The sequence below is a fragment of the Candidatus Jidaibacter acanthamoeba genome (assembly GCF_000815465.1).
GTDB lineage: Bacteria > Pseudomonadota > Alphaproteobacteria > Rickettsiales > Midichloriaceae > Jidaibacter > Jidaibacter acanthamoebae.
On sequence record NZ_JSWE01000146.1, the window covers coordinates 1 to 46,003 of the forward strand.

The window sequence follows — 46,003 nt, forward strand, 5'->3', positions numbered from 1 at the left end:
TAAAATGGAAAACCAAAGATGCTATGGGTTATCATAGTTATAAAACAGCTTATAATACCATTCGAGGGATTGAGACAATCAATATGTTATTCAAGGGGCAGCTTTATCACTTACTTAAGAGCTCTGCTATAAATATTAAATACTTTGTTGAAAGGCAATTTAACTTACCTACCCCTGCTTATATTTTCTAAAAAACCTCATAAAATTTTATAACTTCTTCCTTCAATTTTATTCTTTGCAACACAACCAAAAAAATATTGTTTATAGCTAATGACCTTGTTAGTATCTAAAGAGTATGTAATGGTTGAATAATAAAATTTAGGGTTTAAATTCAACATAAGCACAAAATATTTAAAATATAAGGGAGAGAATAATGCAAGCCTCAGGGTTGAATTATATTAACAAAAACTTTTTAGTTAAGATTATTATGGTAATAATGCTGAGTATTTCTGCATTAATGCCTACTAATTCTTATGCACAAGGCGCAGATGATACAAAAATCACCGAAACATTGTGTAATGCCGTTAACCAACTTACAGGTAACATTGGTAGATCGATTGCTATTTTGATAGTTATATCTTTAGCTATCATGCTTTTCTTAGGTAAAGTTACCTGGGGTGTGGCAATTGCAGTTGGAGTCGGTATGGGTATTTTATTCGGAGCACCGGATGTTGTACAGCTTCTCTCCGGGGGCACGGCTTGTAAAGGCTAATTAGTTTTACACAACTCTTAAGAGGCCTTTAGTAAATCTAAAGGCTTTTTTTATTGACTAAACACACAAAGTAACTAATATTGTTTCACAAATTTCAATTGGTTTAAAAAAACAATGGCAAAGAAAAATATAGTACTGATCAAACTTGCGAGCAGTGAAGGTACAGGTTCTTTTTTTGTAAAAAAGAAAAACCCGAAAAAATTGACTAAAAAACTTAATTTTAAAAAATACGATCCTAAATTAAGAAAGCACGTACTCTTTGAAGAGAAAAAACTAAGTAGCTAAGTGAGTGACTCTTCTTCGCTTAGAAAATATCAGTAAAACTTTTAAGCAAGGTGAATCAAGCTTAGGAGTATTAGATGATATTACATTCACTCTTGAAGAAGGTGAGATTATAGCTTTAGTCGGCCCGTCAGGTTCCGGCAAAAGTACTTTTTTATCTATTGCAGGCCTGCTTGAAAACCCGTCTTCGGGCAAGATATATTTTAATGACCAGGATTGCTCTAAAAGCTCTGATAGATTAAGAACTAAAATTCGTCGGGAAAGCCTCGGATTTATTTACCAATTCCATCATTTACTTCCTGAATTTACCGCATTAGAAAATGTGATGATACCCGGAATGCTATTAGACAAAAGCGAGAATGAAGTAAAGGAAGAAGCAATTATACTCTTAGAATCTTTAGGGCTTAAGGAGCGGTTAAGCAGTATGCCTTCCGAGCTTTCAGGCGGAGAACAGCAGAGAGTCGCCATTGCGAGAAGCTTAATTAATAAGCCGCAATTAATACTGGCTGACGAACCTACCGGAAATCTGGATAATGCGAACGCTGAAAAAGTAATTAATATAATTATAAAACAAGCTAGAGAAAGGAAATTATCTGCAATTATCGTTACACATAATGTTGAACTTGCAGGAAAAACTGATAAAGTCATGACTATAAGAGACGGTAAAATTTTTTAATTAAGAGTTAATAGTGACTCAATCAAACAGATTCTATAACCCGCAAAGTGAAGAAAATGAATTAACTTTAAGGCCTAAAAAGCTTAATGAGTTCATTGGCCAGCATGATTTAAAGAAAAATTTATCGATTTTCATAAATGCGACTAAAGCTAGAGGTGAGGCTTTGGATCATGTGCTTTTTTATGGCCCTCCCGGGCTTGGAAAGACCACATTATCGCAAATAATTGCCAATGAGCTGGAAGTGGGCGTGAAGATGTCATCGGGCCCTGTTCTTACTAAATCCGGGGATCTTGCGGCAATCCTTACCAATCTACAAGAAAATGATGTTTTGTTTATTGATGAAATTCACAGGCTTCCCAGCGCAGTTGAAGAAGTTTTATATTCAGCAATGGAAGACTTCTATATTGATATAATTATCGGTGAAGGGCCGGCGGCAAGAGCAGTTAAAATATCTTTGCCGAAATTTACTTTAGTTGGAGCAACGACGAGATTAGGACTACTTACCAATCCTTTAAAAGATAGATTCGGAATACCGCTTAAGTTAGATTTTTATAACCTAGAAGAGTTGGTAAAAGTGGTGGAAAGAGGAGCAGTTTTATATAACATCAATATTGACGTGCAAGCTGCATTTGAACTTGCTAAGCGCTCAAGAGGCACTCCCAGAATTGCTATGAGATTACTGAAAAGAGTTCGGGATTTTGCCGAGCATTTAAAGAGTGCTAAAGTCGGACTTGAAGAAATTAAAGAAACTTTAAACAGCTTAGATATCGATGAATTCGGTTTAGATAAATTAGATAGAAAGTATATAAATTATATTGCTGAAAATTATAAAGGCGGGCCGGTCGGAATTGAAACTATAGCTGCCGGTTTATCGGAAGATAAGGATACATTAGAAGATACCATAGAGCCTTATCTGCTACAGATCGGTTTTTTAGCAAGAACACCTAGAGGAAGAATGTTAACCGAAGCTTGCTTAAAGCATTTAGGTGCTCCCTATCAATCACTTATTCAAAAACAATTAGAGATTTAAAAAATCAAACCAAATAAAAAAGGGATACTTAATATCCCTCTTTTTTAAAAGCCTGTTTATATATTAATTAGTTGCTTTCAACAGATGTATTGGTATCTCCGTGACCGCTTTGTTGGCCTTCCTCGGCAGCAGATTGTGCGGAAGCATGAGATTCGCAGGCAACTGCTTTAGATGCTATGCCTAAAACTAAAGATAAGGTAGCAACTTGTAAAAATGTCATATGATTCTCCGTTTATTAATAACGTTTATATTTATTAACTCCCTCAAGAGTTAAATTAAAATTATATGTAACCGGAACATTAATGGTTTCAGTGTATGCGGAAATTAAAAGGTTTTTTTCCTTTTTGTCCAGAATATTTCTTAAAGAAGAATCAAATTCATTCAAATTGTTGTTAGGAAAATACATATAACTTTCAAACGGTAAAAAGTCAGGGTGCTTAACTTTAAAATGTATACGTGGAGCTTGCTTATCAACAACACCGGGGAATATGGTAAAAAAATTATATTGCCCTAGGTTGTTAGTGATTGCAGTTCCGGTATAGGCAAAGTTTTTATCGATCTTGTTACTTGCCAGAACTATATTGCCTGATGCATCCGCCTGCCAAATTTCAACTACCGCTTCAGCTACCGGTACGCAATTACTATCTAAAATTTTTCCGGTAATATTAATAAATTCACCTTCTGCAAAATCAGGTGAACCTACCTTTTTTCTTAAATTATTATTTTTAATAATTTTCCCTTCAAACGGAGTATCATCCCAAATTGACGGAGTTAACGGGCACTGAGTATTAAACTGTGCATCAAAATTACTATAGGCTTCCTTAGCTATATTTAGCTGTATTAAAAATGCTGCTGCAAATATACAGTAATTAACCTTTAGCATATTTCCACCACCTTTTTTACTAATTGTTCAATTCCCCTAGCTACCCTTGATATTCTTTCATTTCTCATATATGCCGGAGTAGATACTATCTTGTTTTTCTCATCATATACACATGATTCAGTCGGGCAAACTTCTTGCTCGGCTGAAAAGGCAGTAAGCAGATTATTTTCTTCGCCCAAGGTAAGTTTTACTTTATAAGAATCTTTTACTGCTTGAGCTACTACTGCGGGAGCAATGCATATTGCCCCTATCGGTTTTTTATCTCTTATGAAATCATTAATTATATTCTTCACTTCAGGTATGGCTTCCCCCTTCTCGCCTTTTTGTGCAATATCCGCTAAATTTTTAGCCACTCCGTACCCGCCCGGAATAATGAGTGCATTAAAATCTTTACTTTTTAATTTATCCAGAGCGCTAATTTCTCCCCTCGCTATTCTTGCAGCTTCAACTAATAAATTTCTACTTTCATTCATCACGCTCCCATCAAGATGATTAATAACATCATACTGTTTAACATTCGGAGCAAATATCGTTACCTTTACATTATGCTTATCAAGCTCAAGCAGGGTTAGAACGGATTCCCTGATTTCAGAACCATCCTGATGGCCGCATCCGGCTAAAATCATGGCAATTTTTTTCATACATTACCTTTATTAATATTTAAGGAGATTTTGACAATCATTCTTATACTATATAATTTATGTTTAAAAATGAAAATACCGATTATATAATAAAATGATATAGCAAAATGTTTTTTACACTAATTGCATGAGTCAAAAACCTGATAACCCCTCGGATGATAAAAAAACTATCAACAATATGGATTTAGAATCCCTTATTAAATTAATTAATATTGCTTATGACCTTAAAAAGGCTTTCTCAAAAGGAACTGAGGTAGGCTCTCAAGAGATTGTGGTGGATATCAGCTTAATGGCTATGCTATTTGAATATATGGTTCTTAACTTAGACGAAAAGAATATAGATCCTGAACTAATAGAGTTTTTAGAAAAGATTCTAGGAATTAAGAAGAAAAGAAAAAGAAAAAAAGAGCTTGTTAAGGGTGAAGAACAGCAGGAAGAAGATTTAGACTTAGAGCCTGAAGAGACGCAAGAAGTAGAGCTATCCAAGGAAGAAAAAGAAAGACGCTACAGACTTGCAATGTATGAGATATACAAAATATTAAATCCGCGTCAGCTAGCCGGGGAAACTTCATTAGAAAACTTTGTAAATAACGTTAAAACCAGAGGAGTGGAAGAAGCTATGAAATATGAGGGGGCGGAACATGCAAAAAACTTTAATAGTAATGAATTAGAAAACCTGGAATCACATAAATTCGGATTCGTGCAAGCATTAGAAGCTCACGGAGCTAAAGGCGGAGGGAGAGGTTTGTAATTTCTTTATTATTAACTATATCACTTACTTTATTTTCCGGGATTATAACTTTTATTTCGCCTTCTACTATTAAAGGGGTTTTCTTTTCCGTATGCTCCGAGGTTCCATATTGCCCGATGTTTTTTTGTTTACCGTTAACAATTGCATAATTAACCCAATCTAACCCATGCTGTATAGTATTTAAATTAATACTTGCATACCCTAAGGTTACTATAGCAGTTAAAGTTTCTAATATATCATTCAGTATTTTTTGTACTCTTGTTTCAATAAATTTCTCCCTGGTTAAAGGGGCTGCTTCAAGTTGAAACCAAGTAGCTGAAGGGTTATTAGCAAACCCGAATAAGAATTCACTAAACATTTTACCTGCCGTTAATGAACGATCACTTTTACCATCTACTGTTCCGTTTTCTTTACACGACCCGTAGTGGGAAGAAATTCTTTCTTTAGTCAAACCGCTCTTTTCAAGATTTGCATAAAGCTCACCATTATCATTTATTTTAAAGTGCCCTCCCTTGAACCCTTCTTCCAACCCTGCTGAATTATGCTTCGTGCATGCAATCAGAATATCTAAAATAATATTAGCTTTTTTTAATGCTGCTGTATTTTCATGTTCAATTTCTTTTAATTCATTTATGCTTTTATTTAAGCGTCCGGATTCAATTTTTAATCTGTGATTATTATTTTTTATTGGACTCTCATCTGAAATCTTTGTGAATGGAGCCACAAAATGAATGCATTTATATAAATGCTCGGAAAGCTCTTCATGAAATTTTAAATTTTCTAAGAATTGGGTTTTTATTTTCTCATCGATCAGTTTATCAGCTTTAACTTTTAGTTGGTTAACTAAATTCTTTATAATGCCTTGCTTTTCTAAACCATTCATAGTGCAACCAAAAAATACATATTGGCACTACTATAAATATAACAAGTTAACAAACAGTTAACTTGTTTGGTTGATTCGATGCTACATATAAAAAAGTTAACCGAAGAGTTTACTAAAGCCGGATTTTTGCTTTAAATTTTTAACTTCACCTTCGTTAACGGGCTTGCCTTCTTTAAGGTTTTTAGAGATTCTTTCCTTCTCTAATTCAGCATCTACCACCGGTTCTTTGCCGCTTTCATCATTTAATGATCCTATAGTTTTTCTGATAAACCCACGATTTTCCGTAGTATCTTGTTTGCCTAAAGCTTCATTATCTATTGATTCTTTAACCGCACTTTTTGTTGCCGAGGTAGAAACCGCATTAAGCAATCGGCTTTCCTCTACTGTGTATTTAGCAGCATTTTCGGAATTCCTTCTGGGTAATGCTCTTTTATCCACGCCCGGTTCATTTAAATTAAATTCGGGAGGTATGCTTAAGGGAGGATAAGAGACTACGGTAAACTCATCCGGGCCTTCTTTTCTAAGCCCTAAGCTGGATTTAACATCATTACTACAGCTAGTTAGAAGAATTAAAAACGGTATAGATAAAATTATTTTTTTCATATATATAAAATCTTAGCAAACTTTGCCTTATTTTCTACAGCGGTTTTTCGCTTTTTACAAGCATTTTTAAGGATATAAACTATATATGAATAAATTAAAGAAAGCAGTAGTATTATTTAACTTAGGGGGGCCTGATAGTTTAGATGCAGTGAAACCTTTTTTATTTAATTTGTTTTATGATAAAGCCATTTTAAATATCCCAAATCCTTTCAGATTTCTACTTGCCATATTTATTTCCTCACGGCGGGCGGAATACGCAAAGAAAATATATGAAAAAATAGGCGGCAAATCTCCTATCTTAGAACTGACAAAGCTACAGGCAGGCGCATTAGAATCAAGCTTGAATAAGGAGAGCAGCGATGAATTCAAAGTTTTTATTGCGATGAGATGCTGGCATCCTTTAACTGAAGATGTAGTAGAGAGAGTAAAAGAATTTAATCCTGATGAAGTTATTTTACTTCCCCTTTATCCTCAATTTTCCACTACTACTACCGCCTCCTCAATTGCACTTTGGCATAAAACCGCAAAAAAACTTAACTTGCATGCGCTCTCTAAAACAGTTTGCTGCTATCCTCAAAATCAGGGGTTTATCGATGCATACGTTGATTTGACTCGAAAAACATATGAAGAAGCAGTTAATATTGCACGTCCTATAATCCTATTTTCAGCACACGGCATCCCTCTTAATCGAGTTAAAACGGGGGATCCTTATGAATGGCAGGTAAACCAAACAGTAAAAGCAATTGTAGAAGGTTTGAATATAGAAAATTTAGACTATAAAATTTGCTATCAAAGTAAAGTGGGACCTCTGGAATGGCTTAAACCTGCCACCGAAGACGAGATAATAAAAGCAAGTAATGATAAGAAACCGATTGTTGTGGTGCCTATAGCGTTTGTTTCAGAACATTCGGAAACTATAGTTGAGTTGGATATGATGTATAAGGAGTTGGCTGAACAAAACAACTGCCCCGGATATTTCAGAGTTGAAGCGGTTGGTACTCACCCTAAATTCATTATAGGCCTTACAGAACTCTGTCTAAATCAGGATAATAATTCATATATTAATAATATTATAAAAACATGCTCACAAAAATTTAGCAAATGTCCATGTTCTAATTAATAATAATTAGTTTATTATATAAAAAATTAATTATAATTATTACATACATCATAAAAATGGAAAATTATTTAGATAGCAACATTGCCACCGGACAATCGCACCCTTTAATTACCGGCAGCGAGTTCTTCTATGATTTAATTCAATGGAGTATTATTGCTAGACTTACTTATAATAATAAACAAAGCTTAACTTATTCTTTTGTATTAACTAGCCTTAAATGTGCAGTTAATTCTTTTGTACAGCCGCTTTGCAGTGAAGATAATAAATTCTCGACCGCTTATTTAGAAAATTTTTCAACAGAAATTTTTAATTTTTCAAAAGTATTTATAATTTATTCTGCAGGTGCTTCAATATCGCATTCACTAAATGATAATGGTTATATATCCAAAACCACTGTAGAAATTTCTAAAGCAGCTTCGGCATTTTTACTAAATACAATTATACACCATTATCCCTACTATCAAGATTCTTTTTTTGAAAATTTTATTATCGGAACATTAAATAAAAGCATAGCGGAACTTAGCGAACCGGAAAGCATACAAATTCACTACCCCTCTTTCTATAATGAATTTAATGCTTGATACCCTGCTTTTAAACTAATTTTAAAAACTTTAAAAAGTTATTTACCAAATTTTTAATCTATCTATATTAAAATCTTATAAGATTAATACAATGCGATAGAGGGCTCATGGCAAATTATCTGATAATTGCGGGAACTAGTAGGATTGGTCAATCAGTAGCACAAGATTTGCTTAAATCTGGAAACACCGTTTTCATTACCGGCAGAAATAAGGAAAAAACCGAAAAAATTGCAGATGAACTCGGTAACATTCAATATGAAATCTTGGATGCAACAGATTTTGATGCAGTAAATTTATGTTTTGCAAAAGTTAAATCATTATGCGGTGAACTTCATGGAGTGGTAAATTGTGCCGGCTCATTCTTACTTAAGCCCGCACACTTAACAACACGGGAAGAATTTGATTTAAACATAAATGCTAACTTAACTTCAGCTTTCGCAGTCGTAAGGGCAGCCGGAGAACATATGTTAAACGGCGGGTCGGTTGTTCTAATCTCTTCGGCGGTGGCTAAAATCGGGCTTGCGAGTCATGAGGCAATGGCTGCGGCTAAAGCCGGGGTCATCGGCCTTATGATGTCAGCCGCTGCAAGTTATGCACATCAAAACTTAAGGTTTAATGCTGTAGCCCCGGGACTTGTGGAAACTGATATGTCTAAAAAAATTACTTCTAACCCGCTTACCTTTGAAGCATCAAAGAAAATGCACCCTTTAGGAAGAATCGGAACTCCCGAAGAAGCGGCAAGATTAATCACCTTCCTACTTGCTGAAGAAAACAGCTGGATTACCGGGCAAGCAATTAGCATTGACGGCGGCATAAGCACTATCCAGCCGAAAGTTAAAATTTAGTTTTATAAAATATGAGAGGAAATATGAACAATAATGAGATTACCGCAGAAGGTTTAAATCACCTTTCTACTATGATTAGCGTTAAAGATGCTAATGAAGCAGTAAAATTCTATGTTGAGATATTCGGATTTAAAGCACATGAGGTTACCAATGACCGAGAGGGAAATGTTGTATTTGCAAGGCTGATTTATAAAGGTATTAACCTAATGATCGCCCCTCCAAATCCTATTGAAGAGGAAGATTTTATGTCACCTCCCGTTTCAAGTAACTGTCCTCCGCAAGTTAGCTTTTATGTTTATTGTGATAATCTTGAAGAGAGCTACAGCAAAGCAAAAAATTACGGGCTAAAATTTCTTCATGATAAAGAAATTAAATTTTGGGGCGATAAAGCTTTTAGAGTATTAGATCCAAACGGGTATATCTGGAATTTTGCTACCAAGTTCACTGAGCATGATGCAACTAAAGTGCCTCGCGAAGTTTTTTAATAAAAACCAAAAAGCTCATTTGCACTAAATATTTTTACATTTATTTTTATGTTGTTTTTTAAATAGTTATATTTCTAATTCCTTCCAAAGTTAGAATAGAGTGCTTTAGCTCTATTCCACCGGCGTATCCGGTAAGAGAATTATTACTACCTATAACACGATGGCAAGGCACAACTAACGAAATCGGGTTTCTTCCGACTGCCGCCGCCACGGCTCGAACGCTGTTCGGAGCACCGATATTATTTGCCAGTTCCTTATAGGTTATAGTTTTTCCGTAAGGTATTTTACTGACCTCTTCCCATACTCTTTTTTGAAATTCGGTGAACTTTATGAAACTATAAGGTATTTCAAATTCTCTTCTATTCCCGTATGAATATTCTTTAAGCTGCTTTTCAGCTAATTTTAATATCTCCGGTTCCGAGTTATTTTGCCGCTCCGGTTCAAGTTGGGGAATATATTTTTCTTTAACAAAATATATTCCGGTTATATTTTCCGAATCCGATAATAAAAGTATATCTCCAAGCTTTGTAGTAATATTGGAATAATATTTTGTCATGTAAAAAACCATATTATATAATTGTCAGAAACTTATGCTACTCTTTAATAATATTGAAAATATAAAAAAATCTGCTCATACTTAATTAATAAGCAAAAATATTAAAGACGAATAAAATGCAAAAATCAAATATAATATTTTTAAAAAATACACAAAACCCGGTAAAAATATTATTTTTAAATTTAACTGCATTAATCATTGTACTTAGTATGTTTTTCTGCCTCAGTCTTGCAGCGAAAGGGACTACTATTGATATTAACAACTATGAAACTGCCCATGTCTCTTTAGCAAGCTCTAATTTACCATATTATGCTTTAATGACATCCGTAAGGATATTTATTGCAATCATTTTTTCCCTCATATTTGCACTCTTTATAGCCACCCTTGCGGCAAAAAGTAAGAAAGCCGAAGAAATTATTCTTCCGCTTTTAGATATTTTGCAATCCATACCAATTTTAGGCTACGCCTCTTTTGCAGTTACTTTCTTCGTTGCGCTCTCCCCTCATAAAGTGCTGGGAGTAGAAATGGCAGTAATATTTGTTATTTTTACTTCACAGGTGTGGAATATAACTTTCAGTATGCATCAATCGCTTAAAACCGTACCTCAAGATATAATAGATGCTTCAATTGTTTTCGGGTTATCTTCATGGCAAAGGTTTTGGCTTGTAGAACTCCCCTTTGCAGTTCCGGGCTTAATTTGGAATATTATGGTATCGGTATCGGGGAGTTGGTTTTTTATAGTTGCTTCCGAGGCAATATCCGTAGGCAATATTAACTATACTTTACCGGGTATAGGCTCTTACCTCGGTACGGCAATAACTCAAAAAGATTGGCATGCCATCATCTACTCAATTCTTACCACCTTAATTTTGATTATTTTATATGATAAGCTAATTTTCCAACCGCTGGTAATTTGGTCAAAAAAGTTTAAGTATGAAATGGTAAATACTCAAGATATAAGCGAATCCTGGGTTTATAATATATTAAGTAAGTCTGTACTACTAAAAATTCTTTTTAAACCATGCGTTTGGTTTATAAAAAATATTTTTAAGTTTAATTTTGGAAGACCAATCGCATTATCGACTTCTACAAAGATAATCTTTATCAGTGAGAAAAAATTAAATAATATATGGTATGGTGCAATCACGCTTCTAATAGCAACTCTTGCTTGTTATATTGCTGCCTTTTTATATAATTTTAGTAGCTTTAATGAAATTACTTATGTGCTTTTTTTAGGAGCAGTAACATCTTTCAGAATTTTTATATTGATATTTTTAGCTTTAATTATATTAATTCCTATCGGAGTTTATATTGGTTTAAATGCAAAATTAGCAGCGAAAGCTCAGCCGATAATGTTATTTCTTGCAGCCTTTCCAGCAAATCTATTATTTCCGTTTTTTGTTATAATAATTATAAATAATAATTTAAATCCGAACATATGGCTTAGCCCTTTGATTATACTTGGCGCACAATGGTATATTTTGTTAAATATCATTGCGGGAGTTTCAGCACTGCCGAGAGAACTGCTTGAAGCTGCTTCTTTATTTAATATCAAAGGCTTAATTTTTTTAAGAAAAGTTATTCTGCCAAGTATTCTTCCTTATATAATTACCGGCTCTCTTTGTGCTTCAGGAGGAGCTTGGAATGCAAGCATTGTTGCAGAAGCGGTTAACTGGGGGGGAACCACTCTTTATGCTACCGGTTTAGGCGCTTATATAGCTCAAAATACTGTTGCAGGGGAATACCATAACATAAGTTTAGGAGTATGTATTATGTGCTTTTACGTTATGCTTTTAAACAAATTGGTATGGCGCCCTTTATATAAATTAACTGAAAAAACTTTGCATTTGGGATAGGAGAAATTTATGGCCATAAAAACTGATTTACCGATTTTAGAGCTTAAAAATCTTAATAAATATTATGATCAACCGGATGGTGGAAAAAAAGTTATTTTAGATGATATCAATTTATCTCTCAATGAACGGGAAATAGTAGGTATACTCGGACGTTCGGGTAGCGGTAAGTCTACTTTACTTAGAATTATTTCGGGATTATTATCTATGAGTAGCGGAGAAATTATATATAACGGTGCTCCTGCTCCTCTGCCGCCTAGCACTCTTGCTATGGTTTTTCAAACATTTGCACTCTTCCCTTGGCTAAATGTTATTGAGAATGTATCAATAGGATTAGAGTCGAAAAATTTATCGAAAAATGAGATTACCAGAAAAGCTTTAGATGCAATATCTTTAATCGGCCTGGACGGTTATGAAAATGCCTACCCCAAAGAGTTATCGGGCGGCATGAAACAAAGAATAGGTTTCGCACGAGCATTAGTGACTAACCCTAAAATTTTGCTTTTAGATGAGGCGTTTTCTGCCCTTGATATCTTAACCGCGACTGAACTTAAAGCTGAATTTATTGATTTATGGTCGGTTAAAAAGACCGGTTTAAAGTCAATTCTTATTGTAACCCATAACATTGAGGAAGCAGTATTACTTTGTGATAGAGTTTTAATTTTTTCCTCAAATCCGGGTAAGGTAGTTTCAGAAATAAAAATTAATATACCTCATCCTCGCAATAGGCATGACCCTGAGGTGAGAAATTTAGTGGATAACATTTATACCATTATGACTAATGCACTTAGTAAAAATAGCTCGACTGATACACTTACTAAGACTGTAGAGAATGAAAGTTTACTGGCCCAAATTTCAACCAATAAACTAAATGGGGTAATTGAAATCTTGTTTGCTGAACCTTATAACGGTACTGCTGATATTTACCGACTCTCTGAACAACTAAGTCTTTCTATTGATTATTTATTTCCTATTCTAGAGCTATTAAAAACATTAAAATTTGCATTAGTTAAGAAAGGAGATGTTCTTCTGACTTCTACGGGAAAAATGTATGCTGAAGCGGATACCGATGAACGTAAGCAAATATTTGCACGGCATTTGGTTGAGAATATAGAACTTATCGGTAATATCAGAACAACATTAAAATTAGCTAAAAGAAAGAGAGTGAGCCGTAACCATTTTGTTAAAGAATTAACCAAAACTTTATCACCTGACCAGGCAAACAAATTACTGAATATAGTAATCAGCTATGCAAGGTATGCGGAAATTTTCTCGTATAACTATGCTACTAAAACATTCTGTTTGAAATAAATAAATTATTGGTACCTGCATTCTAAGATACCTAGATTTCATTATAACAAGTGGTTAGCCGGATTCTACTTAAGTTATTTAAAAGAATCCCATATATAATCAAAGTTTTTAACGCTTATATCAAATAATGCCTGGTCCTGAATCACAATAACCCTCATTTTTTCCATAAAGAATATTGCCACATTCCCTGAAAAATATGAATGTGCAGCTAAAGAAGCTTGATATAAAGGGATTTGTTTAATTTTAAAATTATTATATTTCTCAAAATTTAAAAAATTCCCGCTTGGAGTAAACATTCTTACTTTTACATTTTCTAATCTTGACAATCTTTCATAGTGCGCTTGTGCCATAGGGCCAAGTTTTTGCTTAAGTACTAAGCCATCAATAGTAAAAATTCTATGTTCACCGGAAGTAGCTTTTAAAACCTCATAGTTGTAATCAAAATATTTTTGAATACCGCTTAATCCTTCATATATTTTCATCGAAGAATTAACTAATACTCCACTGCTTTCAACAAAACATACGCCGAATTTTTCAAAAGTCAGCATTACCTTTTCCATAGTTTTTTTATGAGTTGAATGACGGTCATTTTCAAGATTATTAATCGTGCTTACTGACAAATCGGAGAAATCGGCAAGATCTTGCGTAGTCCAGCCTAATAATGTTCTTGCAGCTTTTATTTGGGCGGTAGTAACTGGCATTGCTCAATATTGTAAAAAATTATACATTATAGATATGTTATAAAATAATTATTATAATTTTAACAATTAAAAAATATTTTTTAATTAGGTGTTAAAAGAAGGCTCTTGTCTAGCTAAGCTGACAAAATGATCACAGATTAGTGAAATAAGCTTTATAAAATAGCAACTAATCTATCTACAAATACTATTGACTTAAATAAATTTAGTAAGTATTTAAGCCAAAGCTATTAATATTAGTATATGAGATTAATAATTTGAATGATATATTTTATGCTATAAAGTCTTACTTTTAGGCTTGGCAACAACCTACTCTCCCGTGCCTTAAGACAAAGTACCATCGGCGATGAAGGGTTTCACTTCTGAGTTCGAAATGGGATCAGGTGTTTCACCAACTCTATAATCACCAAGCCAAAAAGTAAGACCTCTATTTTATAAGAGGTATTGTGAGAAATTTTCAAATTCACTGGGAAAATAATTTATAAGCTTAACACTGTAAGCGATATTAGTTTCCAGCTTAAAGTCAATCGTGCTATTAGTATCGGTTAGCTCAATGGATTGCTCCACTTACACACCCGACCTATCAACGTCATGGTCTTTGACGGCACTAGTTGGGAAAATTAGTTTTGAGATGGGTTTCCCACTTAGATGCTTTCAGCGGTTATCCCTTCCGTACATAGCTACCCAGCGTTGCTCTTGGCAGAACAACTGGTACACCAGTGGTACGTCCAACTCGGTCCTCTCGTACTAAAGTCAGATTCTCTCAATTTTCCTTACACCCACGGCAGATAGGGACCAAACTGTCTCACGACGTTCTGAACCCAACTCACGTACCACTTTAATCGGCGAACAGCCGAACCCTTGGGACCTTCTCCAGCCCCAGGATGTGATGAGTCGACATCGAGGTGCCAAACGAGCTCGTCGCTATGGACGCTTGGAGCTCATCAGCCTGTTATCCCCGGAGTACCTTTTATCCGTTGAGTGATGGCCCTTCCACACAGAACCACCAGATCACTATGACCGACTTTCGTCTCTGCTCGACTTGTCAGTCTCGCAGTCAGGCAAGCTTATGCCATTGCACTCTAACAGTTGATTTCCGACCAACCTGAGCTTACCTTCGCACGCCTCCGTTACGCTTTGGGAGGCGACCGCCCCAGTCAAACTACCCACCATGCAGGGTCCCAACCCCTGATTCAAGAGGTTTGGTTAGATGTCAAAAGTTTGAAGGGTGGTATTTCAAGGGCGACTCCACGACAGCTAGCGCCATCGCTTCATAGTCTCCCACCTATCCTACACATCAAACCCCTAACACCACTGCAAAGTTATAGTAAAGGTTCACGGGGTCTTTCCGTCTAACCGCGGGCACTCCGCATCTTCACGGAGATTTCAATTTCGCTGAGTTAATGTTGGAGACAATGGGGAAGTCGTTACGCCATTCATGCAGGTCGGAACTTACCCGACAAGGAATTTCGCTACCTTAGGACCGTCATAGTTACGGCCGCCGTTTACTGGGGCTTCAGCTCAGTGCTTGCACACCTCACCTTAACCTTCCAGCACCGGGCAGGCGTCAGACCATATACTTCCTCTTACGAGTTTGCATAGTCTTGTGTTTTTGATAAACAGTCGCTACCCCCTGCTATGTGCCACCTTATCTTAGTTGCCTAAGTAAGGCCATCCTTATCCCGAAGTTACGGATGCAATTTGTCTAGTTCCTTCAACATCATTCTCTCTACGCCTTGGTATACTCTACCAGTCCACCAGTGTCGGTTTGGGGTACGGTCTATACGCTGGAGTTATTTCCTGGAAGTCTTAGGTTGCACCATGGAATCCAATCACCCAGTACAACTTTCAGCCTTCGTCACTTCCAGCAGGCCCACGAATATTAACGTGGTTCCCATCGACTACGCCTTTCGGCCTCGCCTTAGGGGCCGGCTAACCCTACGCAGATTAACTTTACGTAGGAACCCTTGGACTTTCGGCGAAAATGTTTCTTACATTTTTTTACGCTACTCATGTCAGCATTCTCACTTGTGATACCTCCAGCATGCCTTACGACACACCTTCACAGGCTTACACAACGCTCCGCTACCGCTTATATTCTAAAGAATATAAACCCGCGTCTTCGGTATATGGTTTTAGCCCCGTTACATTTTCGGCGCAGGATCGCTATTAGACTAGTGAGCTGTTACGCTTTCTTTAAAGGATAGCTGCTTCTAAGCTAACCTCCTAGTTGTTTTGGCATTCCCACATCCTTTAACACTTAACCATAATTTGGGGACCTTAGACGGCGGTCTGGGCTGTTTCCCTCTCGGCCATGGATCTTATCACCCACAGCCTGCCTGCTGTCCTCTACTCATCGGTATTCGGAGTTTGGTTAGGTTTGGTAGGGCTTTGGGCCCCCCTAGCCGATCCAGTGCTCTACCCCCGATGGTAATAGACAACGCTCTACCTAAATAGATTTCGCGGAGAACCAGCTATTTCCGAGTTTGATTGGCCTTTCACCCCTAGTCACAAGTCATCCCTCACTTTTGCAACAGTGATGGGTTCGGCCCTCCGTTAGGTTTCACCCTAACTTCAGCCTGCTCATAACTAGATCACCCGGTTTCGGGTCTAATGCACCTAACTTAACGCCCTATTAAGGCTCGCTTTCACTACGGCTACACCTATCGGCTTAACCTTGCTAGATACACTAAGTCGCTGACCCATTATACAAGAGGTACGCCGTCACAACACATTCTCTTGCGAGAGCGGCTGCTCCGACTGCTTGTAAGCATTTGGTTTCAGGTTCTATTTCACTCCCCTTATCGGGCTTCTTTTTACCTTTCCTTCACAGTACTTGTTCACTATCGGTCGTCAGGTAGTACTTAGGCTTGGAGAGTGGTCTCCCCATATTCAGACAAGGTTTCACGTGCCCCGCCCTACTCGAGATCTTCATCACTTTTTACCTATACGGGGCTATCACCCTTTATAGCTATCCTTTCCAGAATATTCTAGTTTTTATGATAAAGATACTGGCCTAGTCCGCGTTCGCTCGTCACTACTAGCGGAGTCTCGGTTGATTTCCTTTCCTCTAGGTACTTAGATATTTCAGTTCCCTAGGTTCGCTTCTTTAAGCTATTTATTCACTTAAAGATACTGAATAAATTCAGTGGGTTTCCCCATTCAGACATCTACGGATCAAAAGTTATTGGCACTTCCCCGTAGCTTATCGCAGCCTATCACGTCTTTCATCGCCTCCTGTCGCCAAGGCATTCACCAAATGCTCTTTTTATACTTTAGCTGATTCTTAAAAAATACTAACATCGCATACAGAATTAAACTTACAACAAAATTAAATTTTATTTTCGCGGTGTATTATTTGGAAAATTTCTCACAATTTCAAAAGAACAATGCAGACTAAATCTACATTTTCACTAACAACGTTTGTTTTTTCATGTCGCTTCGTGAGTTGAATTTATATGCGAATTCATTTGCCTAGTCAACATCTATTTTTAATTTTTTTTGATTTTTTATATTTCAAGGTTTAAATCTATTATGAATGAATAACTTAAACTTAGTTCAATTTAATATGACAAATAATATAGTTGCGATCCAAATGGATCCCTTAAATAAAATCTCTTTTGCCACTGATAGCTCCTGGCTTATCGCCTATGAGCTTTTTAAAAGAGGATTCGCGTTATTTATATATACACCTAGAAATCTTTTTTACCGAGATGACGAGGTGTGCGCACGCGGAAACTTTATTGAAATTGATGTGTATTTCCCTGCTAAATATAATATAAGTAAAACTACAGTAATAAACCTTGCAAAAACTAAAGCCGTTATTATCAGGCAAAACCCTCCCTTTAATATGGAGTATATCACTACTACTTACCTGCTTGAGTTAATAAAAGACAAAACCTTTATTATTAACAACCCTACGGAAATCAGAAATTATGCTGAAAAACTTTGTGTTTTAAATTTTCCTAGCCTTACGCCTGCAACACTTATAGCCTCAAGCAATGCACCCGAAGTAATGCATTTTATTGAAACACATAAACAGGTTGTTATAAAACCTATATATGCATTCGGCGGGCTTGATATAGAAAAAATCAAAAGCACCACGTATAATATAAAAGGTATATTGAATAAATATGTCAGAAAATACGGCAATTTTATATTGCAGCAATATTTACCCTCAATAAGAGAGGGCGATAAGCGCATAATATTATTAGACGGAGAGATTCTGGGAGCAATAAAACGAGTTCCGGAGGAGCAGGATTTTAGAGCTAATCTTGTAGTAGGGGGGAGCGCACAAACCACCGAACTTTCAGAAAGAGATCATGAAATTTGTTTAGCGCTTAAACCGGAATTAAAGAAAAGAGGATTATTTTTTGTCGGTATAGATATAATTGATAAGTATTTGATTGAAATAAATGTGACATCACCGACAGGGCTTGTTGCAATAAATAGACTCTATAACAAAAATGTGGAAGTCGAAATCGCAAATCAGATTGAAAGCAAGTTAAATTGCATGTTATAAGGGTGCGATTAATATTAATCGATTGCTGTACAATATATGTTACAAATTAAACGCCGCGGGCTTATGTTAATTCTTTCTTCTCCGTCGGGAGCAGGCAAAACTACACTTGCACAACTGTTATTAAAATCCGATCAGCATATCAGACCTTCAGTTTCTTTTACTACCAGAAAAAAACGCGCGAATGAGATTGAAGGTATACATTATTATTTTACTGATCATGAAACATTTAAAAGAATGATTGAACAAAATGCTTTTCTTGAATATGCGGAAGTGTTCGGGGAAATGTACGGCACACCTAAAAAGTTTGTCAATCAGCACTTGGAAAATGGTGAAGATGTATTATTTGATATTGATTGGCAAGGTAACCGTTCACTTACACAAATAGCCAGAGAAGATACGGTGAGTGTTTTTATCTTCCCGCCTTCCAAAAAAGAACTGCTTGATAGACTTAAATCACGCGACCAAGATAGCGCGGATATTGTAAAAGCCCGCATGGATAAAGCGAACGAGGAATTAAGCCACTGGCATGAATATGATTACTCGATTATTAATCGCGATATTGATGAAAGCCTTAGGAAGCTTCTTTCTATACTGCGCGCAGAAAGGCTAAAAAAAGCCAGAAGACTGGGCGTAACGGACTTTGTTAATAACTTAATTAATGAAGAGCTTGAGTAGTTGGTCGCTAGAAGTACCTATTTAAAACAAATTAAATTAAACGTTGTTATTAACAAAGTAGGGTATCAGAATTAATTTCTCGTATATCCTATTTTCTAAAGGAAAAAATATTTCATAATGAGAAATAAGGACATGCAGAATACCGCATTTTCATAATATAAATACAGTTTATATTGCCAAGCATTGAGTAGCAGGAGTTTTTCCTGCTCAGTGATTTTTTAAGTAAATTTGACCGGCATTAATTCTTTTCATTACCTCTGGCGACTTATCTGCTTTGACTTGCTCATTTATTTCGTCCATAATTTCACTTATTTTTTTAGTATGATTGCTACTAACTGCACCTACCGCAGTGGATAAAATCATTGATATCCTACTTTGAAGCATAGTTGAACTATAAAAAATTAAACTGAGTTTACGTATAAATGACATAGTCATTGATAAAGCGTAGAGGGCATAAATGGCGGCGAGGCGCATGCTTATTACTATTCTTATTATCCGATTTTTCGGTTGTAGGCTATATAGTCATATGAAACTTAACTTATTATATTTTGATAAACGCACTAGATACTCAAATTAATTTACTATACCTACCCTTCTTGAGAATTCTAATTATTCATCACCTAATCTCTGAGCACTAGCAAGTGATCAAAGTAATATGTATTTAAAGTTTAGAAAACAGTAATTAAAGTCCATAGTGCTTTAGCCAACGGATACTTCCTTCAAAGAAGGTTCTTTCAGGAATATTGTATTTAAGCATGGCGAGCTATTCCTTTACTTTTGAGCATAATGTATTTTACATCTTACTTGCCAAAAATACTAATCTAAATATAATTTTATAAGAGTAACTTTTAATTTCTACTTTAACCCTTTAATGGTTAATTATGAAGTTTAAATCAATAAAAATAGAAAACAAGATCATTACTATCACACACCCTGATAAAATATTATTTCCTAAGGATAATATAACTAAATGGGACTTAGTTAAATATTATATTAAAATCTCAGATTTTATTTTACCCTTTGTTAAAAATCATCCTATTACTATAAATTGTTTTAGAGAAGGCATTAATAACAATGGTTTTTATAGACAACATGCCCCGAATAACCTTCCTGATTGGTTTCAAACCTATGAGCTCGAAAGAAGGAAATTAGGCAAAATGAATCATATTTTATGCCAAAATAAAGCAAGTTTAATTTATTTAGTTAACCTAAATATGGTTTCTATACATAGATGGTTAAGCACAATTAATAACCCGGAATATCCGGAAATTTTAATTGTGGATATCGACCCACCACAAAATATGTTTGACCTGGCTTGTAAAGCAGCAAAATTAATAAGAATACAATTAGAAAATTTACATTATAAGGCATACTTAATGGTTACCGGCTCAAGAGGATTGCATGTCATTAGTAAAGTAAATCAAAATGATAGCTTTGAACATGTCCGTAATATGTTATATAAGATCACTTCTCAAATTGCTTATAACTACCCCCAATATTTTTCAATAGAGGTTAGAAAAAAAAATCGTGAAAATTTAGTCTATTTAGATATCACTCGTAATGCTTACGGTCAAACTGCAATAGCTCCATTTTCAGTACGCGCCAAAGAAGGCGCTCCTATAGCCACCCCTATTAGTTGGGAAGAAGTAGATAAAAAAGGACTTACTCCAAATAAATATAATATAAGTAATATAATATCTTTAATAACATTAAAAATTATTCTTGGCATGATTGCCTGGAGTATAAAAGCTAAAACTACTCAAAATCCGTAGTGCTTGAGCCAACGGATATCACCTTCAAAGAAGGTTCTTAAATCAGGAATATTGTATTTAAGCATAGCAAGTCTCTCAACTCCCGCACCGAAGGCAAAACCTTGGTATTCACTAGGATCTAAGCCGACATTTTCTAAAACTTTCGGGTTTACCATTCCGCAACCTAAAATTTCTAACCAATCATTACCCATACCGATTTTGATTTCCTGTTTGCTGCTTCTGTCGCATTTAACATCCACTTCAGCGGAAGGTTCGGTAAAGGGAAAATGGTTAGGTCTTAGCCTTACGGGAGCATTTTCGACTTCAAAAAAAAGTTTTAAAAACATTTCTAGGTAACTTTTTAAGTGTACCATATTTATGTTTTTATCAACATATAATGCTTCGATTTGGTGAAACATAGGGGTATGGGTTGCATCATAGTCTGAACGATAAACTTTACCAATAGAAATAATCTTTATCGGAGGTTTATGTTTTGTCATATGTCTGATTTGTACCGGTGAAGTATGTGTACGAAGTAATAACTTATCTTCTTTTAAATAAAATGTATCATGCATCTGCCTGGCAGGATGATGCTCAGGAATATTAAGAGCCGTGAAGTTATTCCAATCATTTTCTATATCAGGCCCTTCCGCATAGTCAAAACCCAGTTTGGAAAATATAGATTTCAGCTCGGTAATTACTTTAGTTATTGGGTGCTCTTTACCCACTGAATAATTTCTAGGGGACAAAGTTATATCTATTTTTTCAGCAAGTAATTTTGCTTCCAGAAATTCTGCTTCAAGCTTAACCTTGATATGCTCAAGCTCTTCTATGATATAGTTTTTCAGAGTATTTATCCTCTCCCCGTAAGCCTTACGCTCTTCCGGGTTAACTTTGGAAATTAAGCTGAGCGCTTCAGTTATATGCCCTTTTTTCCCTAAGAATTCTATTCTTATCTGCTCAAGCTGAGCAAGGTCGGGAGCAGAAGCAACTTTATCAATAAAGTATTGCTTAATTTCCTCAGTACTTTTCATAGCTATGCAGCTTTTTTGATTGCTTCTAATGAAAGTGCAACTACTTTTTCAAATGCCGGCTGATCATGGATTGCAATCTCAGAAAGCATCTTTCTGTTTAAATCAACTCCGCTAAGCTTCAAGCCCTTGATGAATTGAGAGTAAATCATACCATGCTCTCTAACCGCAGCATTAATCCTTTGAATCCAAAGCGCTCTAAAATCACGTTTTTTATTTCTACGGTCACGGTAAGCATATTGCAAACCTTTCTCAACTTTCTCAACTGCTACTCTAAAACAGTTTTTTGAACGACCCTTATATCCTTTAGCAAGCTTTAATATTTTTTTATGTCTTGCTTTTGCGGTAACTCCGCGTTTAACTCTAGCCATTATTTATTTCTCCTGTTAACTAATTAATCACCATACGGCATATATGCAATTGCTCTTCTTGCTTCAACGGCATTAAGAATTGTAGTACCTCTTTGGTTACGCAATTGTCTTTTGCTTCGCTTACGCATGTTGTGTTGTTTATTAGCTTGGCTAGATTTTACTTTACCGGTGCCGGTGAGCTTGAATCTCTTCTTAGCACTGCTTTTAGTTTTCATCTTTGGCATTTTGTCTCCTTTATAAGTTTTTTAGTTTCGCTTATAGGCATGCCTTTAAGGCCTATATAACATAAACGGGCTCTGAGTCTATACTTAAAATATAAAATTGCAAGTTCTAATTCGCCTATTCGGCACCTATAAAGTAGGTTGCAATGTTATACTCCAACTGCTGCTCGGCATTATCAAGCAACTCCTGCAGCATCTTGGTAATGATCAGATCTTTATCTTCCGAAGAAATAACCCCTTCTACATTCCTTGTGCTGAAAGCTTCTATCTCAATTTCCGAAACCTTATTGCGTGCAGCTGCATCTGAATACAATTTCATAGATATAAGATAGCGTGCATCATACTTATTATGCTCTCCTCTTCTTAAAGATTCCATAATTTGCCCGGTTTCATTTTTGAGCTTTTCTTCTTTAAAGCTTGCTTCCTTGATAACAACTTCAATCTTTCCTACGCTTCCTTTAGCTCTTAAGCGCTTTTCCGCCCAATTAATAATTGCCTGTTTCGGATTAATCGGAGGTTTGTAATTACCTAAAATTGAATTTGAATTATCTGTTCTATCTATAATTACTATATCCTTAACATCTAAAACTATAAAACCCGGTTTATATGCCGTTTCTTGGTTGATTATCGGAGTTTGAATATTAGTCTCTTGAATGGTATTACAACCGGCAAGTAGTAATGCCATTGCCGGAAAGATCACTTTTTTAATCATAGTCTTCTTCATCATCTTTTTCCTCCGAATAATATATTTTTTTGTTAAACGTTCCTTCAGATTTATCAATAAGTACTGTAATTGTACAGTCCCCTGTTATATTAACCGTTGTTCTTAACATTTCAAGGAATCTGTCAACTCCGAGAATAATCGACATTCCTTCAAGCGGAAGCCCGACCGAAGTCAGCACCATACCCATCATTACCATCGCACCGCCCGGGAAACCCGCTGCACCTATAGAACCTAGCGTACAAGTTAAAATTATCATTAAGTATTGAGTCATACCTAACTCCATACCGACAACTTGCGCAAAAAATACACTGCAAATTCCTAAATAAATAGCGGTTGCATCCATATTAATCGATGCCCCGAGCGGAAGTAAAAAAGAAGCTGATTGCTTAGAAACCCCGACTTTATTTTGCAACTCCTTAATTGCAGTCGCAAGTGTTGCCTTACTGCTTACGGTTGCAAAAGCAAGCATTTGAGTATTAATCATCTTTTTATAGAAAGGTAAGGGGTTTAACCCGGCGAATACAAAGAGCATAACCCCAAATAATATATATTGTACACTAAGCGCGCCCATTACGACCAATACGAACTTTCCTAATGAAAACATAACATCTAAGCCATACACTCCCACCACCCAAGACATAATTGCAAAGACACCATACGGAGTAAGCTTTATAACAAGCTCAATCATTTTAAATACTAAGTGTGAAGCGGATACTACCAAGTTTTTAACTTCTCTCCCTTTATCCCCGATTAAGATAAGTGCAAACCCCGTAAAAAATGCGAATACCACGACCTGCATCGTGTTAGAGGCTGCCATTGCTTGAATCGGATTAGTCGGAACTATATCCATCAAAATTTCTAACGCACTCTTTTGAACATGCGTAACGCTTTCAGTACCAAGCTGAATATTCAGGCCTACGCCTGGTTTAAATATTATTGCAAAACCAAGCCCTATCATTACGGCAAATATAGTAGTAAAACAATATGCAAAAAATGCTTTTGAGCCTACCCTGCCAAAGGTACTCGCATCATTCATATTAGTGACCCCGTTTAGTATTGAGAAAAAGATGAGCGGTATTACTACCATCTTAATCATATTAATAAATAGAGTACCTATCGGCTTTAAAATCAAAGCTTGTTCTTTAAGAATATACCCGGATATAATACCCAGCACCATTCCGGCCATCACTTTTTGCCACAGCTTTATTTTCATGTTCCCTCTTTAAAAAATCAGCTTTTAATTCATAAACATTTGCCAAAATGCAAATACAAATTCTATTAACTTTATATGCAAATGACAAGATTATTTTCATAATACAAGTCCAGCTCTCTTTTATATCACAAAAACTAACGATCTTTTCTAAATAAAAAGCCCGCTATCAGCCCTGCCGACAAAGCAATTAAAATTGCATAAACAGCATATTTTAACGGCTCCCTTTTCGATATTTCGTCGATTGCCGCATATAATCCTTGCTTTCCAACCTCAAAGCTTAAATGGATATTGTTTACTTCTTTACCCTTTGTAAAAGCATAAATACTTACATCATATTTGCCGCTATAAGCATAATTCGGGATATAAAACTTTGCTCTGAAGATATTCTCCCCTATGCGCTCAATGCTTTCAACTTTAGTAGGATATAATTTCAAAGCTTGTCTATAAAGCTTAAATTCTTCTTTAAATCGGTCAAATTGCAGTTGAGGATATCTTTCCTGGACTTGATAATTTTCAAATTGGTAGTCCAGGGCAAGATCCCTTAATGTATCCAAGTCTGCAATGCTATAGAGGTCTTTAGTTGAGGCCAGGAAGAAATATGAGTGCTCGGAAGGTATGGTAAAACTTTTAGCATTTATCCATAAGCCATTTATTTTTTCTTTTTTCCAAACCCTATATGCCCTAACTGGCCCGTCTACGGAAATTATAATTTCTTCAACCCCAGTGCTGATTCCGGAAATAGTTATATACTGCCCTTTAAAATCATAATTTAAGATAATATTTTTTGTAGAAAGATCAGCGATAAGGTAGCCGGCATTAGCTTTAACGCCTATGTTCAAGCTCAAAATAATTATACCTAAACTGAATAATAATCGTCTCATTTAATTAGATGCTCAACTGTATATAAGGACTGAGGAGTTACAACCAGCCCGCAAGCTACTTTTACACAAAGTATAAAGATAATTAAAGCAAATAGTAATCTATAATTATCAGGATTACATTTAGACCCCAGCCTTGCTCCAATTTGTACTCCGAAAGCCGTACCGATAATCAGGATAGTTGAAAGAACAATATCTAAATTATGTGAAGTTACGGAATGCAAAATAGTGGCGAGTATAGTAGTAAATATAATTTGAAAATGGGTAGTACCGGCAGTAAAAGCCTCGGAAACTCTAAGCAGATAAATCATTGCAGGAAGCATAATTAAACTTCCTCCAATCCCCATAATTGCGACCAAGAATCCGCCTATAAGCCCGACCAATACAGGCGAAAGTATACTCATTTCCTGCCTGGTACTGATAAAGTTGATTTTGAGCGGTAAAGATAAATTTTTGAACAATTTTTTAGGTTGGTGCTTTGGCCGCTCTAATTTTTTAAATTTATAATATAATAATGTGATAGCATCTTTCGAAGTTGTAAAACCTACTATACCGAGCAACACCAGAAAGCTTAAGGATATAAAAATATCAATCATTCCAAGCTCGGTTAGAATATCAAAAACTATGACTCCTAAAGTCGCTCCAGCTAAACCGCCGATAAGCATTAATACTCCTAATTTATAATCCACCCTTTTTCTGCGTGCATAAGCTAAAAACCCGGAGAAGGAAGCCGCTGTCATCTGATTAGTTGAAGTTGCAACCGCAACCTGTGAAGGAACCCCGATTGCAACCAAAATAGGCACTAAGATTAATCCGCCTCCTATGCCAAAAATCCCGGCAAGTATCCCCACACCTATACCTATTGAGATAATAAGGAAGATATTTAAGTTCACCTCAGCAATCGGAAGGTATATATTAATAATATCGTACAAAACTTATTCTCACTTTTTATTTAAGCCCTTTTTCTTGAAGCAAGTTTTGCAACTGACCGGAAAGGTACATCTCTCTTACAATATCACACCCGCCGATAAATTCCTGCTTAATATATAATTGAGGAATAGTCGGCCAGTTAGAGAACTCTTTAATACCCTGTCTTAACTCCTCACTTTCAAGAATGTTAATATCCTTAAAAGGTAATTCCAAGCGGTTAAGAATTTGAACTACTACCCCGGAAAAACCGCATTGCGGCATATTTGCAGTTCCTTTTAGAAACAAAACTATATCATTGTTTTCTATTTCATTCTTTATTTGAGAAAGTACTTCATCCATATTCATTTACTCCTTAGCCTTTGTTTTTAATGAAATCGCATGCAATTCTCCACTTTTTAAATGAGAATTTAAGGCATCGTATACCAGCCTATGTTGAGCAATCATACCTATTCCTTTAAATTTGGAAGAAATAATTTTTACTTCATAGTGATTGTTATCACCAACCGTATCTATTATTTCAACTTCCGCATCTGGGAATGCCTGTAAAATCATTTCTTTTAAAATATCGGGTTTTAATGGCATAATTTTAATCCTTAGCTCTTTCCAAGTATTCTATCTCAGCAGTCTTAATCACTATTTTTTCACCCATACTGATAAACGGTGGAACCATTATCCTAACCCCGTTTTCCAAAATTGCCGGTTTATATGATGAAGCCGCGGTCTGACCTTTAACTACCGGTTCACATTCTTTAACGGTTACTACTAAAGTCTCGGGAAGGGAAATCGTAAGCGGTTTATCTTCATAAAACTCAACATTTACTTCCATTCCGTCTTGTAAGAATACTACTTGCTCACCGACAATCTCTTTATCGATATAAATTTGCTCATAGCTTTCATTATCCATTAAAGCCAGGTTATCCCCTTCCATATAAAGAAACTGAAATTTCTTTTGATCCAGACGCACTTTTTCAATATTCTCATTACTTCTAAATCTATTATTCAATTTGGTGCCGTTGATCATATCTTTCATTTCAACTTGCATATAAGCTCCACCTTTACCGGGCTGAGTGTGCATAGTTTTTTGCACTACCCAAAGTTTGCCGTTATATTCAAGCACATCACCCACACGAATGCTGTTAGCATCAATCTTCATGATTTCAACTCATTGGAAATTTTATGGAGATAATCTAACATAAGCTTTTAGAAGATCATAGAAAAAGTTTTATATCACTTTCAATATTCTCTTCTTTTTACTTACTTTAACTTATTAACTTTATAAAATTACTGGCATGCTAAGCATTCGTCATAATTAGTATCACTGCTTCCACCACCCCCCGACACTGCGCTATCAACCTGGACGCCTGCCGGTATCAATTTCATTTCAAGCTGGATCGGAGAATGCTCGGATTTAATCGATACTTTATCCGCTCTTTGAAGCGACTTGGAACGACAGTAATACATACTCTTCACCCCTCTCTTCCAAGCCGTAAAATGCAGCAAATGCAAATCACGTTTATGGATATCCGCCGGGATAAAGATGTTTAACGATTGAGCCTGGCAAATAAACGGAGTTCTATCAGCAGCTAAATCAATTATCCATCTTTGATCAATTTCAAACGCAGTTTTAAATACATCTTTTTCTTCTTGACTCAAAAAATCTAAATGTTGAACCGAGCCTTCGTGATTCATGATTGAAGACCAAACATCATCACTATCCTGTTCCTTTTCCTGCAATAGCTTCTTTAGATGCTTATTTCTAACATTAAATGAGCCGGTCAAAGTCTTTTGGGTATAAGTATTTGCATTATAAGGCTCAATTCCGGGAGAAGAATTACCTGCAATAATAGAAATTGAAGCAGTAGGAGCGATTGAAGTTTTATGACTGAACCTTTCCATTAATCCAGCTTCTAAAGCATCAGGACATGCTCCCTTTTCTTCAGCCAGCATTTTTGAAGCTTTATCCACTTCTTGCTTTATATGCTTAAATATTCTCAAATTCCATGCTTTAGCCATAGCTGATTCCATAGGCAGCATCTTAGATTGCAGGAACGAATGCAATCCCATCACTCCTAAGCCTACACTTCTTTCCCGGTAAGCGGAATATTTTGCTTTACTCATGCTGGTCGGAGCTTTATCAATAAAATCTTCCAGCACATTATCTAAAAACCTCATAATGTCAGGAATAAAATCTTCGTTGTTATTCCATTCTTCATAAGTTTCAAGGTTTAATGAAGAAAGGCAGCATACCGCCGTTCTTTCATTGCCCAAATGATCCTTACCGGTTGCAAGAGTAATCTCGCTGCATAAATTGGAAGTTTTTACTTCAAGACCTAGTTTTTTATATACTTCGGGTTTCGCATCATTCACATGATCGATAAATAGTAAATAAGGTTCTCCGGTTTCTACTCTGGCGGTTAGAATTCTAATCCATAAATCTCTAGCTTTTACGACTGCGATAGTCGACTTATCATATGGGCTTTTTAACTCCCAAGGATCATCCTTTTCAACTGCTTCCATGAAGTCATCGGTAATAACTATGCCATGATGCAAGTTGAGCGCTTTACGGTTCGGGTCACCTCCCGTCGGTCTTCTAAGCTCTATGAACTCTTCAATTTCAGGATGCCATACAGGTAGATATACAGCTGAACTTCCTCTTCTTAAACTGCCTTGAGAAATTGCAAGAGTCAGCCTATCCTGCACTCCTATAAACGGAATAATTCCTGAAGTTTTGCCGTTGCCTCTTACTTTTTCTCCGATAGAGCGTACACCACCCCAATAGGTACCGATTCCCCCACCTCTTGAAGCCAGCCACACATTTTCATTCCAAACATCAACAATCCCATCCAGGCTATCTCCGGTCTCATTTAAAAAACACGAGATTGGCAAACCTCTATCAGTTCCTCCGTTACTCAAAATCGGAGTAGCCGGCATAAACCACATTTTACTCATATAATCATAAAGCCTGTTTGCATGCTCTTCATCATCAGCATAATACTTAGCAACTCTTGCAAACAAATCTTGAAAAGTCTCCCCTTCTAATAGGTAACGATCTACCAATACTGCTTTTCCGAAGTCAGTTAAATTTTTATCTCGCTCAGAATTTAAAGTTATTTTAAACTCTTTTTTATTGATTAACTTTTGCGGCTCTACCTTGAATGCGGCAACTGAGCACATAATAATTCCCTCTTAAAAAACCTTTGATCCTATACTATATATAGTATTAGAATTTGCAATAACTTTTATTTTTAACTAAATATTGATTTTTCAAAAAACATGTTGACACCCCATTAATCCAGCCATTGGAGAAGGGAAAAAAGCAAGGTAGTACGAAAAATGTTATTTACAACCCAAACTTTCTATTTGCTCATTAGCTCTCTTTTTAAGAAAGGTTGAAGCATTAGGAAATTCTTTTTTAAATTTGGCAAATGTAAAGCAAGCCTGCTTAACTTTATGCAATCTGCCGAGAGACTCACCCAGCTTCACTAAACTATCCGGCGCTTTATCGCCGTTAGAGTTTTGCTGATAGCTTTTTAAATACCTTATTGCAGCTTGATTATATTTTTCGGCCTGGAAATTAATTTCTCCGATCCAAAATTGAGCCTCGCTCACTCTCACATGATTGGAGTTATTATCGATAAACTCTTGAAATGATTTAAGTGCTTTATCCGCATCTTTTTCTTTAATTGCAGCATAAGCTTTTTTGTAAAGGATTTCTCCTTGATCATCTTTAGTACTATTTTTGGTCTTATTTAAGCTTTGTTCTTGCTTAGCTTTTTTTTCCAAAGCCTTCTGGTCGCTTCCTTTAAATACATTTTGTTCAGTCAATTGCTCATCGATGGAATCAAGTTTTTTATCAGCTTCACTGGCATTAATTTTAGTTTGATCCTTACGTTGATTAAGTTCATTAAATCTATATTCAATGTCAGAAGAAAATTTTATAAATTTATCATTAAGCTGTGAATATTCAAATTGAAGTTGCTCTATATCACCCCTAATCGTTTTTAACAATTGATAAAGCTCATCGAACTGCGCAGAAACTGCTGCATTACTCGAGTCGCCCGAAGTTTTCGGCTCGGAATAAATCTGCTTCTGTAAAGCCACCATATTTTGTTCAATACCTTCTACTCTTGCAAATAAATCAGTCTCGGAAAGCTTTGGCTTCCTTAGCAAACTTGACTCATCAGATAGTTGAGCAACCGCATTAGCATTTAAACTTAAACAACAGGCGAACAGAAACAATATTTTTTTCATATATATACTATAAAATTATGTTAATTATTTTATTAGGCACATGGATTACTTTCTTAATTTCTGAATTCTCTAAAACCGAGCCGATGTTACCTAGAAGTTTAGCCTGCGCCAGCGTTTCTTCTTCAGTTGCATTTAACTTTATTTCCATAATGCCCCTCATTTTACCATTTAACTGTACAGCAATAGTGACATTATCATCAACTAAAAATTTCGGATTAGCTTCAGGCCAAGCTATATTTATTAATGCATTTTCATTTCCTAAAATACACCACAATTCCTCAGTAACATGAGGGGCAATCGGGTTTAACAGCCTTATCGCCGTTTCAAGCCCCAGCTTATAGGTTGCTTCCGATAAAGAGTTACTGCTTAAATAGTTGGTAAGCTCTCTGATTTTAGCTATCGCCTTATTAAAATGGAAGTGCTCTAAGAAATCAGTCACATCTCTGATAGTTTTATGAATTACTTTTAAAGCCTTTTCATCGTGAGTCGGATTCGAAGATAAAGCGGGATTAATTTCAAGCACCATTTTATATAACTTGGAAAGGTATTTATACGAGCCTTCAATCCCGGTATCAGTCCATTCCAAGTCGCGGTCAGGCGGAGAATCCGATAGTAAGAAAAAGCGCGCGGTATCAGCTCCATACTTCTCTACAATAGAATCTGGATCCACAACGTTCTTCTTAGATTTACTCATTTTTTCCGAACGGCCGAGAACTACTTCTTCTTTGGTCGATGAATGATAAACCTTATTACCTTCTTTTTTTACTTCTTCGGGATATAACCAATTGCCTTTTTCGTCCTTATAAGTTTCATGACAGATCATTCCTTGGGTAAGCAACCTGTCAAACGGCTCAGAAAGATTTAAATAACCGCACTGCTTAAGCGCTTTAGTAAAAAAACGCGAATATAAAAGGTGCATAACAGCATGTTCAATGCCTCCGATATATTGATCAACGGGTAACCAATAATCTACTTGGTTTCTGTCGAAAGCTTCTTCGCTTTGCGGGGAGCAAAACCTTGCAAAATACCAGGAAGATTCAAAGAAAGTATCAAAAGTATCGGTTTCACGGGTAGCTCCTTTGCCGCATTTCGGGCAATTAACATGCTTCCAGGTCGGATGATTGGAAAGAGGGTTTCCCTTACCGGTAAAATTCACATCTTCAGGCAGCTTAACCGGGAGATGTTCTTTAGGCACCGGAACTACTCCGCAATCATCGCAGTATATCATCGGAATCGGACAACCCCAATAACGTTGACGGGAAACCCCCCAATCTCTAAGCCTATACTGAACTTTTCCTTCGCCTTGCTTTAAGCGCTCTAATTCTTCTATAGCTCGTTTTTTAGCAGCAAAGCTATTCATTCCATCCAAAAATCTAGAATTAAACATTACTCCATCTTCTTCTATATATGGCTCTTTGTTATAATCTATTTCTTGATTAGATTTCGGCTTTATCACCGGAATTATAGGTAAATTATATTTTAAAGCAAATTCATGGTCTCTTAGGTCATGGGCAGGGCAGGCAAAAATTGCCCCCGTGCCGTAATCCATGAGTACAAAGTTTGCGATATAAACCGGAAGCTTAATTGAATCGTCAAGAGGGTGCAAAACATAAAGCCCGGTAAATACTCCCTTCTTCTCGACAGTTTCTAAAACTTGTTCGCTTACGGCATTATGGGCACACTCTGCGATAAAAGCCTTAACTTCTTCGTTTTCTACCTGAACTAGAATCGGATGATCATAAGCAACACCTATATAAGAAGCGCCGAACAAAGTATCGGGGCGAGTAGTATAAGCATCTATATATTGCTCACTATTCTCTACTTTAAACTTAACTACGGCACCTTCGGATTTACCGATCCAATTTTTTTGCATAGTCAGCACTTTTTCAGGCCAATTTTTAAGCTTATTCAAATCTTCTAATAATTCATCGGCATACTCGGTAATTTTTAAAAACCACTGCTTTAATTTTTTACGCTCTACAAGTGCGCCCGAGCGCCATCCTCTGCCGTTTTCAACTTGTTCATTCGCAAGCACGGTCTGATCAACCGGATCCCAATTAACTATTGATTCTTTTTGATAAGCAAGACCGGCTGTATAAAAATCTATGAACATTGCCTGCTCATGTTTGTAGTAATCGGCATCACAAGTTGCAAGTTCTCTTCCCCAATCATATGAAAAGCCGATCGGAAGCAATTGCTTTTTCATCGCTTCTATATTCGAGTATGTCCATTCTGCTGGCTGCCGGTTATTTTGAATTGCAGCATTCTCAGCTGGTAAACCGAATGCATCCCAACCCATCGGATGCAATACGTTAAACCCGGCGGATTTCTTAAACCTTGCGACCACATCACCTATAGTATAATTCCTTAAATGCCCCATATGCACTCTCCCGGAAGGATAAGGGAACATCTCAAGCACAAAATATTTCGGTTTAGAAAAATCCTCAGATACTTTAAATGAATTGTTTTGATTCCAATATTCCTGCCATTTTTTCTCTATAACTTTCGGATTATAATCACTCATATTTTTTTGCCGTTTAGTAATTTGGAGTTCAATATATAGCACCTAGGCTAAAATTGCAAAAACTAAACGATATACATAAAAAAAGGAAAACTTAATTTCAAACTATATCAGGCAAAAATCTGCTCCGCTTGGTTAGCATTTTGAAATGTATCACCAAAGTGATCTTGTATAAAGTCTCCGGTAGATTTAGTTACTGCTTCAGATAAATCTTCATACTGTTTTGCTAAATTAGAGAGCTTAGCTTTGTAAAGCTTTCCTTGCTCATCTAATAAGGCTTTGCTTCCTTCAAGGAAATTAGTCTGTTTTTGTTTTACATAAGCATCATATGCCTGCTGATACTTAGCAGTAATATCACCACAATCAACTTTGATTGTGCAATGATAAGTGGTAGTACACAGCTCACTACGGCTATTATAGCCACCGGTTGGGATACAGTTTGTTGTTGAAGAATCACTATTATGCTTATTACACGGAGTGCTCGCTTTTAAAGCTTCTCCTTTTGCATTGCATTCAGCGTCTGCCGAGGCCTGTAAAGAGGCTCTTTGCGCTTCAAAATCCCCCTCTAATTGGCTTTCCTGTAATTCATTATCAGCTGTTAATTTCTCAATAAATTCCTTTTTGAGAGCTTCCTGTTCTTTATTAAATTGCTCCTTAAGCTTTAATAGTGAAGTTAGTTTATTGAGTTGATTGATTAGCCTTCCATCTGCATTATCTTCTAGGTTTGCCTCATCACTATCTATATTTTGCTCTTTTGTTGGAATTTGCGAATAGTCATCTCTTTTAAATTCTCGTTTATCGGTTTCCGGGTTAGTAATTAATTTTCCATCCTTAAGATCCTGCGCCAACTTCTGTGCAAATTCTTCTTTTGTTTTACAACCTATTGCGGCTATCCTTCCTGCGCGGTTGTTCCATAAGTCCATATTTTTTTCAATTGAATAAGATTCCGGAGTATCCGCCTTGTGCTGCTTATCTATATCAAAAAAAGACCCCATTTCCTCAGAAAGATAATGTATATAATTTTTACCCTGGCCAAAAAGTTCATAAGCTTCACCTTTTAGGTTTGAGCTAATATGGTTACCTTCGATTGCTATACTTCCTGCTACATATGCATGCCTAAATGCATCTAAATCGGATTATGTCCGTCTATCACAGTTTTTCCATTAGAAAGCGTTTTATAAGGAAGTGACCCAACATATTGTTTATAAGCTTGATTAGCTTCCTCACTTTTTTTAATTATAAATTCTTGCTTTATTTTTTTATATTCATCATAAGCTGGTATAGTCATAATATTACTCCTGATTAGTAAAATTAATTATTTTTCCTTTGTAAAAAATAAACTTTGCGGTTCCATTATAACATGTTGAATGAATATTATTTGAGAAAAGATTAATATTTATAAATCCTCTTCTTATATTTATTACCATAACTTCCTCGCCTTTATAGTTAAATTGCATGTTATAAATATCATCTGCTAACTCTGCTCCATTTGGTTTATTTCTCTTTACATGGTTCTTTACTCCATATTCATAAGGAAAATATATACAACACTCATCCCATTTAAAATCAGTCAAATTTCTAATCTGAGTTGATTTTGCATTGCTGTGGAGAGCTTCTCCTAACTTTTTTTGAAATAAATATTGATCTTCTTTGTCTAAATATCCGTTTAAATCAAGGTAAACATAGGAAACGAGAAGCATAGCGCCTAATAAGGTTACCACTACGGGAACTCCAAATAATATAACAATTAATTTTTTCCAATTCATACAATATTACCTTTTTATCTGCACTTATATTTTATTTTTATCACTTGTACTACCCAACTATTCATTTATTATTTATTTAAATGTAATAAAACTAAAAAATTAAAAGTAGATTTCATATAAAGCTTTTTTTATTAAAATAGGTAAGAGATCGAGAGACCGATACAAGCAGCTTATTATTAAAATATAAGATGATTTTTTAAGTTAAATAAAAATTTATTGGTAACATGCTAGCTTTGCTGTACTTTCTCATTAAAGTTATCCTACCTTAAAGAATAAATTTTTTATGTTCAGATAACTAAACTTAACTTCCATCTTTTAAAGTTACCTAATATGTATCTTTATATTTTATTTTAGAAAAGATTTTTATATACTTCGGTAAAATATAGAAAGATTTTACATAAATATATGATAGCTTCCTCTACCCAACCATCGGATTTACTATCAGATTCAATAAAAACCGCAATAACTCCGATGATGCAACAGTATCTTAATGTGAAAGCAATGCATGAAGACTACCTGTTGTTTTATAGGATGGGTGATTTTTATGAGCTCTTTTTTAATGATGCGGTGGTTGCGGCAGATATCTTAAATATTACACTTACTAAGCGCGGTAGGCATAAGGGTGAAGATATTCCTATGTGCGGGGTTCCTTCCCATGCTTATGACTATTATCTTGAAAAGTTAATTAAAGCCGGTTTCAAGGTTGCTATCTGTGAACAATTAGAGACCCCTGAAGAGGCAAAAAAGCGGGGATATAAAGAAGTAGTAAAGAGGGAAGTGGTAAGGATAATTACTCCGGGAACCATAATAGAGGAGTCATTACTTGAATCCAAACAAACTAATTACCTTTGCTCAATTGCAGTTATTGATAAAATAATTGCCCTTGCCTGGATAGATATAACTACCGGGGAATTCTATATCTCTACTACTAATGGCTTTTCTCTTGCAAGTGACCTCGCCAGACTTTCGCCAAGTGAGATAATATTACCCGAAAAGTTGTTTCAAGGTGAAAGGATGAAGCAAGTATTACAGGAATATAACAAGAATATTTCAGTACGAGCTAATAACATATTTGATTACACGAGAAGTGAGAATCGTCTAAAACAATTTTTTAACCTCACCTCATTAGAAGGCTTAGATAATTATAATAAAGCTGAAATAACAAGTGCAGGAGCATTAATTGAATATATAGAACATACGCAAAAAAGCGCTCTTCCTAAAATTAACCGCCCGAAGAAAATTGACTCCAAACATTTTATGCTGATTGACCGGGCTACCAGAAGAAATTTGGAAATTGAGAAGGATATTAAAGGTCAAAAGAAAAACTCCTTACTTAGCGTGATTGATAAAACATTAACTTCTTTAGGGGGAAGGTTACTCAGCACTCAACTCTCTGCACCTATGTGTGATCAAAGCTCGATTAACCGAAGGCTGGATAATGTTGAATGTTTTATAAAGCAAAGCAGCTTAAGAACTAAAGCAAGGGAGCTTCTAAAAGCATTTCCGGATATAGAGCGCGCCTTATCAAGGATATTTGCAAAACGCACAAGCCCTCGCGATTTAGGGATAATTCGTGACGGATTGGATATTGCCTTACTTATTGCTGAAACGCTAACCTTTTCATCTGAGTATTTATCTGAAGAAATAAAGCAAAATCTAAACTATTTAGGGAATTTCGGTAATCTGTTAGAAAAGCTTAAAAGCGCATTAAAAATTGAATTACCGCTCAATATTAAAGAAGGAAATTTTATCAGACAAGGATACCATTTAAAACTGGATGAGCTAAGGGATATAAAAATAAATGCTAATTCAAGTTTAATAAAACTTAAGGAAAAATACCAATTACTAAGCGGTATACCTACGCTAAAAATATCACATAATAACATTTTAGGATATTTTATAGAAATAACCCCTTCCAACCTTAAAAAAATGCCTGAAGATTTATTTATTCATAGGCAAACTCTGGGTAATTCAATCAGGTATACCACCGAGGAATTAAAGCAACTTGAAAGCGATATCAAGCTTTGTGAAGAACGTTTTTACGGTTTAGAGCAGGAAATATTTGCCGAACTTATTAACGGGGTTACCTCTTATTCAGATAATATAGCACTTCTTTCCCAGGCAATTTCCGTAATTGATGTTTCTTCCTCACTTGCGACCCTTGCGGTTGAAATGGAATATGTGCGCCCCTTAGTTGATAGCTCAAAAAGCTTTGAAATCATAGAAGGTAGACACCCCGTTGTTGAAAAATATTTAAAATCTAAATTTATTCCTAATGACTGCATTCAAAATGAAGAGCAAAATTTATGGTTGATTACCGGGCCTAATATGGCGGGTAAGAGTACATTTTTAAGACAAAATGCACTGATATGCATACTCGCTCAAATCGGTAGTTTCGTGCCTGCTAAAAGTGCCCATATCGGGATTGTTGATAAGCTGTTTAGTAGAATCGGCTCAGGCGATGATATATCGAGAGGACAATCCACCTTCTTAGTTGAAATGGTAGAAACCGCCTCCATTTTAAATAATGCTACTCCCGATTCATTTGTTATTTTGGATGAACTCGGCAGAGGGACTTCAACCTATGACGGTTTATCAATCGCTTGGTCGGTGATTGAAAACATCCATAATGAAATTAAATGCCGAACATTGTTTGCTACCCATTATCATGAGCTCACTGAACTTGAACAGCATTTAAAGCACCTAAGGTGCTACACGATGAAAGTTACCGAGTGGGAGGAAAAAATAATATTCATGCATGAAGTTATAAGAGGAAAGGCAGACAGGTCCTACGGCATTCATGTAGCTGAAATCGCAGGTGTACCCTTATCCGTTATTGAAAGAGCAAATTTGATTTTAACTCAACTGGAACTGAAAAATTCCGGCTCCTCGGCTCCTTCTTCCATACCCGCGGCTTCTCCTTCCGTAAAGCCTAAAAACGACAAACTGGAACTAAAGTTAAAAGAAATTGACATAGATGCCCTCGCTCCCAGAGAAGCACTTGATATCTTGTATGAACTTAAAAATATGGTTAAATAATATGAAAGCATTTCCTTATACCAGGCTCAGAAGAAACCGAAAAGAACAATGGTCGAGAGATATGGTTGCCGAAAATCACATCTTTCCTTCTAACTTAATACTTCCTGTATTTGTTAAGGAAGGTAAGGAGGAGTCGGAGCCGATTGCCTCTATGCCGGGTGTAAATAGGCTTTCCATTGATAATTTAGTTAAGGCGGCTAAAGAAGCAAGGTCGTTGGGCATTCTGGCGATCGCCCTTTTTCCTTATATTGAGCCGGCATTAAAAGATGATAAAGGTAGTGAAGCATTAAATAAGGATAATTTATTATGTAGAGCCATTAAGGAACTGAAGGATAAAGTTCCTGAGCTTGGCGTAATTACTGATGTTGCGCTTGACCCTTATACCAGCCATGGCCATGATGGTATTATAAATGCGAGGGGTGATATTATTAATGATGAAAGCATTGAAGTTTTATGCGAGCAGGCGTTAATTTTAGCGCAAAGCGGATGTGATATTGTTGCTCCTTCCGATATGATGGACGGTAGAATCGGCGCTATTAGGGAAACTTTAGAGGAAGAAGGCTTAACCGATACTCAAATTCTTGCTTATGCGGCAAAATATGCTTCTTGCTTTTACGGGCCCTTTAGAGGCGCCGTCGGCTCGCAGTCTTTACTGGGCGGCAAGGATAAAAAGACTTATCAAATGGATTTTGCTAATTCCGATGAAGCCTTAAGAGAAGTGGAGCTGGATATTTCCGAGGGAGCGGATATGGTGATGATTAAACCGGGGTTGCCTTATCTGGATATCATTCGAAGAGTTAAAGATAATTATAATATCCCGATCTTTGCTTATCAGGTAAGCGGAGAATATTCAATGATTAAAGCAGCGAGTGCTGCCGGGTTTATTGATGAACAAAAAGCGTTTTTAGAAACGATGCTCTGCTTTAAGCGTGCGGGTGCAAACGGAATATTTACTTATGCAGCAATCGCAATCGCAAGGTGGCTGTGGTGAGGAATTATACATACAGAATACATAAAAAAGATGCACATCTTTTTGAAATAGTTTGCATGCAGACTATAAAGTACTTCCCGATATTGCTTCCGGCTATGGCCTATTTATATGATTACATATATTTTATTCAGTTAGGTATTCAAGTTGATCAGATTCCAAGCTCATTTTTTGATCATCTTAGGTCTGTCTTAAATTGGTTACCTGAGATAGGTTTGTATTTTTTATTTAACTTTGCTTTAGTCCTCTGTTTTATTCGTAATAAAAAAGAGGAAGAGCCAAATAATAAAACAAGAATTATTAGTTTTATTCTTTTGCTTCCAGCTATCATTTCTTTTTTAGTAGCAATATCATTTGAACTCCCTTACCATTACATCACATTATATTTGATTATTATTTTTTCTATATATGTATCTTTTATATATTTTCTAGAAAATTTGGAAACATATAGAGAAGCACTTTCTAACCAAATAAGAACTGGCATTAGAAGCTTTTTAGCTTTATTAACAATCACCTTGTCTCTTAGCTTCTACCAAGGCAGATATGATTATTATCAACTAAAAACGGGAACAGAAAAATTTAAAACTAAGATAATTATAAAAGATAATAAAAATATTAACCTTAAAGAAACAAACTATAAAGAGGAAGTTTTAGTTAGACCGCTTGAAGCAGGTGTAATATGGTATGATAGATCCAATAATTCATTTAATTTTTCCAAATGGGACGATATTGAGAAAATAAAATTTCTAAATAAACGGCCTTTATTAAATGAAACTAAAAACCCGCCTAATAATACTAATACAACACAAATAAAATAAACTATATAAAATAGTTAAAGTTTAACTCAAACAAATATGTAATGTATTAAACTTAATTTGAAATACCTTGTAATTAATCCAACTTTTCTTTGGGATATTTTTGGGCAGCTAACCTCAAGATTCTTATTGCTCTTTCAGGCTGCAGAGCATAAACTCTTCTCACCACTTCTTCTAATTGTGGCTTTCTTTTCAGTTCATTTTCGGTTTGCATTAACACAAATCTAAAATCAAGTAAGGCTGCTCTTTTTTCTTCTTCACTAAAGTAAATCGGCTTTAAATCATGCTCAACCACAAAATTTGCCATTTTAACTACAAGAGAATTAAACTTTTCCTTAGCAACTAGTTTCTCCTCATTTGTAGCAGATTTAGAATTTTTAATCAGGGAATATGACATAACAGCTTTATGAAATATAATAAGCTCTTCATCAGGAAGGCTCTTTAATATCTGATTATCTAAGTTAAGATGTTTCTCGTCCTTCAAAGCTTTATTACCCGCTTTAACGCTTGAGCAACCTACCAGTGAAAATGTCAGTATAAATAAAACTACATATCGCATTAAAAACATAATCTAATAACCGCACAATTATTTAATGATTTGCTGAATTATAACATTATATACTTAAATTAGCTAAATAAAAAAGGTTTGCATAGAAATTTAATATTATTTTAAAATTCTTAATGGTGTTTTTAATACTAGAATACTTGGCTACCAGGCAAGCAATGACTTTAATAATAATATTGAGCAATTCCAATGATTATAAGATGAATAAAACCTCAATATTACCCAAATTTAAAAGTGGTTTAGGTACAAATTTTGAAATTCTTACAAAAGTTACTATTGCCGCTTTAGTAAGCTCAGGGGTAATAATTAATTATATATATGTATTCTTTCTCGGATTTAACCCGTACTTAATACCATTTATTTTATCAGATCACATTAATACTTCAGTAAGTGTATTATTTGAGCTTCTAATAGTTTACTTTTGCTTATTTATTCAACCCTTTTTTCTTTATAAGGAAACGATAACCAATACCTCTCCTCATGTTAATAGTAGAAAAATCATATTTGCTGAATATGTCTCTTTATTTTCTAAATTATTGCTTATTACATTAGCTGCATACTTTAGTTATAATATATATACGCTTAATAAAAATTTTGATTTTAGCTCATATATATTATACCCGATAATAATTGCTTTTGCCTTTTATCTGGTAATAGTTTACGCTTTAACTTTTATCAGTGCTTTTAATCCAAAGATTAGATTTGGCCTAAGTGCCTCCTTTGCTTTTTTAGTCTTTGCAGTTTCCAAAGCTTTATGCATTTTTAATATGGATTCCGTAAATTTTGATCGCGAACTTTATTTGACGACAGTGGAAAACTCTGACGGTAAAGAATATACTCTTTTGAAATCTTTTGAAAAGGGCGAGGTTATTTATGAAACCGATAAGAAAAGATTTGTTTTCTTAAAAGGAGATAAAACAGGGGCAATAATTCCTATGATAAGGCTTGAAGCAGATAATAATAAAAATAATAATTCTTAGTTTTTTATTTAACCTCAGTAAATATGCTTTATAATGTTTATAATGGCCAATGATTTAAATATTTGTATATATAGTAAATTAAGTTGAATATCTAACACATTTATTCAAATATAATAAGTTAAGTTTAATATGACTATATAGCCTACAACTGAAAAATCAGATAATAAGAACAGTAAGAAGCATACATCTCGCCGCCATTTATAGCGTGTATTTGTTGTATAAATGGCATAACCGTTTATATGCAAACTTAGCTTAATTTTTTTAGCTCAACTAGCTCCCTATATTCAACTTAATTTACTCCATTAACTCATCAGATTGCTTAAATGTCTTTCTCTAAAAAGAGTGTAAGGTAAAAAAATATAATTGATTCCGGAAAAACCCTGCTTGGGACCATAGATATATGAGATACCCAACTTAAATTTATTATTAATATACTCTTTAAAATTTAAATGATCCCTCTACACCCTAAACTTAAGCGCTTCTTCCAGGTATTTTATCTCATCCCTCAGCTCATCTCTCACAACTTCAGAGGATTCTTTTTCCATTTCCTGAATGGTTGCGGTAAGCCTACTTTCAAACTGCTCAAAATTAATTTTATCTGTGCTTACGGCTTCATCAACTATAACTGTACAAAGTTCGGCAGTTACTTTAACCGTACCTGCCGAAACTACATACTTTTCAGTTATAGTTTCATCCTGATAAATATTAATTACACCGGGCATAATAGTAGTAATATAGTTTTCATGGCCGTATAACACACCGAACTCTCCACCTTCACCCGGAAGCACTGCCATAGTAACTTCCAAGTTAGCTAAGGTCTTTTCAGGAGAAATAATTTCAAGTCTAATTTTAGTCATCTACTATGCAGCCTCTAAAGCAAGTTTTTTAGCCTTCTCAATTGCCTCATCAATATTTCCGACCATATAGAAAGCAGCTTCGGGAAGATCATCATACTCCCCTTCCACCAAACCTTTAAATCCTTGAATGGTATCTTTGAGCGCAACAAATTTCCCGGAGATACCGGTAAATACTTCCGCTACATGGAACGGTTGTGATAAGAATCTTTGGATTTTCCTAGCTCGGGCTACAATAAGTTTATCTTCTTCACTAAGCTCGTCCATCCCTAAAATCGCAATAATATCTTGTAACGACTTATAGGTTTGAAGAATTCTTTGTACTTCTCTTGCCACCTTATAATGCTCTTCTCCGATAATATCAGGGCTTAGCATTTGCGATGTACTATCTAACGGATCTACCGCCGGATAAATTCCGAGCTCGGCAATTTGTCTGCTAAGTACCGTTGTTGCATCAAGGTGGGCGAATGAGGTAGCAGGCGCCGGGTCAGTTAAGTCATCGGCCGGAACGTATACCGCCTGTACGGAAGTAATCGAACCTTTCTTGGTAGAGGTAATCCTTTCCTGTAATGTACCCATTTCGGTTGCGAGAGTCGGCTGATAACCTACAGCGGAAGGAATTCTCCCGAGGAGTGCGGAAACCTCCGAACCGGCTTGAGTGAACCTGAAAATGTTATCAATAAAGAATAATACATCCTGCCCTTCCTGGTCTCTAAAATATTCAGCTTGAGTAAGCCCGGTTAACGCTACTCTTGCCCTTGCTCCCGGCGGCTCGTTCATTTGGCCGTATACGAGTGCAACTTTAGAGTTTTGCGGGTTTTCCAGATCAATAACTTTTGAGTCAATCATCTCATGGTATAGGTCATTACCTTCTCTCGACCTCTCCCCCACCCCGGCAAACACTGAAAATCCGCCGTGTGCTTTAGCAATATTATTAATTAGTTCCATGATGATTACGGTTTTACCGACCCCTGCTCCCCCGAATAAACCGATTTTACCGCCCTTGGCATATGGTGCTAAAAGATCAATAACTTTAATACCGGTAGTTAAAATTTCATTTGCGGTAGATTGCTCGATTAACTCAGGAGCCGGCGCATAAATGGAAGCTGATTGAGTTGATTTTATTTCACCTCTGTTATCGATTGGTTCCCCGATAACATTCATAATACGCCCTAAAACTTCTCTTCCGACCGGAATGGTGATGGGGCTTTCGGTATCAATAACTTCCTGTCCTCTGCTTAAACCGTCGGTAGAATCCATAGCAATTGCGCGCACAGTATTTTCACCGATATGCTGAGCTACTTCCAATATAAGCTCTTTACCTTGATTTTCACATTTCAATGCATTCAAAATCCGAGGTAAGCCCTGCTCGAATTTCACATCTACTACCGCACCGATTACTTGTTTTATAATTCCTTTATTTGCCATAACTCACATCATTTAAAAATGTTATTTTTCTTTATTATCTGATTATACTTTGTTCTTTGCCTCTATTTTCTAATATTCTTTCAGCCACACTTTTCTCTTTATTAGCAGTATCGCTTTTAATAGTTTCACTTAGCCCTACAACGTTAGCTTTTTTGTCATAATTTTTTAAAGCTTCGCTTATTTTTTCTTGTATTTCATTATTTAATAGATCCATTGCTTTATTAATGGCATGTACAGCATCCATCTTCCTAACTGAAGAAGGATAGTTGGTCGAGTTTGGTATAGGACCATAATTTAGGAAATTGGCATATTTATGTGCTTCAATAATAAAACCAATCCTTTCCTCAATTTCTAATGATTTTACTCCTTTATTAAAATGAGCTTCTGCTTCCAATAAAGTTTCCGCTATATCAGAAAGCTTTTCAAGTTCGCCTATTGTTAGGTATTCTTTGCTTGTATCGCTTAAAGATTTAGCAGGTCTAGTCGCACCATGACTTAATGATAATCTGGTATCTTCTGAAAAGCCATCTAGTATAGCTGATGGGTTAGATGATAATGTACGCCCGCTGAGTCTACCACTAACTTTAGTAACGCTACCCAATCTTTGTGTAAAACCTTTCATAACTTTCTCCTTTAAATTGCTTCCGCGCCTGATATAATCTCAATTAATTCCTTAGTAATATATGCCTGTCTCGTTCTATTATAAACAAGCTGTAACTTTTTAATCATTTCCCCAGAGTTCCGTGTGGCATTATCCATCGCCGTCATACGTGATGCATGCTCACCGGCGAAACTTTCCAACAATGCTTTATAAATCTGCACCTTTAAATTTTTCGGCAGTAAATCCAACAATATTTTTTCTTTATCCGGCTCAAATTCAAATTCATTAATAATCTTTTCTTCCTCTTCCTTCAGCTCTTCCTTCAGAAGCGGAATTAATTGCTGCTGAGTCGGAACTTGAGCTATTACCGATTTAAATTTATTATAATAAATATGACAAGAATCAACCTGATTATCATGAATTAAAGATAACGCTCTTTCAGCTATATCACAGGCTTCGGAGTATTTCACTCCCTTACTTCTTATTCCGTCTTTATGAGCAATAATATATTTACCGTAATTTTTCTTTAAAAGCTCATATCCTTTTTTGCCGATACAAATTATCTTAATACTTTTTCCTTGTGCAATAAGATTATCTATAACCTTTCTTACCGTCTTAATTATAGAAATATTAAAAGCACCGCAAAGCCCTCTATCAGCCGTCACCACGATCATTAACCGAACTTTCTCTTCATTCTCGTTTTTAAGCAATGATATTTCCTCAAACTCTTTACCCGCAAGCGAAGAAGCAGCAAGCAATATATTCTGCATTTTGTCTGCATAATGGACTGCGGCTTCGGATTTCTCTCTAGCTTTTTTAAGCTTAGAAGTAGATACCACTTTCATCGCCTTAGTAATCTTTTGTGTAGACTTAATGCTTTTTATTCTGTTTTTTAGTGACTGTAATGATGGCATCTGTTTTCAACCCTTTTATGCAAACATTTTAGCACTTTGCTCAAGGAAAGCTCTAAGCTCGGCTTCCGTCTCTTCGCTAATCTTCTGTTCTTTTTTAATTTTATTTAAGATTTTCGGATTATTATTAAGCTCTCGGACTAATTCTTCCTCAAATCTTTTTACGTCTTTTACCGGGATAGTATCAAAATAACCTTTAACTCCGGCAAAAATTATTGCAACCTGACTTTCTACAGAATACGGTTTGAATTGGGCTTGTTTTAATAATTCCGTTAGCCTTGAACCACGCGCCAATAGCTTTTGAGTTGAGGCATCGAGATCCGAACCGAATTGGGCGAACGCCTCCATTTCACGATATTGAGCAAGCTCAAGTTTAACGCTTCCTGCAACTTGTTTCATCGCTTTAATTTGCGCAGCTGATCCTACCCTACTTACTGATAGCCCGACGTTTACGGCAGGCCTAACCCCTTTATAAAACAATTCCGTTTCAAGGAAAATCTGACCGTCGGTAATAGAAATTACGTTAGTCGGTATATATGCCGAAACATCCCCGGCTTGTGTTTCAATAACCGGAAGCGCAGTCAAAGAACCTGCCCCTTTCTCATCAGACATCTTAGCAGCACGCTCAAGCAAGCGCGAATGTAAGTAAAATACATCGCCCGGATAAGCTTCACGCCCTGGCGGACGTCTTAAAAGTAACGACATCTGACGATATGCAACAGCATGTTTAGATAAATCATCATATGCAATTAACGCATGCATAGCATTATCTCTAAAATATTCACCCATTGCACATCCTGTATAGGGAGCTAAAAATGCCATCGGTGCAGCTTCCGACGCACTTGCTACAACAATAATCGAATAATCCAGCGCACCTTCTTCTTCTAATTTTTTCACTATTTTAGCAACCGAAGAACGCTTCTGCCCGATTGCAACATATATACAGTAAATCTGCTTTGCCGTATCTTTTTCAATGTGAGCGGTCTTTTGATTTAAAATCGTATCTAAAACGAGAGCAGTTTTACCTGTCTGCCTATCACCAATAATTAATTCACGCT

At 35.8% G+C, this 46,003-nt stretch carries 49 protein-coding genes and 2 rRNA genes; 19 read left to right on the forward strand and 32 right to left on the reverse strand.

Going from position 1 to position 46,003, the window contains the following annotated elements; genetic code table 11:
• The 5 genes from NF27_RS12525 to ruvB all read left to right on the forward strand — a co-directional run.
• Positions 1–191 (forward strand): hypothetical protein (locus NF27_RS12525; protein ID WP_039454516.1); only part of this gene is annotated, 191 nt, incomplete at its 5' end.
• 182 nt (positions 192–373) lie between these two features.
• Positions 374–712 carry a TrbC/VirB2 family type IV secretion system protein gene (locus NF27_RS07365; protein WP_038539068.1) on the forward strand — a complete coding sequence of 113 codons (339 nt, stop codon included), beginning with the start codon at positions 374–376 and terminating at the stop codon, positions 710–712.
• Between the two features lie 114 nt (positions 713–826).
• Entirely contained in the window at positions 827–997 is a 171-nt protein-coding gene (gene rpmG, locus NF27_RS07370) for a 50S ribosomal protein L33 (protein WP_038539070.1), read from the forward strand.
• Between the two features lie 4 nt (positions 998–1,001).
• Complete coding sequence (locus tag NF27_RS07375; protein WP_039457718.1) at positions 1,002–1,670, forward strand: ABC transporter ATP-binding protein; 669 nt, start codon at positions 1,002–1,004, stop codon at positions 1,668–1,670.
• A gap of 13 nt (positions 1,671–1,683) precedes the next feature.
• Positions 1,684–2,700 carry a Holliday junction branch migration DNA helicase RuvB gene (ruvB, locus tag NF27_RS07380; RefSeq protein ID WP_039457721.1) on the forward strand — a complete coding sequence of 339 codons (1,017 nt, stop codon included), beginning with the start codon at positions 1,684–1,686 and terminating at the stop codon, positions 2,698–2,700.
• A gap of 67 nt (positions 2,701–2,767) precedes the next feature.
• Here the strand turns inward: ruvB and NF27_RS12530 are convergent, their stop codons facing one another.
• From NF27_RS12530 to elbB, 3 genes are read right to left on the reverse strand one after another with little or no spacing between them, the layout of a single operon-like run.
• Positions 2,768–2,920, reverse strand: a complete 153-nt coding sequence (locus NF27_RS12530; protein WP_161791833.1) for a hypothetical protein — start codon at positions 2,918–2,920, stop codon at positions 2,768–2,770.
• Positions 2,921–2,935: 15 nt separating this feature from the next.
• Positions 2,936–3,583, reverse strand: a complete 648-nt coding sequence (locus tag NF27_RS07385; protein ID WP_053332677.1) for a dioxygenase family protein — start codon at positions 3,581–3,583, stop codon at positions 2,936–2,938.
• The gene (gene elbB, locus NF27_RS07390) at positions 3,577–4,224 is read right to left on the reverse strand and encodes an isoprenoid biosynthesis glyoxalase ElbB (protein ID WP_039457724.1); all 648 of its coding nucleotides are present in this window, start codon (positions 4,222–4,224) and stop codon (positions 3,577–3,579) included. Before elbB ends, NF27_RS07385 begins: the two co-directional genes overlap by 7 nt.
• Before the next feature lie 127 nt (positions 4,225–4,351).
• Between elbB and NF27_RS07395 the strand changes: the two genes are divergently transcribed.
• Positions 4,352–4,975, forward strand: a complete 624-nt coding sequence (locus NF27_RS07395; protein ID WP_039457726.1) for a DUF5394 family protein — start codon at positions 4,352–4,354, stop codon at positions 4,973–4,975.
• Here NF27_RS07395 and NF27_RS07400 read toward each other — a convergent pair.
• Complete coding sequence (locus tag NF27_RS07400; RefSeq protein ID WP_039457728.1) at positions 4,950–5,858, reverse strand: hypothetical protein; 909 nt, start codon at positions 5,856–5,858, stop codon at positions 4,950–4,952. The genes NF27_RS07395 and NF27_RS07400 overlap by 26 nt on opposite strands.
• 96 nt (positions 5,859–5,954) lie before the next feature.
• Positions 5,955–6,461 (reverse strand): DUF3035 domain-containing protein, encoded by a 507-nt coding sequence (locus NF27_RS07405; RefSeq protein ID WP_039457730.1) that lies wholly within the window; start codon positions 6,459–6,461, stop codon positions 5,955–5,957.
• 85 nt (positions 6,462–6,546) lie between these two features.
• Here NF27_RS07405 and hemH point away from each other — a divergent pair, with 85 nt between their 5' ends.
• The 4 genes from hemH to NF27_RS07425 all read left to right on the forward strand — a co-directional run bounded on the left by hemH (position 6,547) and on the right by NF27_RS07425 (position 9,492).
• Complete coding sequence (gene hemH / locus NF27_RS07410) at positions 6,547–7,581, forward strand: ferrochelatase (protein WP_039457731.1); 1,035 nt, start codon at positions 6,547–6,549, stop codon at positions 7,579–7,581.
• A 56-nt stretch (positions 7,582–7,637) separates the two neighbouring features.
• The gene (locus NF27_RS07415) at positions 7,638–8,162 is read left to right on the forward strand and encodes a hypothetical protein (RefSeq protein ID WP_039457733.1); all 525 of its coding nucleotides are present in this window, start codon (positions 7,638–7,640) and stop codon (positions 8,160–8,162) included.
• Positions 8,163–8,269: 107 nt separating this feature from the next.
• Entirely contained in the window at positions 8,270–9,007 is a 738-nt protein-coding gene (locus NF27_RS07420; RefSeq protein ID WP_039457735.1) for an SDR family NAD(P)-dependent oxidoreductase, read from the forward strand.
• 23 nt (positions 9,008–9,030) lie between these two features.
• Positions 9,031–9,492, forward strand: a complete 462-nt coding sequence (locus NF27_RS07425) for a VOC family protein (protein WP_161791834.1) — start codon at positions 9,031–9,033, stop codon at positions 9,490–9,492.
• A gap of 58 nt (positions 9,493–9,550) precedes the next feature.
• On the opposite strand, the gene NF27_RS07430 is transcribed toward NF27_RS07425, so the two are convergent.
• A complete protein-coding gene (locus NF27_RS07430) occupies positions 9,551–10,048 on the reverse strand; it encodes a methylated-DNA--[protein]-cysteine S-methyltransferase (RefSeq protein ID WP_039457741.1) in 498 nt (165 codons plus the stop codon).
• Positions 10,049–10,164: 116 nt separating this feature from the next.
• Between NF27_RS07430 and NF27_RS07435 the strand changes: the two genes are divergently transcribed.
• Positions 10,165–11,904 (forward strand): ABC transporter permease, encoded by a 1,740-nt coding sequence (locus NF27_RS07435; RefSeq protein ID WP_039457744.1) that lies wholly within the window; start codon positions 10,165–10,167, stop codon positions 11,902–11,904.
• 9 nt (positions 11,905–11,913) lie between these two features.
• The gene (locus tag NF27_RS07440) at positions 11,914–13,212 is read left to right on the forward strand and encodes an ABC transporter ATP-binding protein (RefSeq protein ID WP_039457746.1); all 1,299 of its coding nucleotides are present in this window, start codon (positions 11,914–11,916) and stop codon (positions 13,210–13,212) included.
• 74 nt (positions 13,213–13,286) lie between these two features.
• Here NF27_RS07440 and NF27_RS11305 read toward each other — a convergent pair whose 3' ends face one another.
• The 3 genes from NF27_RS11305 to NF27_RS07455 all read right to left on the reverse strand — a co-directional run bounded on the left by NF27_RS11305 (position 13,287) and on the right by NF27_RS07455 (position 17,190).
• Entirely contained in the window at positions 13,287–13,913 is a 627-nt protein-coding gene (locus NF27_RS11305; RefSeq protein ID WP_053332678.1) for a helix-turn-helix domain-containing protein, read from the reverse strand.
• Positions 13,914–14,206: 293 nt separating this feature from the next.
• Positions 14,207–14,321, reverse strand: a 5S ribosomal RNA gene (gene rrf, locus NF27_RS07450).
• A 102-nt stretch (positions 14,322–14,423) separates the two neighbouring features.
• Positions 14,424–17,190 (reverse strand): 23S ribosomal RNA (locus NF27_RS07455).
• A 288-nt stretch (positions 17,191–17,478) separates the two neighbouring features.
• On the opposite strand from NF27_RS07455, the gene gshB reads away from it, so the two are divergent.
• Together gshB and gmk are read left to right on the forward strand one after the other, a co-directional pair.
• Positions 17,479–18,432: a glutathione synthase gene (gene gshB / locus NF27_RS07460; RefSeq protein ID WP_039457797.1), complete on the forward strand. Its 954-nt coding sequence runs from the start codon at positions 17,479–17,481 to the stop codon at positions 18,430–18,432.
• Positions 18,433–18,468: 36 nt separating this feature from the next.
• Entirely contained in the window at positions 18,469–19,107 is a 639-nt protein-coding gene (gmk, locus tag NF27_RS07465; protein ID WP_039457748.1) for a guanylate kinase, read from the forward strand.
• A 207-nt stretch (positions 19,108–19,314) separates the two neighbouring features.
• Here gmk and NF27_RS12535 read toward each other — a convergent pair whose 3' ends face one another.
• On the reverse strand, positions 19,315–19,581 hold the full coding sequence (locus NF27_RS12535) for a hypothetical protein (RefSeq protein WP_161791835.1): 267 nt from the start codon (positions 19,579–19,581) through the stop codon (positions 19,315–19,317).
• A gap of 407 nt (positions 19,582–19,988) precedes the next feature.
• Here NF27_RS12535 and ligD point away from each other — a divergent pair, with 407 nt between their 5' ends.
• Positions 19,989–20,879 (forward strand): non-homologous end-joining DNA ligase, encoded by an 891-nt coding sequence (gene ligD, locus NF27_RS07470; RefSeq protein ID WP_053332680.1) that lies wholly within the window; start codon positions 19,989–19,991, stop codon positions 20,877–20,879.
• Here the strand turns inward: ligD and pheS are convergent.
• The 16 genes from pheS to NF27_RS07545 form a co-directional block, all read right to left on the reverse strand.
• Positions 20,867–21,892, reverse strand: a complete 1,026-nt coding sequence (gene pheS / locus NF27_RS07475; protein WP_039457750.1) for a phenylalanine--tRNA ligase subunit alpha — start codon at positions 21,890–21,892, stop codon at positions 20,867–20,869. The two genes, ligD and pheS, sit on opposite strands and share 13 nt — an antisense overlap.
• Before the next feature lie 2 nt (positions 21,893–21,894).
• On the reverse strand, positions 21,895–22,260 hold the full coding sequence (gene rplT / locus NF27_RS07480; protein WP_038539115.1) for a 50S ribosomal protein L20: 366 nt from the start codon (positions 22,258–22,260) through the stop codon (positions 21,895–21,897).
• A 23-nt stretch (positions 22,261–22,283) separates the two neighbouring features.
• The gene (gene rpmI / locus NF27_RS07485; protein WP_038539118.1) at positions 22,284–22,484 is read right to left on the reverse strand and encodes a 50S ribosomal protein L35; all 201 of its coding nucleotides are present in this window, start codon (positions 22,482–22,484) and stop codon (positions 22,284–22,286) included.
• 115 nt (positions 22,485–22,599) lie between these two features.
• A complete protein-coding gene (locus NF27_RS07490; protein WP_039457751.1) occupies positions 22,600–23,205 on the reverse strand; it encodes a YajG family lipoprotein in 606 nt (201 codons plus the stop codon).
• Positions 23,186–24,418 carry a dicarboxylate/amino acid:cation symporter gene (locus NF27_RS07495; RefSeq protein WP_053332681.1) on the reverse strand — a complete coding sequence of 411 codons (1,233 nt, stop codon included), beginning with the start codon at positions 24,416–24,418 and terminating at the stop codon, positions 23,186–23,188. Before NF27_RS07495 ends, NF27_RS07490 begins: the two co-directional genes overlap by 20 nt.
• 134 nt (positions 24,419–24,552) lie before the next feature.
• On the reverse strand, positions 24,553–25,299 hold the full coding sequence (locus NF27_RS07500; protein WP_039457754.1) for a TIGR02186 family protein: 747 nt from the start codon (positions 25,297–25,299) through the stop codon (positions 24,553–24,555).
• The gene (locus tag NF27_RS07505; RefSeq protein ID WP_053332682.1) at positions 25,296–26,228 is read right to left on the reverse strand and encodes a sulfite exporter TauE/SafE family protein; all 933 of its coding nucleotides are present in this window, start codon (positions 26,226–26,228) and stop codon (positions 25,296–25,298) included. Before NF27_RS07505 ends, NF27_RS07500 begins: the two co-directional genes overlap by 4 nt.
• A 16-nt stretch (positions 26,229–26,244) precedes the next feature.
• Entirely contained in the window at positions 26,245–26,571 is a 327-nt protein-coding gene (gene grxD / locus NF27_RS07510) for a Grx4 family monothiol glutaredoxin (protein WP_204367881.1), read from the reverse strand.
• Positions 26,572–26,808: a BolA/IbaG family iron-sulfur metabolism protein gene (locus NF27_RS07515; RefSeq protein WP_039457757.1), complete on the reverse strand. Its 237-nt coding sequence runs from the start codon at positions 26,806–26,808 to the stop codon at positions 26,572–26,574.
• Between the two features lie 4 nt (positions 26,809–26,812).
• A complete protein-coding gene (efp, locus tag NF27_RS07520; RefSeq protein ID WP_039457760.1) occupies positions 26,813–27,379 on the reverse strand; it encodes an elongation factor P in 567 nt (188 codons plus the stop codon).
• A gap of 128 nt (positions 27,380–27,507) precedes the next feature.
• Positions 27,508–29,400, reverse strand: a complete 1,893-nt coding sequence (locus tag NF27_RS07525) for a ribonucleoside-diphosphate reductase subunit alpha (RefSeq protein ID WP_039457762.1) — start codon at positions 29,398–29,400, stop codon at positions 27,508–27,510.
• Between the two features lie 162 nt (positions 29,401–29,562).
• Entirely contained in the window at positions 29,563–30,477 is a 915-nt protein-coding gene (locus NF27_RS11310; RefSeq protein WP_053332683.1) for a tetratricopeptide repeat protein, read from the reverse strand.
• 7 nt (positions 30,478–30,484) lie between these two features.
• Positions 30,485–33,001: a leucine--tRNA ligase gene (gene leuS / locus NF27_RS07535; protein WP_039457766.1), complete on the reverse strand. Its 2,517-nt coding sequence runs from the start codon at positions 32,999–33,001 to the stop codon at positions 30,485–30,487.
• A gap of 107 nt (positions 33,002–33,108) precedes the next feature.
• Entirely contained in the window at positions 33,109–33,993 is an 885-nt protein-coding gene (locus tag NF27_RS07540; RefSeq protein ID WP_039457770.1) for a hypothetical protein, read from the reverse strand.
• Positions 33,994–34,124: 131 nt separating this feature from the next.
• Positions 34,125–34,286 (reverse strand): hypothetical protein, encoded by a 162-nt coding sequence (locus NF27_RS12540; protein ID WP_161791836.1) that lies wholly within the window; start codon positions 34,284–34,286, stop codon positions 34,125–34,127.
• 4 nt (positions 34,287–34,290) lie between these two features.
• Positions 34,291–34,764, reverse strand: coding sequence for a hypothetical protein (locus tag NF27_RS07545; RefSeq protein WP_039457772.1), 474 nt, complete (start codon positions 34,762–34,764; stop codon positions 34,291–34,293).
• A gap of 405 nt (positions 34,765–35,169) precedes the next feature.
• Between NF27_RS07545 and mutS the strand changes: the two genes are divergently transcribed.
• Genes mutS through NF27_RS07560 form a run of 3 tightly spaced genes read left to right on the forward strand, consistent with a single transcriptional unit; the run spans position 35,170 to position 39,609 of the window.
• Complete coding sequence (gene mutS / locus NF27_RS07550; protein ID WP_053332684.1) at positions 35,170–37,803, forward strand: DNA mismatch repair protein MutS; 2,634 nt, start codon at positions 35,170–35,172, stop codon at positions 37,801–37,803.
• Between the two features lies 1 nt (position 37,804).
• Entirely contained in the window at positions 37,805–38,794 is a 990-nt protein-coding gene (gene hemB, locus NF27_RS07555) for a porphobilinogen synthase (RefSeq protein WP_204367882.1), read from the forward strand.
• Positions 38,791–39,609, forward strand: coding sequence for a hypothetical protein (locus NF27_RS07560; RefSeq protein ID WP_039457778.1), 819 nt, complete (start codon positions 38,791–38,793; stop codon positions 39,607–39,609). Before hemB ends, NF27_RS07560 begins: the two co-directional genes overlap by 4 nt.
• Positions 39,610–39,682: 73 nt before the next feature.
• Here NF27_RS07560 and NF27_RS07565 read toward each other — a convergent pair whose 3' ends face one another.
• Entirely contained in the window at positions 39,683–40,174 is a 492-nt protein-coding gene (locus NF27_RS07565; RefSeq protein WP_039457780.1) for a hypothetical protein, read from the reverse strand.
• 155 nt (positions 40,175–40,329) lie between these two features.
• Here NF27_RS07565 and NF27_RS07570 point away from each other — a divergent pair, with 155 nt between their 5' ends.
• The gene (locus NF27_RS07570; RefSeq protein ID WP_152606873.1) at positions 40,330–41,151 is read left to right on the forward strand and encodes a hypothetical protein; all 822 of its coding nucleotides are present in this window, start codon (positions 40,330–40,332) and stop codon (positions 41,149–41,151) included.
• Positions 41,152–41,609: 458 nt separating this feature from the next.
• Here the strand turns inward: NF27_RS07570 and atpC are convergent, their stop codons facing one another.
• The 5 genes from atpC to atpA form a co-directional block, all read right to left on the reverse strand.
• On the reverse strand, positions 41,610–42,008 hold the full coding sequence (atpC, locus tag NF27_RS11315) for an ATP synthase F1 subunit epsilon (protein ID WP_053332685.1): 399 nt from the start codon (positions 42,006–42,008) through the stop codon (positions 41,610–41,612).
• A 3-nt stretch (positions 42,009–42,011) separates the two neighbouring features.
• The gene (gene atpD, locus NF27_RS07580; protein WP_039457785.1) at positions 42,012–43,433 is read right to left on the reverse strand and encodes a F0F1 ATP synthase subunit beta; all 1,422 of its coding nucleotides are present in this window, start codon (positions 43,431–43,433) and stop codon (positions 42,012–42,014) included.
• Between the two features lie 34 nt (positions 43,434–43,467).
• The gene (locus NF27_RS07585; protein WP_039457787.1) at positions 43,468–44,055 is read right to left on the reverse strand and encodes a hypothetical protein; all 588 of its coding nucleotides are present in this window, start codon (positions 44,053–44,055) and stop codon (positions 43,468–43,470) included.
• A gap of 11 nt (positions 44,056–44,066) precedes the next feature.
• Positions 44,067–44,948, reverse strand: a complete 882-nt coding sequence (locus NF27_RS07590) for a F0F1 ATP synthase subunit gamma (RefSeq protein WP_039457790.1) — start codon at positions 44,946–44,948, stop codon at positions 44,067–44,069.
• A gap of 15 nt (positions 44,949–44,963) precedes the next feature.
• Positions 44,964–46,003: F0F1 ATP synthase subunit alpha (gene atpA, locus NF27_RS07595; RefSeq protein WP_039457791.1), on the reverse strand; the 1,040-nt coding region annotated here is incomplete at its 5' end.

Bases quoted from the DNA above. Each gene is read 5' to 3' on its own strand.
- NF27_RS07365 (WP_038539068.1), top strand. From the start codon at position 374: ATGCAAGCCTCAGGGTTGAATTATATTAACAAAAACTTTTTAGTTAAG.
- rpmG (WP_038539070.1), top strand. From the start codon at position 827: ATGGCAAAGAAAAATATAGTACTGATCAAACTTGCGAGCAGTGAAGGT.
- NF27_RS12530 (WP_161791833.1), bottom strand. From the start codon at position 2,920: ATGACATTTTTACAAGTTGCTACCTTATCTTTAGTTTTAGGCATAGCA.
- NF27_RS07385 (WP_053332677.1), bottom strand. From the start codon at position 3,583: ATGCTAAAGGTTAATTACTGTATATTTGCAGCAGCATTTTTAATACAG.
- elbB (WP_039457724.1), bottom strand. From the start codon at position 4,224: ATGAAAAAAATTGCCATGATTTTAGCCGGATGCGGCCATCAGGATGGT.
- NF27_RS07395 (WP_039457726.1), top strand. From the start codon at position 4,352: ATGAGTCAAAAACCTGATAACCCCTCGGATGATAAAAAAACTATCAAC.
- NF27_RS07400 (WP_039457728.1), bottom strand. From the start codon at position 5,858: ATGAATGGTTTAGAAAAGCAAGGCATTATAAAGAATTTAGTTAACCAA.
- NF27_RS07405 (WP_039457730.1), bottom strand. From the start codon at position 6,461: ATGAAAAAAATAATTTTATCTATACCGTTTTTAATTCTTCTAACTAGC.
- hemH (WP_039457731.1), top strand. From the start codon at position 6,547: ATGAATAAATTAAAGAAAGCAGTAGTATTATTTAACTTAGGGGGGCCT.
- NF27_RS07415 (WP_039457733.1), top strand. From the start codon at position 7,638: ATGGAAAATTATTTAGATAGCAACATTGCCACCGGACAATCGCACCCT.
- NF27_RS07420 (WP_039457735.1), top strand. From the start codon at position 8,270: ATGGCAAATTATCTGATAATTGCGGGAACTAGTAGGATTGGTCAATCA.
- NF27_RS07425 (WP_161791834.1), top strand. From the start codon at position 9,031: ATGAACAATAATGAGATTACCGCAGAAGGTTTAAATCACCTTTCTACT.
- NF27_RS07430 (WP_039457741.1), bottom strand. From the start codon at position 10,048: ATGACAAAATATTATTCCAATATTACTACAAAGCTTGGAGATATACTT.
- NF27_RS07435 (WP_039457744.1), top strand. From the start codon at position 10,165: ATGCAAAAATCAAATATAATATTTTTAAAAAATACACAAAACCCGGTA.
- NF27_RS07440 (WP_039457746.1), top strand. From the start codon at position 11,914: ATGGCCATAAAAACTGATTTACCGATTTTAGAGCTTAAAAATCTTAAT.
- NF27_RS11305 (WP_053332678.1), bottom strand. From the start codon at position 13,913: ATGCCAGTTACTACCGCCCAAATAAAAGCTGCAAGAACATTATTAGGC.
- gshB (WP_039457797.1), top strand. From the start codon at position 17,479: ATGACAAATAATATAGTTGCGATCCAAATGGATCCCTTAAATAAAATC.
- gmk (WP_039457748.1), top strand. From the start codon at position 18,469: ATGTTACAAATTAAACGCCGCGGGCTTATGTTAATTCTTTCTTCTCCG.
- NF27_RS12535 (WP_161791835.1), bottom strand. From the start codon at position 19,581: ATGCGCCTCGCCGCCATTTATGCCCTCTACGCTTTATCAATGACTATG.
- ligD (WP_053332680.1), top strand. From the start codon at position 19,989: ATGAAGTTTAAATCAATAAAAATAGAAAACAAGATCATTACTATCACA.
- pheS (WP_039457750.1), bottom strand. From the start codon at position 21,892: ATGAAAAGTACTGAGGAAATTAAGCAATACTTTATTGATAAAGTTGCT.
- rplT (WP_038539115.1), bottom strand. From the start codon at position 22,260: ATGGCTAGAGTTAAACGCGGAGTTACCGCAAAAGCAAGACATAAAAAA.
- rpmI (WP_038539118.1), bottom strand. From the start codon at position 22,484: ATGCCAAAGATGAAAACTAAAAGCAGTGCTAAGAAGAGATTCAAGCTC.
- NF27_RS07490 (WP_039457751.1), bottom strand. From the start codon at position 23,205: ATGAAGAAGACTATGATTAAAAAAGTGATCTTTCCGGCAATGGCATTA.
- NF27_RS07495 (WP_053332681.1), bottom strand. From the start codon at position 24,418: ATGAAAATAAAGCTGTGGCAAAAAGTGATGGCCGGAATGGTGCTGGGT.
- NF27_RS07500 (WP_039457754.1), bottom strand. From the start codon at position 25,299: ATGAGACGATTATTATTCAGTTTAGGTATAATTATTTTGAGCTTGAAC.
- grxD (WP_204367881.1), bottom strand. From the start codon at position 26,571: ATGAATATGGATGAAGTACTTTCTCAAATAAAGAATGAAATAGAAAAC.
- NF27_RS07515 (WP_039457757.1), bottom strand. From the start codon at position 26,808: ATGCCATTAAAACCCGATATTTTAAAAGAAATGATTTTACAGGCATTC.
- efp (WP_039457760.1), bottom strand. From the start codon at position 27,379: ATGAAGATTGATGCTAACAGCATTCGTGTGGGTGATGTGCTTGAATAT.
- NF27_RS07525 (WP_039457762.1), bottom strand. From the start codon at position 29,400: ATGTGCTCAGTTGCCGCATTCAAGGTAGAGCCGCAAAAGTTAATCAAT.
- NF27_RS11310 (WP_053332683.1), bottom strand. From the start codon at position 30,477: ATGAAAAAAATATTGTTTCTGTTCGCCTGTTGTTTAAGTTTAAATGCT.
- leuS (WP_039457766.1), bottom strand. From the start codon at position 33,001: ATGAGTGATTATAATCCGAAAGTTATAGAGAAAAAATGGCAGGAATAT.
- NF27_RS07540 (WP_039457770.1), bottom strand. From the start codon at position 33,993: ATGGGGTCTTTTTTTGATATAGATAAGCAGCACAAGGCGGATACTCCG.
- NF27_RS12540 (WP_161791836.1), bottom strand. From the start codon at position 34,286: ATGACTATACCAGCTTATGATGAATATAAAAAAATAAAGCAAGAATTT.
- NF27_RS07545 (WP_039457772.1), bottom strand. From the start codon at position 34,764: ATGAATTGGAAAAAATTAATTGTTATATTATTTGGAGTTCCCGTAGTG.
- mutS (WP_053332684.1), top strand. From the start codon at position 35,170: ATGATAGCTTCCTCTACCCAACCATCGGATTTACTATCAGATTCAATA.
- hemB (WP_204367882.1), top strand. From the start codon at position 37,805: ATGAAAGCATTTCCTTATACCAGGCTCAGAAGAAACCGAAAAGAACAA.
- NF27_RS07565 (WP_039457780.1), bottom strand. From the start codon at position 40,174: ATGTTTTTAATGCGATATGTAGTTTTATTTATACTGACATTTTCACTG.
- NF27_RS07570 (WP_152606873.1), top strand. From the start codon at position 40,330: ATGACTTTAATAATAATATTGAGCAATTCCAATGATTATAAGATGAAT.
- atpC (WP_053332685.1), bottom strand. From the start codon at position 42,008: ATGACTAAAATTAGACTTGAAATTATTTCTCCTGAAAAGACCTTAGCT.
- atpD (WP_039457785.1), bottom strand. From the start codon at position 43,433: ATGGCAAATAAAGGAATTATAAAACAAGTAATCGGTGCGGTAGTAGAT.
- NF27_RS07585 (WP_039457787.1), bottom strand. From the start codon at position 44,055: ATGAAAGGTTTTACACAAAGATTGGGTAGCGTTACTAAAGTTAGTGGT.
- NF27_RS07590 (WP_039457790.1), bottom strand. From the start codon at position 44,948: ATGCCATCATTACAGTCACTAAAAAACAGAATAAAAAGCATTAAGTCT.